Origin of the sequence: Paraburkholderia sp. CI3 (assembly GCF_050436505.1) — a bacterium.
Taxonomy (GTDB): Bacteria; Pseudomonadota; Gammaproteobacteria; order Burkholderiales; family Burkholderiaceae; genus Paraburkholderia; species Paraburkholderia tuberum.
In genome coordinates this window covers 173,015-229,913 of sequence record NZ_JBNDMI010000002.1, presented here as the reverse complement: position 1 = coordinate 229,913, position 56,899 = coordinate 173,015, and the positions used below count along the sequence as shown (strand labels likewise).

The window sequence follows — 56,899 nt, the reverse complement described above, 5'->3', positions numbered from 1 at the left end:
GAAGGCGAGTCATTGCAGATGATTCTTTTGCCGAGCGCAGCATATTCCAGAAGCTTGGTCGGCGTCTGCACGTCGTACGGACGCTTGTACGGGATGGTTGAAATAGCAATCTCGCAGTTGCGAACCACCGCGAGGGCATCGCGTTGCGCAAGACGTCCCGTGAACAGGATGCCGGGCGATCGAAGATATGCGTCGGAGATTTCCTTTTCAACAGGCCCAATCAGAACGAGGGTATCCGAGTCGCGCTTGGCGGCCAGGAAGTCCCTGATGAAGCCGACAAAGCCGCGTTCCCGCGTTATCTCGCCCAGATAACAATACGTTCCCGACGGAAGCGCCTGGTTGCGGTCAGCATCCGTCGTGAAAATCCAATCTGGTACGCCCATCGGCAGGAAAACGGTATCTACGCCGTCGCGGAAGCCCATGACTGCACTCATTGAGTCGTTCTGAAATATTCGAAGATCGGGCCGTGGTTGAAACGTTTTCTTGATGCTGTCCTTTAGCGCACTGTTACGCCCGACAGACAGCGAGCGGTAATCGTGGATAACGTATTTTGCTGCAGGGATCCTGGGGTAAAAGCCCATGATGCACCAGAGAATGTACTCCTCCGGATTCTTGACTTTTTTGTAATCATCCAGTGTCCCTGACGTTACCTTACAGTCGTTTCTCACAAAATACTTCGTGTAGGCGTCTATCTCAGGATAATTCGCCTTGCCGGGGTGAAGAATGAATATCTGCATGTCATTGCCACCGTTCAAATGTCGTCTCTTCGGCTGACTCAGTGCTACCAAGGGCAGTTCGAGTCGCATTCGTTGAAATGTCGCACGTCAATGGATTGGTCAAGCGTTGGTTAGCTTGATATCCGTTGGTAGAAATGTGGCGACGTTGGACTGCTCTATCACCCGGTCCCAAATGAGGTCTGCGAAGTCCGTCCGACGATTTGCTGTCGCACCGCGCGCGGCGTCTTCATCGATTCCGTCAAAGATGTTCGCCGTGGTGATCACACTATGGATGCCCATCTCTTCACAGCATCTGATATTCGACGGCGAGTCGTTGCACACGATTTTCTTGCCGAGCGCAGCATACTCGAGCAGCTTGGTCGGCGTTTGATAGCAGTGCGGCCGGTGATAGGGGAAATAGCACACCGCAACATCGGATTCGACCACGTGCTTCAGCGCCTCACGCTGCGGCAACGGCCCAGTGAAAATGATATTTTTTGCATTCGAAAATCTTTCGTAGATGCGCGGGTCCGGTTTTCCCACCAGGAGGAGGGAGACGTCGCGCTTCTGAAAGTTGTTTATAAATGCTTCCAGCACGCGATCGAAGCCCCGCTCGACGCTCATTTCGCCGATATAACAGAAATCAGCTTTCTTTTCGGTCTGACCGCCATCCTGTACCTCGAAGATCCAGTTCGGCACGCCCATGGGCAGGATCACACTGGGTACGCCGTGACCGAAACCCATGATCTCCTGTTGCCGTTTGTTCTGAAAGATCCGCAGATTCGGCTGGCAATTTAAATACCGCTTCGCGACGTCTTTCATCGCCGGCCAGCCGCCAACGGAGAGAGAACGGTAGTCATGGATGACAAAGTCGGATTCAAACCGGTTCGGATAAAAACCCATGATTTCCCACAACACGAAATCTCGTTTGTTATCGAGGGCGCGGTAATCGCTGATTGTTCCGACCACCACATCCACGCCGCGCGCTTTAAAATAGTTTTGATAGGCAGTAATTTCCGGATAATTGGCGGTACCCGGAGACGTGATGAAGATTTTACGCATGCCGCCTTCCTTTTTAACCGTGGAGATAAGGAACAATAAGGCCGTTAGGAATAATGCACTGGCGGTCCGGTTGCGCCTTTGATTGACAGGTGCTCGAACGTTGACCGCTTGTTCTGCTCGAAGCCGAGATCGCGCGCGATAGTTTTTTTATTAGCGAATACCTTATCGTGACGATTCGCCGCCCTGGGTTGGATGCAGCGCGGTGCACGACGGTGTCGTACGCCGCTGCGCGAGCTGTCACGGCGGCGCTGTGCTTTCTACGCCTGGTTCAATGCACGTGGTCTGCTAAAGATGCGCTGAGCCAGGCGCCTGACGCGTCCCAGTCGCAGATAGCGCGGCACCAACGTCAGGCCCGTGAGCTGCGCGGCGAACCACGACACGGAAGAGTCATCGTCAATGTCGAACGCCTTGAGTCGGAACGGGTCGCTCCCTTCGTCATTCCAGCCCACGTCGGTCGTGCGTGCGGTCTTGTAGCCGGCGGCCTTCAGCAGCTCGACTTCGCGCGGACCATAAATGCCATAGGGATACGCGAAATGCTCGCAAGGCTTACCGATGATCCGTTCTACCTCCGACTTTGATAGCGCAAGCTCTTCAAAGCATTCGTCATCGTCACAGAAGGTTAGTGTCGGGTGATAGCGTGTGTGAGACTGAAAGTCGACATAGGGGCGCATCTCTTCAATATGGGCGGCGCTGAGGCCACTAATCGTCGCCGATGGGTCTGGCAAGTCCTGACGAAAGCCTCGCGCGTCGAGTTCAGCCAGGCGCTCGTGGTTTTTCATGCGAATCAGCCGCTTCACACCTGCATCCCTCGCGACAGGATGCAGGAACCAGTGAGTACGATCGTGCGCCACGACACTGCTGCAGATGTAAATGGTCGGGTACACCCCGTACTTGATGAATACGGGCAGCAGATTTGCATTGCCGATATGGCCGTCGTCAAACGTGACGGCCACGCGCGGGCGACCACTACCTCGCGAATTTGCCTGCGACAACGGCACGAACTCGACCTTGTCTTTCAGGTACTCAAAATGAGCCTCGAGCGTGGCGGGCGACGGATCGTGATAGAGCAGAATCGCGGTGCGATCGCGCCAGAGAAAGGCTCGAATCGCCGCGGGGGTTCCACTGAAAAGCAGCGCGCGTGTGAATATCTCACGCATCAATTGTTTCATATGCATCCCAAGCTAACGGCGTTGAATGGGATTGTGCCGTCACGGTCACAAAAGCGATGTGCGTTAGCGTACGGAGGTGATGACCGTCTTCAGATAGTCTGGGATACTAGTTAGTGTGAAATATACGCTAATTTTCCACCGAAGAATCTACTGCGGGGAAACAGTGGTTCAGTGGAGAATTAGGCAGTCTTATCTTTGTACGGTAAGACGATTATTCTGAAGTTAGTGGCGCGCAAAGCAGAGGAATTGTTGACAGATTGCGTTGCACACCGAACTGACGCGCGCAGCGCCCGCACCCAAAATGATGCCGTCCCGTGACAAAAAGCGAGATCTGGCAACGCCGCATCGCCTGCACATGAAATCGAGCTTCCACCCTTTTCGTACACCCGCCCTGGGGTTTCGATGAATCAGAACTCTCTGCTTACGAATGCAGCCGTGCTCCGGAATAACGATGTAAGTCTTTCGCGTTATTTCGACGTTCTAATGGCCAACCGTTGGCTGGTCGGTGGAATCGCCGGCGGCGTGCTCGCCGTGGGCGTGGCCTACGCGTTTATCGCGCCGTCGGTGTACCAGGCCGATATTCTCGTGCAGGTTGAAGACAGCATTCCGACCAGCAATTCAAAAAGCCCACTGGGCGACGTCTCCAGCATGTTCGACGTCAAAACAGAGGCGACGGCTGAAATGGAAATCCTGCAGTCGAGAATGGTGGTCGGAAAAGCCGTTGACGATCTGCACCTCGACGTCAGCGCAAAGCCCAGGCGCTTTCCATTGATCGGAGACTGGTTGGGCCGGCAAGCCCGGAGTCTTTCCGAGCCAGGTATCTTTGGATTTGGCGGATATGCATGGGGCGATGAAGCGATCAAGGTGTCCAGCTTCGACGTCCCGGAAGCATTCGAAGGCGAGAAGTTCGTTCTGACGGTTCTGGAGGGCGAACGCTACCGGCTGGAGCAGTCGGATCTCAGCGAGCCGATCGAGGGTCGCGTGGGCGAAAAGCTCGACACGAAACTGGCCGATGGCGCGATCACGCTGCAGGTCGATTCGCTGAACGCAAAGCCGGGCACGCAATTCATTCTGGAGAGACAGTCGCGCGACAAGACGGTGGAAAGCCTGCAAAACCGGCTGACGGTCTCGCAGAAGGGTAAAGACAGCGGCATCATCGGCGCGTCGCTGACGGGCTCTGAGCGGCTGCTGACGGCCAGCACGCTCGCCGAAATCGGCAATGCGTATGTTGACCAGAATCTGAAGCGCAAGGCGGCGGAAGCCGAGAAGTCGCTTGCGTTCCTGAGCGAGCAGTTGCCGCAACTCAAGAGCGACCTGGAGCGCGCCGAGGGACGCTATAACGACATGCGCAACCGCATGGGCGTGTTCAATCTGAGTGAGCAGGGCAAGGCCTATCTGGATCAAAGCGTAGCCACGCAGCGCAGCCTGCTCGAACTGAAGCAGAAGCGCGCGGAGATGGGCGCGATCTACGCGCCGGGTCATCCCGCGATCCAGGCGATCGATCAGCAGATCGGCATGCTGAGCAGCAGGATCGGAAGCTTGTCGCAGCAGGAACAGGCGTTGCCGGACCTGGAGCAGAATGCGGTGCGCCTGACCCGTGACATGAACGTGAACAACGAGCTTTACGTCGGCATGCTGAACAACATGCAACAGCTCAGACTGGTTCGCGCCGGCAAGGTTGGAACGGTGCGGTTGATCGATAACCCGGTGGTGCCGAAAGAGCCGATCAAGCCGAACAAGCTTCTGGTGATTATCTATGCTGCGTTGGGCGGCCTGATTCTGGGCGTGGGTGCGGCGTTCGGGCGTACGGCGCTGTATCGGGGCGTGACCGACGCGCAGGAGATCGAGGAGCAAACGGGCCTGAACGTCTATGCGAGCGTGCCGCTGTCGCAGGCGAAAGTCGCGCGAATCGGCAAGACGCCGAAGCTGCCCGCTGGCGAGAAGTTCCTGCTGGCGAGCGAGTTTCCGCGCGACCCGTCGATTGAAAGCCTGCGCCGACTCAGAACCGCGCTTCATTTTGCCATGCTGGAATCGGAATCGGGCGACAATCGCGTGCTGCTGACGGGGCCGACCGAACAGGTGGGCAAGTCGTTCCTTTCGGCGAATCTGGCGGCGGTCGTATCGGCGGCCGGCAAGCGGGTGTTGCTGATCGACGCGGACCTGCGCAAAGGTCATCTCGAGCAATACTTTGGTCTCGACTCGACCCCCGGCCTGGCTGACTATCTGACGTCGGACGTGACGTCCGGCCCGGTGATCATGCGTGACGTGCGTCCGGGCCTCGACTTCGTTGCGCGCGGAGCGATACCGGAGAACCCGGCCGAGCTTCTGGTGAGCGAACGCATGCAGCAATTCCTCGCGAAGACGAGCGAATACGACATCGTGCTGATCGACACGCCGCCGGTGCTCGCCGTATCCGACGCGACCGCGCTTGCGGATAGCTGCGGCACCGTGCTGCTGGTGACCCGCTTCGAGACCACTTCCATTGCGCAGGTGCTGGAGGCCACCAAGCAGCTCAAGCAGGCGAATGCCCGGGTGAAGGGTGTGATCTTCAACGCGATCGATACGGATGTCTATCGCTATAGTCTGGGCGCGCGCGCAGGCCTCTATCGCAGTGCTTCCTATCTCGACGCATTGCCCGCCAGCGGAAAGACGCAGAAAGGCTAGCCTTCAGACGACAACCATCGTCGTGTAGAGCGATGAAAAATTCACCCGGACTTCGACGTAGATAAATTGTGAATATCAAACATTCGATCGTCAGTATCGCTGGAGTCGTACTGAGTCAGGCGCTCAATTTCGTTTCGATTCTATTGATCGGGAAGTTCTGCGGGCCGACGGCTCTCGGGTATTTCAGCCAGCTCATGGCCGGTGGTCTTTTTATCGGGTCGGTGATCGGCTTGCGTCTGGAGGTTGCGTGCATGGCGGCGGACAAGGCCCAGGCCGTGCGCGCAATGACGAGTTCCAGTGCGGTCGCCATAGGGATCGGCGTGGCGCTCGTGGTGGCCACGGCAGCGGCCGGGCATACGGAATACATACCTGTTATCGGTCTGGCACTTGGCGTGTTCCTGCAACAGGCGTTGTGCGGAGCACTCACCACCGAAAGAAAGTACGCGCAAATCGCGACGATCCGGTTCTTCCCTAATGCCGCGTTCGCGGTCTACTTCGTCTGCATGATGAAGTTTTCGAAAGGGGAGTGCACAGGCACCACCGTATTCAATATCTATAGCTGGATTTTTCTGGCCTCGACCGTTGTGCCCGCCGCGATCTGCCTTTACTCGGCGCGCCGGATGATCCCGTTGGCCTTCATCAGGTTCTCCGCACTTCAGATCCAGTATGCAAAATTTGGTGTGCCGACCACTACGCTGAATTCATTCGTGATCTATGCGTCCGCCATTTTGATGCCGATGATCTTCGATCATCGTGAAGCCGGCATCTTTGCGCTGGCGTATCGTGTGGGGTACTTCCCTGCGTCCCTCTTGTCGCAAAGTTTGGGCGCCGTCTTCCGCCGCGATCTGATCGATTATTTCGACGGCCACATAAAAGACAGAGTGAATCCCTCGAAACAGTTTTTTACTATGCTGACGCTTATCAGCATTTCTCTGGTGGCAGCGTGCTATGCAGGCCTTAGCCTCATTATCCACATGAAGATGGGCGACGAATGGGAACCGTCGATGTCTGTGTACCTGATCTTTGTTCCCTATTTCATCACGATGGCGATCTATGGCTCGATGGCTCAGGTATTCATTGTCGCGAACCGGCTGAAGATCGACTTGATGATTCAAGCAGTCAATGCCGTATCGATCTTTCTGATCTTTGCGACGGCTCAATTCCTCGGCGTCGGGTTCATCCACTCGCTTCTTCTGCTCAGCGTCTGCGGAACGATCGTGGCAAGTGCGGGTACTTACCAGGCGCTCAAGATCGGCAAGGAGCCGGACGCTTATTTGAATCGCCAACCTAGTTTTGAAGCGCAGTGATCTCTGCGCTCAAAAATCAGCGACGCTGCAAGGCTAGCTCCTCCACCGCGAGGCGAGTCGCTCACTTGTTCAGGGAAAGAGAATGCGCATTGTAAAACTCCCCGGCATCATCGGCAGGAATGCGAGTCCAGGCGTGTCGGCCGCGGTCTGGTTCATTCTGTTCATCGCGCTTTATGCGATCTCCGCGTTTCACGACAGCACGTTGCCGGCGCGTTTTCTGTTCGATGAACTGGTGATCTTCGACCGGATGAAGACCGTCACCGCTTTCAGGGCGTTTGGCGACTCATTTGACAATCTCGCGTGGCTGTTCAACTTTTTCGGTCTCCAGAGTTTCTCCATTTCTTTGATAGGATTTCTCGCATCGACTATCGGCATGTTTGTCGCCATCTGGCGTTCCGGTGTCACTTCGCTAAAACCGGCCGAGTTCTTTCTGGTTGCCTTCTGGCTCGCCAATCAGACCGTCTATATCGGCGTTCCATCGAAAGAAATCATCATTTCGGTTCTGGTTCTTTTGATGCTGTTTTACAACTCGTCGCGTGCGATATTGGTTTTGTTTGTCGTCCTGGCAGCGCTGGTAGCCGTGTACTTCAGATCGTACTGGGGCCTTACACTGGCCGCAACCGTGTTTCTTTATTTCGCGCCAAACGGCTTCAGAAGGCCGGTTTCATTGATCTTTTTCGCGCTGGCCATGTTTGTGATGGTCGCCTTCGTGTTCCAGAAGGCCTATGGCGAATCACTGGATTTCGCGAGGCAGAACGCCAATGAGTGGCGGGACCCGGAGGAAGTGGGGTCGATGATCGTACAGTTCATTCCAGGCAGTGGTATGTTCATTGGCGTGGCGAACGTCGCCATCACGCTGGCGACCTTCGTTTTGCCGGTGCGGTTGATTACGTCGGGTTCTCCGCTGCAAATGCTGGGCGGCATTGGCGTGTTTTTCACTTTTGTGACTGTGTTTGTGCGTTATCGCTCCGCGGCGGCGCTATTTCCGGTGGGCCGATTCGAGACGCTTTGTTTTTGTTTTCTGGTCAGTTTCCTGTCAACGCAAGCTATTTTCGAACCGGACTACGGGTCATTTCTGCGGCATCTTTCGCCGGTGTCGCCGATGATCATGTTTCTCGTCCTGCGGCTCTCATACGATGAACATATAACGGTATCGGCGCAGAGTGCGTTGCGAGTGAACGACGGCGCCCGTCACCACTCCACATTGTCGAAGCATCGCAGCGCCTCCTGAATCGCAATGACGGTCCGCTGATTCGGTAGGCCGTCGATGAAGCACATGATCGTAAACATCGGGGCGAACCATCTGACACGCATCGGTGGATACGACGTGACGCTGCGCGCGGCGATCGACAACATCACGAATCGCCGCTACTGGATGTTCCAGTACTCGGACTAGATCGCGCCAGGCGATCCGCGCATGGTCAGCGTGAACACGAAGATCGATTTCTGATTTGAGTTGCGCGGTGTCGCGGGCCGTGGCGGGCTCACTGTGCGCCGCCGGCGCGCATGGCCCGGTATTCCCGCTGCACGATGTCCATCAGCTCCGCCACCGAAGTCAGCGCGCTCTGTTGCTCGTAGGTCACGCGCCCTCGCTGCATCAACATGATGCGATCCGCGATATCGAGCGTCTGCGCATAGTTGTGCATGATCATGATGATCGAGAGGCCGCCTTTTTCCTTCAAGCGCATCAGAAGGTCGATGATGAGTCCCGCCTCGCGCGCGCCCATCGCGGCGAGCGGTTCGTCGAGCAACAGGATTTTCGCGTTCGAATGCACGGCGCGCGCCACGGCGATCGCCTGGCGCTGGCCGCCCGAAAGACGCTCCACGGGCAAATCCACCGAAGGCACGTGCACGCCGATATCGTCGAGGCATTGCGCCGCGCGCTCGCGCATCCGTTTGTGGTCGAGCAGCCTGAACGGCCCGCGCCGCACGATTTCGCGGTTCAGGAACATGTTGTGGTAAATACTCAGCGAATTCGCGAGCGCGAGATCCTGATACACGCATTCGATGCCGAGCGAACGCGCATGATCGACCGAGCGCAACAGCGTCTCCTCGCCGTCGATGTGGAGCGTGCCGCTCGTTTGCTGATGAAAGCCCGTGAGGATCTTCACGAGCGTGGACTTGCCCGCGCCGTTGTCGCCGAGTATGCCGAGGATCTCGCCCTTGCCGAGCGTGAGCGAGACGCCGTCGAGCGCCGTCACCGCGCCGAAGCGTTTGACGAGGCTGTCGCCGCGCAGCGCGAGCGGGGCGTTCGGCGCGCTGCGCGCAGCGGCCGTGGCATTGGCGCCCGCGGAGGAGGTTTGCGATTGGTCCATCATCGTCCACCCTTGCGGCGAATGCGCCCGACGTGGATGTTGAAGATCATCGCCGCCAGAATCGCGGCGCCAAGAATGATGTTGAACGTAAACGCGTTGATACCGATCAGTGTAAAGCCGTCGTTCAGAATACCGAGCACCGCTGCGCCGATGAGGCCGCCCACGATGGTGCCCGAGCCGCCCGTGAGCGGCGTGCCGCCGATCACGGCGGCGGCCACGGCAAGGAACATGATCTGGTTGCCGCCGGCCTGCGGGTCGATCGAGGTAATGCGAAAGGCTTCGAGCATGCCGGTGAAGCCCGCCAGCACCGCGGCGAGGACGAAGTTGCCGAGGCGCAGTCGCTTCACATGTATGCCGGCCTCGCTCGCGCCGAGCGGATTCGCACCCGCGGCCTGCGTATGCAGGCCCCAGCGTGTATGTCGCAACAGCACGTGCATCGCGGCCGCGATCACCAGGGTCCAGATGATCTCGCTGTAGCCCCACGCGCCCATGAACCCGGCGAAGGTGGGCGATCCCGGCGTGGCGGCGGGTGTGCCGCGCGAGATCGTGAGCGTGATACCGTTGATCAGAAAGAGCGTGCCGAGCGTCGTAACGAACGAGGGCAGCCGCAGCCAAACCGACACCGCCCCGTTCACGAAGCCGACGATTCCCGCGGCCACGAGCCCCGCGATCACGGCGAGCCACATCGGCGCGCCCGCGTCATTCGCGAACACCATCATGAATGGCGCGAACGCGAACACCATGCCCGCCGACAGATCGATGTCGCCGCCGATCATCAACATGATTTCGCCGAACGCGATGATCGCCACCGGCGCGATGAACTGCGACAGGTTGACGAGGCTCGCGTTGGTGAGCAGGAAATCGTGGTTCGCGAATTCGAAGTAGGCGGCCAGCAGCACGGCCACGAGCAGGATGCGCAGCTCGGCCGCCCATTGAGACGCGAAGGAAACACCCGCGCGCCGGGGCGCGCGGACCGCTTCGGTGTTGCTGGTTTCGTTCACTGTATTCATCAGGACTTGATTGGGCCGGATCTCGGAACGATTTGCTCCTTGTCGGTCTTGCCTTCAAAGCGCGTCGAGGTATTCAGGTACGGCTCGACGTTATCCTTCGTCACGAATTTCAGGCCGGTGTTGATTTCGGCCGGGCCGACGAGGCCGCCGGAGCTGAGGAACACGAACGCCTCCATCACCGTATAGAAACCCTGGACGTAGGGCTGCTGATCGATGGTGAAGTCGAGGAAACCTTCGTGGATCAGCTGGATCGTGGTCGGCAGCAGGTCGAAGCCGCCGCCGTGCACGCCTTTGGACGGCAGGTTCGACTCTTTCATCACCTGCGCGACGCCCTGCGTGCTGCCCGCATCCACCGCGAACATGCCTTTCAGGTCCTGGTGGCCCAGGTAGAACGCCTTGATCTTCGACAGCTCCTCGTTGACGGTCGCGCCCGTGGCCACGGTCTGGATGTCGATCTTCTTGCCGGACTTCTTGATGGCGTCGCTCGCACCGTCCAGACGCGGCTGGATGTTGAGCTGCCCCGGCGTGGCGATGAACAGCCCGACCATGCCGCTGTCGATCAGACTGACGATGCGCTCGCCCATCTGATAGCCCGACAGATACAAGTCCTGGCCGATATACGCGAGGCGCGGATTCTTCTTGCCGCGCGGCGCGTCGGCGTTGTACGCGAACACCGGAATTCCGGCGTCGAGCGCGGCCAGGATGGGCTTGTCGAAAGCGCTCGGATCGACGATCGGCACCGCGATGGCGTCGGCCTTCGCGGCAATCGCCGAGTTCACGGCGCGGACCATTTCGCCGGCATCGGACGTGGCCGAGCCGGTCCACTGATAATCCATGTTGAGCAGTGAGCAGGCATCCTGAATGCCGTACTGCGTGGGCACGAAGAACGGGTTGGTGGTGACGTGATTGACGAACACGATCCTCCACTTCTTGTGCGACGGAAAAGCCGTCTGCGCTGCCTGCGCGGTGCCGATCAGACCGCCCGCGCCGCCTAGCGCGCCCATCAGCGAAAGCGCTGCGCCGAGTCCCGCGCCCTGCATCAGCCCCCGCCGCGCCGTGCTGAAACCGTTGCCGCTGTCTTTCTGATCGTCATCCCGTTGCTGTGCCATCTGATCCTCCGGTTCTTGTCTTCATTGGTCGATGTGGTCGACGTTGCGTCGATTGCGTGCAGATGCTGGACGGCACCGGGAGTTCGCGGGGCAGCGCGAGAGTTTGGCGTGGGACGTGCAACCCCGATTCGGAAGCGCTCGATACGAGCCGTGCGGTACCGCAAAAATGTTAGTGCAGTGCGGTTGCGACTCCTAATCCATGTATACCCGTAACCGTTCCGAAGATTGGGACGCCGGGTCAGGATGCGTGTTTACCACGAGCGGCTGATCGCGCGGATGGGTGCGCGGCGCTCAAAGCTCGCCGCCCGCCAACACCGTCGCCACGTGCTCGCGCAACGTCGGCAGCACCGCGCCCTCGAACCAGGCATTGCGCTTGAACCACGCGATATTGCGCGGCGACGGATGCGGCAGCGGCATCACATGCGGTCCAAACTCGGCCCACCTGACGAGCGTTTCGGTCGAGGTCGGGCCAAACGCGTCGCCGAGGCCAAAGCGCTGCGCGTATTGTCCGATCAGCAGCGTCAATTTCACCGAACGCATTTGCGCGAGCAATTCGCGGTGCCAACGGCCGGCGCACTCGGGCCGAGGCGGCAGGTCGCCGCTCGCGCCGCGGCCCGGAAAACAGAAGCCGATGGGCACGATGGCGAATCTGGAAGCGTCGTAGAAGGTCGTGTCGTCGACGCCGAGCCATGTCCGCAGACGCGCGCCGCTCGTGTCGCTCCACGGCACCCCCGACGCATGCACGCGCGCGCCTGGCGCTTGTCCGATGATCAGAATACGCGCCCGCGTGGACGCCGCGAGCACGGGGCGGGGCGCGTGCGGCAGCATGGGTGCGCACAGCGTGCAGGCGCGGATGTCGCGAAGCAGGGTGTCGAGCGACGTGTCGAGTTTCGACGGACGTTTGGTGGTAACAGCCATAAAGCGGTGCGAGGTGACTGGTGCGCAGTCGTGTCGTGAGTCGGCTCAGTTCTGCGCCTGAGCCGGATAGATCAGCGTGCCGTCGGCCTGGGGCTCGGCGCCCGGCGTCATCGTGGCGGCGTTCGTGTGATGCGCGTCCATGATGTGCAGCACGGTTTCATCGTGCATCAGCAGATAGTCCGTAATGATACGCCGGTGGCAGCGCCACCAGACCGCCTCCGAGCACATGATCGCGCAGCGCTGCCCATGACCGAGCGTCAGAAGTTGCGCCAGTCCCTCGCGGAACGCGTCGCTCATTGCATAGTCGGCATAGTTGCGAAAGGCCGGATGCGTCCAGTACGCATTCGGCGACGGCGCGTCAACCTTGCGCCTGCTGCGGCGTCCGCCGAGCGCGGCGAGATGCATGTAGTCGATATGTTCCGGTGCGAGCGAGGCGGGCAGCGTGTCGCGATTGAACTGCGGGTTGGTCCGCGAGCGCGGGATGCTGCGCACGTCGACGAGCAAGGCGATCTGCTCGCCTTTCAGTAAGTCCACGAATTCCTGCAACGGACGCGTCGAGTGGCCGATCGTGAAAAAAGGGCGTTTCGTTTCCATGCGTGCTTCGCCGGCGCCGATAGCGGCGACGATCCCTACAGACTTACAACGTGTGGCGCAGTAACGTCAACTTTGTCCCGATTCAGGTGTTGCACGTGTCATGCCTGACGAGCGCGCGTATGCACGCGCTCGCGAATCGCAAGACCCCGGGGAGACAAGCCGGGTGGCCATCATTCCGGTATCGAGTGCAACCTTGCTCCCGCGAGTCGGAGTTGCAACAATGCACCCGCGACGGCGCCCGCGCCGCACGCAGTCGCCCGCGCATTTTCTTTCGACCCGCTTGCACCATGACCGACGGCCTGCCCAATCCCCAACGTGCGTTTGCGTACATCGCGATCGCCATCGCGATGACGATGTCGGTGCTCGACACCTCGATCGTCAACGTCGCGCTGCCCACCATCAGCAACGACCTCGCGGTGTCGCCCGCAAACGCGATCTGGGTCGTCAACGCGTATCAGCTGGCGATCACGGTGTCCTTGCTGCCGCTCGCGGTGCTAGGGGACAGCCTCGGCTACAAGCGGGTCTACTGCTACGGACTCGCGCTTTTCACGCTGGCGTCGTTCGCCTGCGCGAATGCGCACACGCTGCTGGTGCTTGCGGTCGCTCGCGTGTTTCAGGGCTTCGGCGCGGCCGGCATCATGAGCGTGAATATCGCGCTGGTGCGCTTCGTTTTCCCGAAGGCACGGCTTGGCGTCGGCGTCGGTTATTCGTCGCTGGTGGTGGCCGTTTCGTCGGCGGCAGGGCCGAGTATCGCGTCGGCGATTCTGTCGGTCGCGCACTGGCAGTGGCTGTTCCTCGTCAACGTGCCGCTCGGCGTGCTGGCGCCGTCGATCGGCGCGCGCACGTTGCCCGCGACGCCGACCTCGGGGGCTCGCCTGAGCGGCCTGAGCGTCCTGCTCAACGCGCTCACATTCGGCCTGCTGATCTCCGGTCTCGCGGCATTCAACCAGGCGGGCGCGACGCAGCGCGGCGCCGTGATGGTCGCGATCGCCTTGGTGGCCGGCGTGCTGTTCGTGCGACGCGAAAGCCGGCTCGCGACACCGATGCTGCCCATCGACCTGCTGCGCATGCCGGTGTTTTCACTGTCGATGGCGACGTCGATCTGCTCGTTCGCGGCGCAGACGATGGCGTACATCGTGCTGCCGTTCTACTTCGAGCAGACGCTGAAGCTGTCGGAAACACAGACCGGCATTCTGATGACGCCGTGGCCGCTCGTGACCGCGTTGATCGCACCGGTCGCGGGCCGGCTGTCCGATCGGTGGGCGCCGGGACGCATCAGCAGCGTCGGGCTCGTCGTGTTCGGGTGCGGACTCGCGATGCTCTGCCAGCTCGGCGAGACGGCGACGCGCTTCGACATCGTGTGGCGGCTCGCGGTCTGCGGCCTCGGCTTCGGTATCTTTCAGTCGCCGAACAACCGCGTGATCATCGGCAGTGCGCCGCGGCATCGCAGCGGCGGCGCGTCCGGTTTGCAATCGATGGGTCGTCTGCTCGGCCAGTCGAGCGGCGCGGTGGCGGTGTCCATCGTGTTCGGACTCGTGCATGGCCAGCACCTCACGTTGATTGCCGGCATTGCCGCGGCGCTCGCGTTGATCGCGGCCAGCGTGAGTTCGGTGCGGCGTATGACGGAGCACAGCGACGCCCCGCAGGGGCAACAGGCTGCGCCAACGCGGCCGCTCTCCGAGCGTTGACGCGGGTGCGGCGTCGTTCCGCCGCCCATACGCCTACGCGAGATTCGAAGGCGCCGCCTTCAGCACGTCGACGTGCTTCGGAATCAGGCTGAGATCGAGGAACGTATCGGCGATCTGTTGCTGCTCGCCGAGAATCGCGCGGGTAATCGGCTGCGTGCCGAACTGCTGACGCTGCACCGCCACGTCCACGACCTGCTTCGGCAGACCCCATAGCTGCGCGAGTTCGCTGGCGAGCTGATCCTTGTTCTGCTTGCCCCACTGATCGACCTTGTCGAGTTCTTCGATCACGATCCGGACCACGTCGGGATTGTTCGCCGCATAACTCTGCGACGAGAAGTAGAACGCCCGATTGCCGACTACGCCGCTTGCATCGGCAATCACGCGAGCGCCGAGCGATTGCTCCGCCGCGGCGAAGTTCAGGTTGCGTGCCGGAACAGATGTGCGGGCTCGCGTGCGTCGTCCGTCATTTGTTCTGGAAAGGCACCCGGTTCTAACCAGGCGGCGGCGGCGGGGAGGGGGCTATGGGAGCCGAAATGGAGGCGCTGTCTGGCAGACCGCGACGGCAGGCGGTCTTCAGGAGCAAGCGCATCAAGCCCGCGGCGGCAACAGTGCCGAAAGCAGCCGGCGCAACTGCGCCAATTCGCTTGCCGTCAGCCTTTCAGTGAGAACGCGCTCGACCTGCTCGACGCGCGGACGCAAGGCCGAGAGCTGCTTCTTACCGGCAGTGGTGAGAAACAGCACATAACTGCGCTTGTCGACAGGATCATCCGCGCGCTCGATCTGGCCATTGCGCACCATGCGTGCAACGAGATCGGCAATCGTCGAACGATCCACGTCGAGTTTGTCTCCGAGTTGTCGCTGACTGACGCCAGGCGTCTCGTGCAAGACCTCGAGCGCCGCGTACTGCACGCTCGTGATCTCCGCGGAAACCTCGCTCAGCCAGACCGCTGCATGGCGCTGTTGGGCACGGCGCACCAGGCTGCCAGTAAATTTGGGGAGCGCGCCGGCGTCTTCGGGTTTGATCGGCAATTTCGGAGGTTTGGGTTTCGTTGTGGTTTAACGCACGCGAAAGATGGGCCGAAAGAAGGCGTTCAACTCCGCATACGCATTCAATGGGAGAACATGGGCCACGTATTGATCGGGACGTACCACGACGAGTGCACCTTGTTCGCGATCGATGCCGCGCTCGTCGAAGATATCAGTCGTCGCGTCGCTCGTAAATGCCTTTTCGTAGTCGATGAGGCCGTGGCGACCCTTGCGCGGCAGCAGGAGGGCGGGGACGTCTTCGAGGCGGACTTCGCGATGCGGCTGTTGCAGCACCGCGCGCAGATCGAGAACGCTGTCCATGTCGGCGTCCTTCGGCGTGAAGAGCCTCAAAACGGAATCGGGCGACTTGTCGAGATGCTCGCACAGCGCATCCAGCGCACGACGCGACGCGTCCGCGAAAGCGTACAGGCGCCAGCGGCCGTCCGCTTGCGCGGCATGCCCTAGATGGACCGGTTTTGCATCAGCGAGGCGAACGACAGGCGACGAGTGAAAGCGCGTACCGATCGCAAAGCCTTTGGCGAGCGCCTGATGCGTCGCTTCACCGGTCAGGGTGGCCGGCCGGTAACGCGTTGCGACGCCAGCCGTGTAGCGGCCAGCGCGAACGAAGTACGCCTGAAGCTCCGCGGGATCGACGCCGCCCGCCTCGGGCCGGTTCGGATCCTTCGGCGGCGCGGCCATCATCGCCGACCATTCCTTGTCGAAATCGATCAGCTCCTGCGCAATAGGTTGGCGCTCGTCCGAATACGTGCGCATCAGAGCGGCGTCGCTGCGGCCCTCCAGCACCGCGCCGAGCTTCCAGCCGAGATTGAAGCCGTCCTGCATCGACACGTTCATGCCCTGACCCGCTTTGGCGCTATGCGTGTGGCAGGCGTCGCCCGCGATGAACACGCGAGGCTCGCGCGAAGTGCCGTCGGCGGCGATGGCATCGTCGAAGCGGTCGGTGAGGCGCTGCCCGACCTCATAGACCGAGAACCACGCCACTTCTTTTACGTCGAGCGTATAGGGATGGAGGATGCGCTGCGCCGTCTCGATGATGCGATCGACCGTGACCTGCTTGATGCTGTCGCGGTTCTCCGGGGTGACATCGCCGAGGTCGACGTAGAAGCGGACCAGATATCCGCCTTCACGCGGAATGATCAGCAGGTTGCCCCTGCTAGCGGACTGAATCGCCGCTTTCAGCCGGATGTCCGGAAAGTCGCTGACCGCCAGCGCATCCATCACGCCCCACGCATGGTTGGCCGCGTCACCGCGCAGCGTTTGTCCGATGGCGGTGCGTACGCGGCTGCGAGCGCCGTCGCAACCGACGACATAGCGCGCACGCACGGACATCGTCTCGTCGAGCCGCGCGGGATCGGTATGGCGCAGCGTGACCAGCACCGGGTATTCGTGCGTATCGTCGCGCTGAACGTCGACCACTTCGAGGCCGTAGTCCGGTTCGATCCGTCGCGCGGAGCGGCGCATCACGTCGAGCAGATATTCCTGGATGCGGGCCTGATTGACGATGACGTGCGGAAATTCCGAAAGGCCTGTTTCGGTATCCTGAACTCGGCCGGTACGACTGATCGCGCCGCGGTCATTTGCATCGGGTCGCCAGAATACTGTTTCATTGACCCAATAGGCTTCTTGCAGCAGGCGGTCACTGAGGCCAAACGCATTGAACATCTCGACGGTACGGCACGCCACGCCATCGGCCTGTCCCATCTGCAACGGTCCGTCGCGACGCTCGACGACGCGCGTGCTGATCGACGGGAATTGCGACAGCTGCGCCGCCAGTACGAGGCCGGCAGGGCCGCTGCCGACGATCAGCACGTCGACCGTCTCGGGCATCTGCGCCGCATGCGCATTGCTGATGACTGGCTCGATCGTCGGATCGCCGACCCGGAAACCGTTGAGATGAAATTGCATGACGTCCTCCTCCGTTCAGTAGATATCTGCTGAACGCGAATATACTCCGTACACCAACCATTTTGAAGTGCTTCGTGGGAGGATGGATGTTTACCCTGGTTCGGTAGAGCGCTCGTGGACTTTCGGGAACGGCTGTTTCAATGACCGTGCCAATGGCCCCCATGGCCACCCCAGTAGCCGCCAATGCCGATGCCGAGGCTCACGGAGGGCGCGACGTAATACCCGGGGGCATAGCCATAGGCGGGCGCTGGCTCATAACCGTAGCCATAGCTGGGCGGCGGCGGGGCGACGACGCAGCCCGCCAGGCCGGCCGATATGATGATTGCAAAGAGTAGTCTGGTCATGATCGTGTTCCTCCAATCATGGAGGACGCGCAAGATTCGGTCCAGCCGTCTTCTGCCACCACGTCGACAGTACCCATTCGTCGGCGGCGAAGTAAAGCGGCAGCTTCGCCGGATAGGCGAGGCTGTTCCGGTACGCGATGCGATGAACCGCGGAATACCAGTGCGGAATCACGCAATAGCCGTTCATCAGTACCCGGTCGAGCGCGTGGGTCGCGTCGACGAGCTGCTCGCGCGTTTGCGCGCCCAGCACCTTGCGCAGGATCGCGTCGACGGCTGGCGATTTCACGCCCGCGAGATTATCGGAGCCCGGCTCGTCCGCGTACTTGCTGCCGAAACGCGACAGCTGTTCGGTGCCCGGCACCTGCACGTCGGGCAGGCGCACGGTCGTCGGCATACCACATTGCCGATCCGCTCAGCACGAGCATGATCAGCAAGCGCCGCCGGTTGGACCAGTGGATCGCCGGGGAAGTCATCACTGGGTCGCGGTGTCCGCAACGGTGCATCCACGCGGCAGGCGATCGCGATGCGCGCATCAGCCGCCCGCGCCCGTCACGCGCCACGCCGTGTTGCCGACGTCATCGGCGATCAGTAGGCCGCCGTCGCGATCCTGGGCGACGCCCACGGGTGCGCCATACAACTCCTTCTGATCCGGCGACATAAAGCCCATGGCGACGTCTTTCGGCGCGCCGGCGGGCTTGCCGTTCTCGAACGTCACGTACGACACCACATAACCGCTCAACGGCGAGCGGTCCCAACTGCCATGCGCACCGATGAACGCGCCGCCGCGATAGTGCGAGGGCGGGCTGTTGCCGGTATAGAAGGTCAGTCCTGGCGGCGCGACATGCGAGCCGATCGAGAAGTCTGGGGCAATCGCCTTCGCGACGAGGTCGGGACGCTGCGGTTGAGCACGCGGATCGACGTGCTGGCCGTAATAGCTGTACGGCCAGCCGTAGAAAGCATTCTCCTTCACCGACGTCAGATAGTCGGGCACGAGATCGGGGCCGATCTCATCGCGCTCGTTCGCGATGGCCCAGAGCCGGCCCGTCGTTGGTTCCCACTGCAGGCCGGTCGGATTGCGAATGCCCGCCGCGTAAATGCGGCTTGCGCCCGTCGCCGTATCGACTTCGAGTACGTCCGCGCGCCGGTACTCGACCTCCAGCCCGTTCTCGCCGACATTGCTGTTGGAGCCGACGCCCACATAGAGCTTCTTGCCATCGCGACTGGCGAGCAGGGCTTTGGTCCAGTGATGGTTGATCGTATCGGGGAGATCGGCGAATTCGACGCCGCGCTCGCTGATACTGGTTTCGCCCGTCTTGTACGGAAACTTCAGGATCGCATCGGTATCGGCGACATAGAGCGTGTCGCCGACGAGCTGCATGCCGGACGGGGAGTGCAGATGATCGATGAACATATACCGCTGCCATTCGCCATTGCCGTTGGCGGGCTTTCTGAGCGGGTGGTGCAAAGATGGATGTTTCGGCATCGGCGCCGGAGGAGGGCGGGGCTGCGACGGCGCGGCAGTAGCGAAGTATTGGGTTTCAGGGGCTGCGGCTGAAAGCGGGATGTCGGCTATTCAGCGGATGCGAGATGCAGCTCGGTGGCGGCCCGTCGCTAGTCAGTTGTCCGTGACGACGAGAGCGAACGACTCGGGCGTCGCAAGTTTGTGTAGTCGGACCGTGCGGTACTTCGAGTAGTCGGACACGAGCAGATTACCCGAAGCCGCAGCCATAGCCGCCCGCTTCACGTCGACTTTCGGCGCCGAAGGCGCAGTGACGCCGCGCCGCAAATACCAGGAACACGGTGAGATCAAGAAAAACATCGAGCGCGACATGCGAAAGCGTCGGAATTGACGCGCCGGGTCAAAGAACAGCGTCAACAACTGTCAATTTAATAACGAGATAGGAATGCCGACTGTTTTATTCGGCCGCGCTACCGGTAGGACACGCCTGGAAATGAAATGCCCGGAATCATTGTAAATATTTGTCAAAAAGTTTAAATCTCAATTTAAAGGTGTTGACCGTGACTGCTTTCGATGGTTAATTCGTCGGGTTTGTTCTGGAGAATCAGAGGAGGCCAGATGGAACAACAGAAACAGAATGAAACCGGGGGCAACGAAGAGTGCCAACTTTGCCGTATCACCTATTCAATCTACTCAAACTTCCCGCCAATGCCGTCCGCAATGGCACTGAACGCCGAAACCGGCGAATGGTTTCCGTTCGACAGGCTGAAGTCGTATTCAAACGGTTACGAAATGGCCGAAGCCCTCGGTTACGCATGGGCGTGCGATTGTCGCGGACGCTCCCGGAATCGTTTCGATCAGCGGTTCACGTTAACAGATGCCGGAGGTCACGCACTCCCTGATACGTATTACACCGCCCGACTTCCATCGGGCGAACTTGTTCACGGCATTACCGATTTGCAGGGACGCACCAAGCGCTATCAGACAGAGGGCGCGCGATCTATTCACCTTTTTATCGGTCACAGGGAGGCGTAATGCCTGATGCACTGGGAGCAGCACTGACAGATACAAACCCGAACTCACTTGTAATTCTCCAGTCGGCCAGGATTGGCAAGCCGTGGCATGTTAGCCCGGATGGGTTGTCTTTTACCGCTGTATGGGAGTCAGGGGTGTTGAATGGCGTGTACAAAGGTCATCAAGTAACAGAGGGGTTCAGGCCATGATGATTATATACTGACGTATCGGGTGGGAACGAATCGTGGCGTCAAGAATCGCCGGATTGCCGAAGCTCGTTTATTTGTCTCAGGAGTTTACGATGCATCTCATTAGGATCATGGTAGTTTTTTTATCTCGGGTGTATTATTTTCTAGTCTTGCGGTCGCTAAGTCGAACTCGGATTGCCTGCAGCATTTGGGGGGCGGTTACGGTGACGCCGAATGCTATTCCGAGTTACAGAAAGACCTGACGGTCCAGAGCAAATTTATCTATAACAAGTTGCGTGCGACCATGCGGAACGGCAACGTCCATGCGAAGTTGCTCGACGAGTACATGGAAACGCAAGATGCATCCGTGAGGTACTGCGAATTACCACGTAATGCCGGGGCAAAGTGGAAAACGGAACACGATGGATCGATGTTTTCAGCTTTGCGAGAGGAGTGCATCTACAATCTTCGCAAAGCGCAAAATCAGTTTTTAAAGGATTTGCTTGATATGGCAAATTGGTAGAGCGTGAAATCGCAGCCCCGCTTCGCCGGGGCCATTTAAAGGCAGATTACGCGGGCAAGCGACACCACCACGACTCGGCATAGGCGACATTACCGTCGCATCACGCCCCCTTAACGCCGACCATCAAAGCGACCCCACTAACCACAAGCAGCCCCGCAAGAAGATAAACGGCAAGATCCATACTCCCCGTCGTCGTGCGAATCTGACCGATCACCCACGGACTGACGATCCCGCTCGTAATCCCAATACTGCTAATAAACGCGATCCCCGACGCAGCCGCTTTCCCGGACAGATAGCTGGTAGGCACCGCCCAAAAGATCGGCAGCGCCGCGAAAATCAACACGGCAGCGAGCGACAGGATAGCCAGCATCGCAGGAAAGCTGCTCAGATGCAGCGTAAGCGCCGCGAGCGCGAGACCCCCGCCTACCGTGCAGAAAGCAAAATGCTTACGCCGTTCCCCAGTTCGATCCGAGCGGCGCGCAATCAGAATCAGACCCACCGCACCGATCGCATTCGGCACCACGGTATAAAGACTCACCGCCACGACATCCTGAACCCCAAAATCGCGGATCATCAACGGCATCCAGAAATTAAGCGTCAGCGACGCACAGGTCAGCGAAAAATAGATGAACGCGAACAGATAGACGCGCGGATTGAGCAACGCGGCGGCGAAGCTGCGACTGTCATGCCGGTGGTCTTTCGACTGGCCTTGCGCGCAAAGCGCGACGAGTCGCTCTTTTTCGTCCTGCGTGAGCCAGCGTGCCTCGTGCGGCTTGTCGACCAGATAGCGCCACGAGAGCAATCCGAGAATCACAGCGGGTGCGCCTTCGATCGCAAACATCCACTGCCATCCGAACAGGTTCAGCACGCCGCTCATGTCGCGCATGATCCAGCCGGAGAAAAGTCCGCCGAGCACGCCCGCGACCGCCACGCCCGCGAAAAATACTGAGATCACGGCGGCGCGCCGGCTGGCGGGAAACCAATACGTCAGATATAGCACGATGCCCGGGAAAAAGCCCGCCTCGAAAACGCCCAGCATAAAGCGCAGAACGTAAAAGTGCGCGGGCTTCGACACGAACATCATGCACATCGACGCGATGCCCCACAGCAGCATGATCCGCATGAAGGTTTTACGCGCGCCGTATTTGGCCAACAGGATGTTGCTCGGCACCTCGCACAGCACGTAGCCGACGTAGAACACGGCTGCGCCGAGTCCGTACATCGCGTCGCTGAAGCCGAGATCATGCTTCATCTGCAATTGCGCGAAGCCGATGTTGATCCGGTCCAGAAACGACACGACATAGCAAAGAAACAGAAACGGCACGATGCGCCATGCGACCTTCCTGAACATCGAATCGTCGCTCGCGACGGGCGCGGCGTGGCCAATGGCGTTGCCATCGAGGGAATGCTGCATGTCTCGCTCCAGGTGCGGAGCGCGCCTGTGCGAAGACGAGCGCGCCCGAGGCGTCTAGCGCGCCTTCATGGTTTGAACGGAAAAGAGGAAAGACCGGACGGCCTTTCCCGAGTGCGTGGTGCGATCAATTCTGCAGCGCGTCCCACATTTCCTTGTCGCGCTGCGCGGTCCAGATGCGCGGATGGCTGATGCCGCTCGCTTCGTCGTAGGCTCGCGACACGTCGAACGGCAGGCAATGCTCGTAGATGAAGACGTTGCCGAACTTCGGGTCCATTGCCTTGCGCGTGAGCGCCATCGCGCCCTTCAGATCGAGCTTGTCCTTGAATGCGTCACGGCCCGCCTGCAGCAGCATGGTGACGAAGTCTTTCGTATAATCGAGGCCCTTGTTCACTTCCGCCGGCGACAGTAGCGCGGGGCCGCGACCCGGCACCAGCTTCTCCGCGTTCAGGGCGCGCAGTGCTTCGAGCGTCGTCGGCCATTGTTCGAGTTGCGCGTCGCCGCAATAGCAGGCCGCTTCATACTCGACCAGGTCGCCGGAGAACAGCACCTTCTGCGACGGCAGCCAGACGACCGTGTCACCCTTCGTGTGGCCCGAGCCGAGATGCGCGATGCGCACTTCGAGCTTGCCGAGAAACAGCGTCATTTCCTTTTCGAACACCAGCGTCGGCCACGTCAGGCCGGGCACCGTTTCGACGCCTGCAAAAAGACGCGGGAAGCGTTCGATCTCCGACTTCATATCGGCTTCGCCGCGCTCGACGATCATTTCGTAGGTGCCGCGGCTGGCGATCACCTGCTGCGCGCCTTCCTTGAAGTACGCCGACGCACCCAGCACACGCACCGCGTGATAGTGCGAGAGCACGACGTATTTGATCGGTTTGTCGGTGACGCTGCGGATCTTCGCGATCAGGTCTTGCGCCATGGCCGGCGTGGCGGTGGTGTCGACGATCAGCACGCCGTCGTCGCCGATGATCACGCCCGAGTTAGGGTCGCCTTCGGCCGTATACGCATACGCGTTTTCCGACAATTGGGTCCACGTGATCTTCTTCTCTTCCAGGTCGGCCTGGGATGCGAAAGCCTTCGCCATGTCTGTCTCCGTCTCACGACTCGTTGGGGGATGACTAATAGTCGTCGTCACGCTGATATTTGTCAATGACAAAATACCTTGTCATTCACTAAGCTAGGGTAAACTCCGTTGGTTGGTCCGCACGGTCCGATCGGATACCATCTAGGCCTTCCACGGGCGACAGCGGACGGGCCGAATCTCCTTCGGGTCAAGGGCGGACAACACGATGGCTGATACGACAAGCGAAAAGAAACAGCGGGGGATTCAGAGCGTCGAGGTCGGCGGACGTCTGCTGCAGGCGCTGGCGCGACAGCGCGAACCGCTCGGGCTGACCGAACTGGCCGGCGAGGCGCAACTGTCGTCGGCGCAGGCGCATACCTATCTCGTGAGCCTGACGCGCCTCGGCCTCGTCAAGCGCGATGCCCTGACCGGCAACTACGAGCCGGGGCCGCTGTCGTTGCGGCTTGGCCTCATGCATATCGAACAGCAACCGGTCTATCGCATCGCGGCTGCCCACGCGGCTTCGCTCGCGGAGCGGATCGGTCTTAGCGTGGCGATCTGCGTGGCGGGCGTGCAGGGGCCGACCATCGTCCGATACGAGCGCAGCGGTGCGCCGCTGCATGTCAATCTGCACATCGGCACGGTGATGTCGCTCGAAGCGACATCGACGGGCCGCGTATTCTGCGCGTTCTGCGCTGCCGAGCAGGTCGCGCAAATGGCGCGAAGCCAGGCGCATTCGGCGGACCCGACGCCGGTGCGCGGCCGCGCCGCCAAAGGGCCGACTAGCACGGAGTGGCGCAAACGCTTCGATGAGATCCGCGCGCGCGGCATCGAGCGAGGAATCGATGCGCCGAGTCCGGGCATCAGCAGTCTGAGCGTGCCGGTGTTCGATGGCGATCAACGGATGCAACTCGCGTTGACGGCGATCGGCTCGTCGGGCTCGATCGAAGTCGGGTGGGATGGTGTGGTCGCGCGTCAGTTGCTCGAAACTTCCCGACGTATCACCGAAGCGCTGGTCACACCCAACTGAGAATCATGCAGATCGAAACCCCGGACGCGTCCGACGCGAACACGCCCCAACTCAACGACACGAAAGCTCAGCGCGGAATCAGCGCGCTCGACAACACAGGCGAACTCCTGCTGGCACTCGTTGCCGCCGGCCGTCCGCTGTCGCTGCGCGATCTGGCCGCGGCCGCCGATATGCCCGCCGCCAAGGCGTTTCCGCATCTGGTGAGTCTGCTCAAGGTCGGCTTGCTGAGCCGCGACGACGCCGGTCTTTTCAGTGCGGGACCGCTCGGCATGGAGCTCGGCCTGATCGCATTGCAGCGCATGTCGCCGATTCGCGATGCCGAACCGGAGATCGTCACGCTTGCGGCGGAGTCCGGCATGAGCGTCGCGGTGGCGATTCTTGGACCTTTGGGTCCTACGGTAATCCGCTTCGAAGAATCGGCGAGACCACAACACGTGAGCCTGCGCGTGGGCACCGTGATGTCGCTCGTCAACACGGCGATAGGGCGCGTGTTCGCCGCGCATCTTGCGGACGACGTACTGGTCGGGCTGTTGTCGCAGGAATCGATCAGACTCGCGGGCGCGCCGGTGGCGGAAGTGCTCGTGGCGCCGAAAAAGGGCCCGCCGTCGTTGGCCCCGGCCTATCTGGCACGTCGTGCGAAGGTTGTGAGCGACGGCATCGATGACGCACTCGATGCGCCGGTGCCGGGCATCGGCGCGTTGGCCGCGCCCGTGTTCGATCATATGGGCAGCGTCAGTCTGGTGGTCGCGCTGATCGGTCCGTCGGGCGGCTTTGATTTCAGCACGCACGGCACGACCGCACAGAGGCTGCTCGCCACGACACGACGGCTGTCGTGGCGGTTCGGCTGGATCGGGCGCTGAGCCTGGGTCGTCAATCCGCGCGCGCCAGCGCCAGCGCTTCGAGCAGCACGTCGGCATCGCCGATGTGGTTCGCGAGCAGCAGCACGAGCTTTGCGTTCATGAAATGGCTTTGCTCGTCGGTCAGTCCATTGTGCGCGTCGATGAGCTTTTCATAGAACGCATCGGGATCGGCCATATTCGTTTCGATGTTCAGCTTGGTCATGATGGTTATCCGTTGCAGGTTGCGCGATCCACGGCCTGGGCGACGGAGGCGGTGTCGAGGGCGCGCCAGCGCGCGCAGACGTGCTGGTCCGGACGCAGCAGATAAAAGGTGCCGGGCCGCGCGTCGAAGCGATGCGTGACGATGCCTTCGACGTCCTCGATCACCGTGACGTGAGGCATCTCCGGCAGCGCGGTCGCGGCCGCGCCACGCGGCACGACGATCAACGGGTGAACCGGCACCGCGAGGCATGCGAGCGCGCGAAGCCGTTCGGCGCATTTCGTCAGGTCGTCTCCCGGGCCGCAGAAGTGCACGCCCGTGAAGCCGCCATGTCCGGTTTGATTCAGGAACCAGGCGTCTTCGCCAGCGAGCCTGACCGGCGCGTCGGTGCTGGCCGCGCCGGGCACCATCGCACCGGAGAACGCGTCGGCGTCGGGCGTGTTCAGCGGCGAGTCGCGCAGAACCGCCGGCACCGACAGACGGCCGCTGTTGACGATGCGCCGCGCGAACGGACACTCTTTCGCGAGCTTAAGCGTGGCATCGCGGAACATCCGCGAAACCGCGCTTTTCGGCGTGATGAAGTCGGTGGCGCGCGATGAGTTCAGGATGTTTTCGTCCGCCGCATACTCGCGCTCGGATGCATAGGTATCGAGCAGCGCCGGCGGCGCGTCGCCGTTGACGACGAGCCGCAGCTTCCAGGCGAGATTGTCGGCATCCTGCACGCCGCTATTCGCGCCGCGCGCGCCGAACGGCGACACGCCATGCGCCGAATCGCCCGCGAACAGCACGCGGCCATGCCGGAAACTGTCCATCCGCAAACACGAAAACGTGTAGACGCTGACCCATTCGAGCTCGAACCCGGCATCGTCGCCGAGCAGCGCTTTCACGCGCGGAATTACTTTTTCAGGCTGTTTTTCGGCGACCGGATCGGCGTCCCAGCCGAGCTGGAAATCGATGCGCCAGACGTTGTCGGGCTGCCTGTGCAGCAGTACGGATTGATTGCGATGGAAGGGCGGATCGAACCAGAACCAGCGTTCGGTCGGAAACGGCGCCTTCATTTTCACATCCGCGATCAGGAAGCGGTCCCTGAAGGTGCGACCATGACTGTCGAGACCGAGCGCCTTGCGCACCGCGCTGCGCGCGCCGTCGGCGGCGACCACGTATTGCGCGCGCATCGGATAAATGCCGTCGGGCGTTTCGACCCGCAACTCGACATGGTCGTCTTGCTGGGTCACACCGATCACATTGCTTTTCCAGCGCATCTGCAGATTCGCGGTTCGCTTCGCCTCGTCTACCAGATAGCCCTCGACGTAGTACTGCTGCAGATTGATGAATGCCGGGCGCGCGTGGCCTGTCTCGGGCAGCAGGTTGAACGTATAGATCAGTTCATCCTGCAGGAACACCTTGCCGACGTTCCAGCTCACGCCTTTGTCGACCATCTGCTTGCCGCAGCCGAGCCGATCGAAAATTTCCAGCGTCCGCTTCGCAAAACAGATTGCGCGCGAACCGCTCGACAGCGTGTCGTCATTGTCGAGCAGCACGGTGCGAACGCCCTGCTGGGCCAGATCGATGGCCGCTGACAACCCGACCGGGCCAGCGCCGATCACCACGACCGGATAGGTGAGCGGTGCACCGGCATCGTGGTCGGCGGCTCGCTCGTAGTCGAACCGCATCGTTTGGTAGTCGATCTGCATGGCGTCTCCGGGTTCTGCGGGATGTCTTTTATTAATCTATAGCAAGCAGTATTGCTCCTTGCTAATATTAGCCATTCTATAAAGCTTTTTGAGCGATCGAATCTGTATTTACCCTGGTGCGGGTTCCATTGCACGCAAACCCGGCAACGAATATCCCGGCGAATCGCACTTTCGACAACGTCGAGGAAGCGCACGCCGCGCTAGAGGAGCGTCGGCAGGCAGGGAAGACGGCGGTCGAGATCGGCTGAAGGCAGACGCGTAGCGCGCCGCCAGGCATTGAAACGTCGGGTTGACCTTGGCAAGTGGCATTCGTGATACGTTAGCTGGCACAAGCAGCGATGGAGACCACCCATGCTGATTCCTCTCCTGTTACTTGTGGGGCTTCTTTGGTGGATGTTCGCGATCCATCCGGGGCATGCGGCGCTCGAGCGACTTCGTGCGATGATGGAATTTGCCCGCTTGGACTTCAAACATTTTCCGAAGCTTGCCCCGCAATCGACTGCCCGGTCTGCGATTGCCCTGGCTCTTTACGCCATCGCTTGCGCGATCAGCACAGACAACCTTGGCCTCGCGCAGGCTCAAGCACAGCCGCCGTCGTTCGAGAGCTTCGCCGTCCCGGCCGGCAGCGCACCGCATGACGTCGCACCGGCGCATGACGGCACCGTGTGGTACACCGCGCAGGCGCGGGGAGCGGTCGGGCGGCTGGACCCGCGCAGCGGCAAAACCGACATGATCGCGCTCGGCGCCGGATCGGCGCCACATGGCGTGATCGTCGGCCCCGATCGTGCGGCGTGGGTCACTGACGGCGGCCAGAACGCCATCGTGCGTATCGATCCGAAGACGCTCGCCGTCACGCGTTTTCCGCTCCCCAAGGACCGGCCAGATGCCAATCTGAATACCGCCGTGTTCGACAAACAGGGGCATCTGTGGTTTACGGGGCAAAGTGGTATCTACGGCGAACTCGATCCGCAGCGATCGCGCATGCGCGTCTTTGATGCCCCACGCGGCGCCGGGCCCTACGGTATCTGCGTGACCCGCTCCGGGGATCTGTATTTCGCTTCGCTGGCGGGAAATTACGTTGGTCGCATCGACCCGACGACGGGCGCGGCACAGGTCATCGAGCCACCAACGTCGAATCAGGGCGCGCGCCGCGTCTGGGCCGATTCCAGGGGGCGCATCTGGGTCAGCGAGTGGAACGCCGGAAAAGTCGGCGTGTACGATCCTGGCACGCATCATTGGCGGGAATGGCGACTGCCCGGCAACGATCCGCACGCGTATGCAATATTCGTCGACGACCAGGACATCGTCTGGCTCAGCGAATGGAGCGCTAATGCGCTAGTGCGCTTCGATCCGCGTGCCGAGCGGTTCGATGTGTTGCGGCTGCCGCGTGACCACGCGAACGTGCGTCAGATGATGGGTCGTCCGGGCGAGGTCTGGCTGTCCGAATCCGGCACGGATCACCTGCTGCTCTTTCGATCCCGTGCAGCCGATGTGAGCGGGCAGTGACCACGCACTGCACCGGGAGCGGAATTGCGCGGTCCGCTGCGCCCCGCGTGCGCGGGACCGCTACCAAAATGGTCTAGAGCAACTGGAGGGTCCGCGGATCGGCTTCTCCGCCGAAATACTTGCGCAAAGCTTCGACGAATACGTCGTTGTCGTTCGTGGCGCGCGCGAACAAGGTGACCGACGAGCGAAACTTCAGGTCATCCGGATACCCGAATATTTCCTCGACGGAGCGGTCGCTAACGAGGTTGACCAGGTGCGTCGTTTCGCGCAGCCGTGGGCCGAGTATCGGGTGGCGCAGATAGGCTTGCGCTTCGTCCAGCGACGAAAGCGCGAATCGCTGAGCCATTGCGCTGGTTCCGAGCCCCTCGATTTGAGGAAACACGAACCACATCCAGTGGCTTCGCTTACGTCCGTGCCTCAGTTCATCGCATACCTGGTCGTAGACCGGCTCTTGCGCATCGAGGAAGCGCTGAAGATCATAGGGGTCGTCCATTTCGTACTCCGCTGCAGGCGTGGAAACCATCTTTAAACCACGATTCTCGCGCGCATGCAGGCACGGGTCTACGATGGATCTTCGCGCCGAACCGACCATGGAAGAGACTTAAGTAGCCTCACGAGCCTTGCTCGCTGCGACGAAGTCAGCCCTCGTGTAGCGCTCAGTTGCTGAACCCGTGCGCGCCAGTAGACACCGCTGAACAAAGATTTTGCGGCACCGCTGACAGGACCCGTTCGAGATGGGAAATCGCAACCTCGGCAGTGTGAGCACCTCCGATGACCTGGCCTATCCAGGGTTTCACTCATGACACGTTCCTCTCGAGGAAGCATAGGGGTGTTGCGTAAGCAGTTCAGGCCGGTTCGTGCGGTGTCCCTGCACGAACCGGCTGGCGCGGGCGTCGCGCTACTGTTACTGCATGTGCTGGCCGCCGTTGATCGCAACATTGGCGCCGGTCAGGAAGCCGGCATCGTCCGAGCAGAGGAAAAGCCACGCGGCGTATCGGACGCAGTAGAGAACCAGCGCGGCCGCCCAGCATAGACCGGATGCGTATATCCAGGCCATCGTGAACTGTGGCGCGAGCCACGGGCCGAGTACCCGGATCAAAGTCGCCAGAATGAAGAGGCCGTAGCAAGCGGTCTCGACCCTACCGGCCACGAGTTCGCGTCCGGTATGTCCGCGCGCGGTGCGCGTGATCATTGCGATGATCGCGCATCCGATGACGCCGACCGTGAACGTATGAATCGCGACCGAATGCGCGACGACGCCTGGCGCGGCGAGTGCCAACATCACGAAGCCCAAGGGAATTCCCGCGTAGGCCATATGGAGGATCAGGAGGATAGGCCGATAGCCGACGCGCCACGAACGCCATCCGCTGAGCCGTAGCCCATGAATGGCCGCCGCCGCGGCAATACTGCCGAACAGAGCACCGGCCAGATAGAAAGGCCTGAATCAGAGCGCCCACAGAGCGATGCGCGGCGATGTGTCGACTTGATCTGATTCGATCCTGATGGTCCGCTTCATGACTGCTCCAAACGGCAACTAGCTGTTGATTTATCTTATACGCAGGCCCTTTTCGCCGCATGCGACGAATGTTCGCGATAGGGGAAACGGCTGGATTCCGATCGCGCGCAGACTATTTCCGATCGAACGTTGATTCGCTCCGTCATTAGCGATACCTTTACGTCTATCCAGGTCGTCGGGTGCTGGTCAACGAAGGGAGAACCGTTTCGTGAAGAGAGCGTGGGCTGTCTCCTGCATCGTCGCATTGAGCGCGATCTTCGGCGGATGCGGCAAGCAGGGACCGCAAAGCGCCACCGAGGCATCGGGCGCATCCGCGAGCTCGGCGCCGGTTCAGCCAGCACAGGGTGCGAGCGATGCAACCGCTGCATCAGGCGCCCAAGGAACGGGCGCGCTGGTCACCGTCACCAAGGCGCAGTTGCCGGCGGAGGCGGCCGAAACTCTGCGACTGATCAAAGCGGGCGGCCCCTTCCCGTTTAGCGATGACGGCGTCTTGTTTCGTAACAGTGCGGCTTTGCTGCCGAAGCATCCGCGCGGTTACTACCACACTTATACGGTTCGCACACCAGGCGCGACGGATCGCGGGCAGCGTCGGATCGTATGTGGTGGGCCGCGCAAGCAAACCGGCGAGTGCTATTACACCGACGATTACTACGCCAGCTTCAAGCGCATTGGAGAATAAAGACGTCGTGCCATTGAGGCCCACAACGATGAGATACCTGCCGACAGCATCAATCCATCGACCAAAAGTGTGAACGTCGATGGCTTCATCCTGATCACCACAGATCTGGCGAAGAACGACCCCCAGCCGTCAGCGCGGCACCTACGATCATCCCTTTGACGACCACACCGAGCGGAAGGGCGCCGAACTGCGTTCAGCAGTACGTTCGAGCGCCTGGCCATCGCGGCGAGCCGACTGCGCCGAAGTGAAGTCGCGCGTCGGGTCTCGGGCATCGTGCGTGTGAACCTGGAGGGGTTTCCAGACAGTGCGAGTACGCCGTTGAGGGCGAGGTCAGTAGGAGATCTCTCAATCAGAAAACCTGAAGGCAACCATCAGAACTATGAGATTTTCCTGCCGTCGGGCTTCTGCAATAGTTGTTCTCAACCGTTGTGTTGGATTTCCGTACCGCGCGTCGTCGTCCAGGGAGAATCTGCATGCATCGTTTTGTGATCGTGGGAGGAGGGGCGGGTGGCATCGAACTCGCAACGAGGCTAGGCGATCGTTATGGTGGTCGGCGAAGCGGGGCGCAACGTGCCTCCATTACGTTGATCGACCGCAACCCGACGCATATCTGGAAGCCCCTGTTGCACGAGGTCGCAGCAGGAAGTCTGGACCCATTCGCACAGGAACTGGCGTACGCCGCGCAAGCCCAGTGGCACGGCTTCCAGTTCATCCAGGGCGAACTTGTCGGACTGGATCGTGGCTCGAGGCAGGTCCTGCTTTCGCCACTGCTCGATGACGACGGAGCCGAACTGGTACCGCCGCGCCGAATCGGGTACGACTCGTTGATTCTTGCCATCGGCAGTACAACGCACTACTTCGGCGTGCCGGGCGCGGCGGAAAATTCTCTCGCGCTTGACAACGTCGCTCAAGCGGAACGCTTCAGAAAGCGCCTGATTGCAGCTTGCATTCGCGCCGAACAACAACGAGACGCCGGTGAGCGGAGTGCATGTGGAGTGCCCGTCGATCACGCGCCTCGTGTCCAGGTCGCGATCGTTGGCGGGGGCGCTACGGGCGTGGAATTGTCCGCCGAATTGCGCAATACGGCGAAGGTACTTTCATCATACGGCTTGCATCGGCTCGACCCCACACACGACGTCGGGATCGTGCTCATTGAAGCTGGGCCGCGGATTCTGCCGGCGTTGAAAGAACGCGTGTCCACCGCAGCTGCCGGACTGCTGGGCAAACTCAATGTCAAGTTGATGGTCGACGAGCGGGTCGCGGAGGTCGCGCCCGGACTCATCCGCACGAAAAACGGCAAGACGATACGTGCGGATCTCACGGTGTGGGCCGCGGGCATCAAGGCACCCGCGGTGCTTTCAACGCTCGATGGGCTGACCGTCAATCATCTGGGGCAACTCAGTGTGCGTCGCACGCTTCAAACGGATCTTGACGACCATATATTCGCATTCGGCGATTGCGCGGCCTGTCCATGGTTGGGTTTCGAGCGCAATGTTCCACCGCGCGCCCAGGCGGCTCATCAGCAGGCATCGTTTTTAGTCAAGGCACTTGGGCGACGCATCGAGGGGCAAAAGCTTCCGGAGTTTGCCTATCGCGATCTCGGCTCGCTAGTGTCGCTCGGACACGCGAATGCGGTAGGGAGTCTGATGGGAGGTCTTATCGGCGGCAGCATGCTCGTGGACGGACTGCTTGCTCGCTTCATGTATTTGTCGCTGTATCGGATGCACGTTGCAGCGCTGCATGGATATGCACGCATGATCGTCAATACCCTCGCGCATCGGCTCCGTCGAAGCACCGCGCCGCACGTCAAACTGCACTGAGCACCATTTCGCTTTGGATGGCGAAAGGGTCTGGCCGCCACAAGTCAATCAACCGGTTCTAAACCCAGGAAGACGGAGGGAACACTATGAACAGCTCCGATCTATCGCCTTTGGATCGTCCTCTTCAACGGTAATTGTACGTTCCCCGTATGCTTTATCTGCACGGGCTCGATCAGCACGATCCAGCATTCCTCGTGCTCGTGGTCGTGCCACACGAGCTGCCCGCGCACTTTCGCGACCTTCACGTACTGATCGTTGACCTGTGCGACAACTTTCGGCGACCAATGATCCGACACATCGGCGAACGCGGCTTCAAGGTCGAACGATTCGGCGAACGGATGGGAAGACATGCTTATCTCCAGGTCGGAATGAGGGATGCGGCGAGCAGCACACCCATCGCGAGATTGAGAATGCGCCAGTGGCGCGGCGTCCGAAACAGCCGCGCGAATAGCACGCCGAGCGCACACCACAGCGCGAGCGACGCGCACGCAGTCACCCCGAACGCTGCACCGAGCAGCATCGCGAGGCGGTTCGGATTGTTTGCGAGCAGCGCGAAAGATGCCGCCGCGCCAACCGTCATCGCCCAGCCTTTCGGGTTGAGCCAGAGCAGCAGGAAACCGTTGACGAGCGAAACCGGGCGCACGGGGCCATTGCTCGCGTTTGGCGGCCCGCTGCGCGCGATGCGCCACGCGAGCCACAGCAGATACGCGGAGCCGAGTGTCCTCACCGCCGTTTGCAGCGACGGCAGCGTGAGAAGCAGACCGCCAAGCCCGAGTGCGGCGAGCGCAGCGAGCAAGGCGAGGCCCATAGCGATGCCGAGCATCAGTGGTATCGAGCGTACGAAGCCGAAGCGTGCGCCTGAGGCGGCGGCGAGCGTGGTCGCGCCGCCGGGCGTCACGGTCGCGACGGCGACGAAGAGCAGGAGCGGCAGAATCGAGGTCATCGGTGCACATTCGGATCAGTGAATTCGCACTGTACGGATCGTCAAAGCAACGTGAAAGCTAATAATATTGATGCGGTACATTACGCCGCATAATGCATAGATGAGCCGAAACCTCGACCTCGATCTGATCCGTACCTTCGTTGCCGTCGCCGATAGCGGCAGCATGACGGTCGCCGCGAATCTGCTGCACATGACGCAAGGCGCCGTGAGCCAGCAGGTGAAGCGTCTCGAAGACGTACTGGATTGCCTTCTGTTCGTGCGCAAGATGCGCAAGCTGGAGCTGTCGCGCCAGGGCGAGCAGTTTCTTGTGAATGCGCGCAAGCTGCTGCGGCTGAACGACGAAATCTGGGCCGACATGACCGGCCAGCCGTTGCGCGGCGCCCTGCGTGTGGGGGTGCCATACGATCTCGTGATGCGGCTCGGGCCGGCGCTGAAGGCATTCGCCGAGGCGCATCCGCACGTCGAAATTTCGTTGGTGTGCGCGGCGTCGCCAGAGCTGAGCGAAGCGGTGAATAGCGGTCGCGTTGACGTGTCGTTGGCCGAATACGTCGCGAGCGAAGCCGAAGGCGAAGTGGTCCGCGTCGAGCCCTTGGTGTGGGTCAATGGGCGCGGCAGCGACGCGTGGCAGAAGCGGCCGTTGCCGCTGTCGATGGTGGACGAGCGTTGTGCGTTCCGACCGGTGGTGCTCGGCGCGCTCGCAGACGAGGGCATTGCGTGGCGCACGGTGTTCGAGAGCGGCAACATCGAGGCGACCGCTGCGACGGTACGCGCGGGCCTCGCGATCGCGACCTGGCTCGTCTCCACGGTGCCGGCCGATCTGGAAACGCTCACGCCTCAAGCAACCGGCTTGCCTGCGCTGCCTCCGTTCGCGATCTGCCTGCGATTGCCTGCAACGGTTCAGCCCGCGGCGCAGGAATTCGCGCGCCGCGTACGCGAATCGATGTCGAACGACGCAGGCACTCGACGCGCGCAGCTTGCGAACATTGCGTGACGGACGGCGTTTGAAGTGCGCGCCGGAATCGGCTGATTCAGACGCACGCAGTGCCGCCAGCCAGCTTTTAGTTCACGGACGTCGCTCCTACAAGCGCTGCGGCAGCGCAGCCGCAAAATAGTCAGTCACCCGGCGCACGCGCGCAGGCACGAAACGACGCCTCGGCCAGACGATACTCACATCGCGTACGTCGCGAATGAAGTCGTCTAGCACGGTCACAATGTCGGGATGCTTGAGTTCGTCGGCGAGCGAGAGCTTCGCGAAGAGGCCGATTCCCACACCCGCGAGCACGGCCGATCGTATTGTCTCGACGCTATTCGACGACAGGTTGCCTCGCACCGGTACGCTGAATCGGCCTCGTGGCCCATGAAACGGCCAGTTTGCCGACTCCATCAGACCGCCGTAGAGCAGGCAATTGTGATTGGCGAGTTCGGTAGGATCCTTCGGTACACCGTATTGCTCGAAATAGCGACGCGATCCGACGCAGACCAGCGGGGTGCTGGCAATCCGCTTCACGACCGAATCCGGATCGTTGACGGCGCCCACTCGAATCGCGAGATCGATTCGATCCTCGACCATATCGCGTACGAAATCCGACAACACGAGATCGACCCGCAGACCAGGATAGCGCGACAGCAGCTCGGGAATGAGCGGAAGAACGTGCAGGCGACCGAACGTAGAGGCAGAGGCGATCCGGACAAGCCCTGAGACATCCAGCGTGCTGCTGGTCAGTTCGCTGTCGGCCACCTCAATCTCGTCCAGCAACGGCTTGGTGCGTTCGTAGTATTTCTGCCCCTGATCCGTCAGGGTTACGCTGCGTGTGCTTCGGTTGAATAGCAGCACGCCCAGGCGCCTTTCCAGCGCGCCGATCGACTTACTGATCGCGGACTGTGACTCGCCGGTTCTGCGCGCCGCGGCGGAAAAGCCACCCGCTTCAACAACGGCGAAGAAGGCGTTCAATTCGTGAAACCGATCCATCGTATTTCTCTCGTGCGATCTATTCTCTCAATGAATGGATCTTATGATAAATCCGCCGATTATCATTCGCAGTGGCCGCAATTACGATGTCACTTCCATTCACCAACAGGCAGAAGCTTCAATGTCTACTCTCATAGGGAAGATCGCGGTTATTAGCGGCGGAACGACGGGTATCGGCCTGGCGATCGCCAGGCGATTCGTCGCCGAAGGTGCTCACGTCTGTATCTTCGGTCGGCGCCAAGGCCAGCTCGACGAGGCCGTCAAACTGCTCGGACGCAACGTTACCGCGCTTCAGGCCGACGCCGCGAATCTCGATGACCTCGACCGTGTCGCTGCGGCAGTCAGGGACGAAAAAGGTGTCGTCGACATCATCGTGTCGAACGCGGGCTTTACCGAGCAGGTTTCGATCGACACCATCACGCCCGAGCATTTCGACAAGGCATTCAACCTCATGGCGCGCGGCCCGGTATTTCTGGTGCAGAAGCTGCTGCCGATGATGACAGGTGGCGGGTCGATCATCCTGGTTTCGTCGGCCATGCACGTCATGGGCATCCCTGGTCATACCGCCTACGCGGCGACCAAGGCCGCGTTGCGTTCCTATGCCCGCACCTGGGCCGCCGAATTCAAGGATCGCGGCATTCGGGTCAACATGCTTAGCCCCGGTGTCACCGACACCCCGATTCTCGACTCCCAGTCGGCGACACGCGAGGATCTGGTGAGCATGTACAAGAGCATGGTCCCGATTGGTCGACTCGCCCGCGCCGAGGAGATGGCCAGCGCGGCGCTCTTTCTCGCCTCCGAACAGAGTTCCTATATGACGGGCGCGGATTTGATGAATGACGGCGGCATCGGCCAGGTCTGAGGCCCGAGGCTCTCACCTCCGCGATTTTTACTCGTGCTATTTAGCGGCCGCGTTGTACCACTCGACAGCGTCCTCGCCGGCGGGGATGTGGAACGGGCTCGATGAATCGGTCGCTGCGAGCCAAACCGCTTCGGCGACATCCGATGCGTGCGTGACGGCCGTTTCTTTCTGCCAGTTTGCGAAAATCTGCTCCACGAGCGCGCCGTACGGCTCGGCGAATCCGTCTTTCATACGTGCCTGCGCGTTCTCGCCGAAGCGGGTGGAAGGCGCGCGTCCCGGCAGCACGACACGCACGCGCACATTGAACTGCTCCAGTTCGAGCGCGAGCGATTCGCTGAATGCGTTGACCGCGGACTTGCTCGCGGTGTAGACCGACAGCAAATGCAGCGGTCTGCAGGTGACGGTCGACGTCACATTGATGATCACACCTTCGCGGCGCTCGCGGAACTGCGGCAACACGGCCTGCGCCATCGCGATGGTACCGAGCGTGTTGGTCTCGAAGATATCGCGCACGGTGTCCATCGGCGTTCCTTCGAGCGCGTTCAGAAAACCGATACCCGCATTGTTGACGAGCACGTCGATCGGACCGGCGGCATCGATGACGGCGCGAATGCTTTGCGGGTCCTTCACGTCGAGGGCGAGAATCGAAAGACGATCGGAGCGCGGCAAGACGTCTTCGCGTGGCGCGCGCATCGTGGCGATAACGCGCCAGTCGCGAGCCAGAAAATAACGCGCGATTTCGAGGCCAAAGCCGGACGAGCAACCGGTAATCAAGACGGTCTTCATGTCGAATCCTGTGGTTGGTGACAGTCCCAACACAATAAGTCCTGACCACCCGGACTCGCTACAATTGAGCGTCCAGGTTTCATTCGAAATCGTCCGATCATGATCGACCCGCTCGCCGAAATCGTCACATTGCTGAAGCCGACGCCCACGTTCTCGAAAGTGCTGAGCGGCGCCGGGCGCTGGCGCGCGAGCCGCACGGAAGTCGGCCAGCCGTTCTATTGCGTGGTGCTCGAAGGTTCCTTCCGTCTATCCGTCAATGGTTGCGAGCCGCTCATTCTTCAGGCCGATGACTTCGTGCTCGTGCCTGAAGTTTTTAGCTTCACGATGACGAGCATCAACCCGCCCGACGATGACGACGTCTCCGATATCGCGCCCGCGGCACTGCCCGACGGCAGCTTTCGTTTCGGCGATGCATCGGTCGCGCCAGATGCCCAATGGCTTGCGGGCCTCTGCGAGTTCGGTTCGCCGGATGCGGCCTTGCTTGTCTCGCTCTTGCCCAAGCTCGCGCACGTGCGCGGTGAACCCAGGCTGGCGACGCTCGTCAAGCTCGTGAGGGAAGAATCGCGCGCGCAGCGGCCCGCGCGCGAGGTCGTGCTGGCGCGACTGCTCGAGGTGCTCTTCATTGAAGCGTTGCGAGCCACGGGGACGGGGGCGTCGCCCGGACTCGTCCGCGGCCTCGCCGACGCCCGTCTCGCGCTCGCCATCCGTCATATGCACGAGAGTCCGCACAAGCCCTGGACGATCGCACAACTCGCAAAAACCGCCGCGCTTTCACGGTCCTCATTCTTCGATCGATTCAGCCGCGCAGTCGGTGTGGCACCGATGGAGTATCTGTTGTCGTGGCGCATGGCCGTCGCCAGGAGCCTGCTGCGCCGGAACGAAGTCAGCATCGCGGTGATCGCGGAGCGTGTCGGTTACGGCTCGGCGAGCGCATTCAGCGTCGCGTTCACGCGTCATGTCGGGCTGCCGCCCACGCAGTATGCTCGAGACGCAGCGAATGTCGTCGCTCGATAGCGTCGTGTTTTGCCTCATGCGACCTGCGCATCGCCATCGATAGCTGCCTCGCGCTCGAGCAGCGGATAAGCGAGGGCACAGATGTGCGACTGGATCCGCACGAGGTCGCGCAGCAGGTCGAGATGCAATGAGCTTGACGCGATGCTGTCGGGCTTGCCCTCGCGCAGGCGGTCGAGATGAGAATCCCGCGCGGCGCGTTCGAGACGCCGCAGCGCCTGTTTGTCCTCCAGCAACTGCGCCGCAGTCTGCATCCTTCCCGACACGAGCAGCGCCTGAGCACGGTGAAAACCGTCGATCACTAACTGGTGCAGCGCGCGCAGATCCTCGGCGCCTTCAGCCGAAAAGCTCACCTGCGCTTTGATCTTTTTCTGCGCCAGCTCCATCAGATTCTTGTCGACGATATCGCCGATATGCTCAAGATTGATCACGGAGGTCATGATCGCCGAGGCCCAGCGCCGGTCTTCGTCGTCAAGTGGCTCGCGCGTCACCTCGGTGACGTAGCTTTTGATCGCATCGTGCAGCATATCCACAGCATCGTCGCGGGCCGCGATCTCGTTCACCGCGCGCCGGTCGTTTGCGATCAGCACCGGCACGCTCGCGCACAGCATCGCTTCGACGATATCGCCCATCCGGATCAATTCGCGGCCGGCCTGTCCCGGCGTCGAGTACTGGATCTTCTGCCTGAACTGCGGCGCGAGCAGGTCTGCGTAGGTTTTGGGCGGGCTCTTCAGCACCGCCGAGTTGTAGATGAAGCTCGGGTAGTTGCCGACCATCGCGTAGTACAGGCCTTTCGGATCCTATCGTCTACGCCGAAGTGATGAGATCAACATCGAGCCTATCCGGCCGATGCCGCGAGACGTTGCTCAATGCTTGCTGCATCGCTCTTTCGCACTGTCAATCTGTTCGTCACCGACTTGACTCCCAGCACTGATCTTGCTGCATTGCCAGCGCGCGAGATCTGCCAGCTTTCCGGCACCGATCCGGTGAGCGTGACGACGCCGTGGCTCGCCCTGATGTGAATCTCTGAATCATCCATATCCGGTACACGCCTGAGGGCGCGGCGAACGTCACGAACTATCGAAGTATCCGGCCTGGGTCGAGGCGGCGAGCTTGAGGCCGCCACCCTTTGTGCGACCGCGCCGGCCGTCGCGCTCATACCTTGTTGCGCGTTCGCATAGGCCGCGCCACTCGCGATGGCCGCAATTAACATTGCGCCGATTATTCTGCTCGCATTGCTTATGTTCATGCCGGCTCCTTTGGGTTCTGCCAACCTTGCAAAATCCGCTGTCCGTGTCGAACGATTTCTTTGACCAGCAGATCCAGGTCGTCCTTGCGGGTTCGGTGGTTGCATATCGCGACCCTGAGGCAATGCACGCCGTGCACCGTTGTGTCGGACAAGGCCGCGATGCCAGCTTCCTGAAGCTGCAACATGATCTCGATGTTGAGAGCCTTCAATGCTGCCTCTTCCATCTCCTCCGGTCGATATCTGAAGCATACGATGTTGATGTTGGTTGGCACGACCAACTCGAGGTGTCGCTCGGAGTCGATGAGGTCACTGAGGTAGCGAGCCTGCGCGATGTTTTGGTCGATCAGACGGCCGAACTTCTCGACTCCATGCTCTTTTAGAGCCATCCAGACTTTCAGCGCACGGAAACCTCTGGACGTCTGCAATCCATACTCGTAGAGCCAGGGGGCCGAAGCAATTCCGCGCGCTGTTGGTTGCAGGTATTCCGGTGTCACCGCGAATGCGCCTCGATGCGCCGCAGCGTCGCGAACGAGGGCGCAGCCGACCTCAAACGGAGCGTGCAGCCACTTGTGAGGATCGAGGGCGATTGAATCAGCGCGTGCAATGCCCGCGACGCGATATGAATTGTCGGGTGCGATCGCAAGCAGCGCGCCGATGCATCCGTCTACGTGTAACCAGACGTTCTCTTCAGCGGCCAGATCCGCCAGCGCCATCAGATCGTCGATCGCACCTGTATTGACTGTCCCCGCCGTTGCGATCACGCAAGCAGGCTGAAATCCCGCTGACCGGTCCTCTGCGATCGCAATCCGCAGAGCGGCGACGTCGATTCTCAGCGCCGCGTCTGTCGGGATCCGCCGCAACGCCGCGTTTCCCAGGCCTAGCGACTCCATCGCCTTACGATGGCAGCTATGCATCTGATCCGAGCCATAAAATCGCAACGGTCGGTCGATGGCGGCTACACCATGCTCGCGCACGTCGATTCCAGCCTTCGCATTGCGTGCCACTGTCAGGGCAATGATATTTGCCATCGAGCCGCCGCTGACCAATGTGCCGCTGGCGGAAACTGGAAAGCCAACCATGTCCTTGCACCAGTTGACGACCTGCTGATCCATCGAAGCCGCCGCATGATTGCCGCCACCCAGGTTGGAACCTTGAATTGCCGCCAGGAAGTCTCCCAGTGCGCCGGTGAAGTTGCTTGCCCCCATATACCAGGACCAGAAGCGAGGATGTACGTTGCCCAGTGGATAGGGCATCAAATTCTCGCCAAGCTCGTGATAAATACTTTCCGCCGATGACGCCGAGCGTGGCAGCGCCTGCTCGAACGAGGCCTTGGCGCTCTCGGGCATGCTTCGCCACACTGGCCGGCTGCGCACGTCGCGCAGGTAGTCGACCGCATCGTCGACGATGCGGTGCGAGAGTGTCCGCAGCGCAGTCCAATCGTCCGGATCGAGCGTTTCCTCGGAACGCGGCTGAACGCCGTGCATAGGGAGCAAACCGGCTGCGTCGTCCTTCTCCATCTCGGCACCTGTCGGGTTCGACGTTGAGCAAACAAGAGTAGCCCCAAGAGGAGGCAAGATCGGCGCCGTAAGCCGTCACCACCCGGACACGATGCGATACACGCTTGCCCTGCCCTGGAGGCCGCGAAGCGGAGCCTCAAATTCGACGACAGTGCGGCCACCAAGGAGGTCGCGGACCCCAGGCGCACTATAGAGCGCTTCCGAAATGCAAATCTCCCCGGCGTCGGCGAGAGACTGCACGCGCGCGGCGACGTTGACGGCCTGGCCGAAATAATCGAGATTGTCGTTCAGTGTCACCGCAATCGACGGCCCGCAATGTGCTCCGATCTTCAGGATGATCGCCGGTTCTCCACGTTCGCGATTGAAGCGCCCGATTTCCTCCACGATACTCAACGACGCGGAGACTGCGTCCGTTGGTCGACAAAAGACGGCCATCACAGCGTCGCCAATCGTCTTTACGATAGCGCCGGAATACCGTTGTGCGATCATCTCAAGCAAGGCGAAATGCTGTCTGACGAGGCCGTACGCATTCAGATCACCGATGCGTTCGTACATGGCCGTCGAACCCTTGAGATCCGTGAAAACGAACGTCACTTGCCGAATCCCAAGGCCTTCCTTCTCGTCAACGTTCTCCGAGCGGAACAGGCGCCGGAAGGTCTGTCGCGCCACCAGCGCCCCTCCGGAGAGATACGGTTCGAATTCGAGCGGCGGCTTGATGGCCTGAGCGACGACCTCTGGAGGCCAATTGATCAAGAGCAGCGACCCGCGCGTGCTCCCGGTATTCCTTACTTGAATGACGACAGGCCCAGGCGGCACAACGGAGAGCGCCGGGGCAAACCGTTGACCGTCATAACCGACCTGCACCAGTGTCGGCGAGGTAGCGGCCTCACCAGCGATCGGAACAATGAGAGCGGCTTGTGTCTCGACATTCACACCCGTCAAGGCACCGGGGCCAAGCACAGCCTGCAGGGTCGTCGTCGAACCTGGCGGCAGGAACGTGAGGCCGCGCACGAGCCCCCGCAAGAAGTCGAGAAACCGGACTCGCTGGCCGGCGAACCGACCGTCACCGTTAAATCGCAATTTCCAGTGGAAATCTTCAACGGAAAGCGATTCGGGATCGTGGAACGTCAACCTCCGAAGTTCGGGCGATATTGAAAACGTGACCTGGATGAAATCGTCGAGGTCGGTTTCGCCCGTAACGTCGCATAGCCCACAGACGTAATGGGTCTTGAGAGTGCGCAATGATCCGAAGCTGTGGAGGACCATTCCCGACTGCGGACAAAGAACGTCCCAGTTCATCTCGAACAATCCGTATCGCGCCGCATGAAGAAAGAGGTCAATGCATTCAGCCTCGCTTATGCCGCGATCTCGCGCAAACGCCAGCGGATTGACCCGGTAGACGGACAGCTCGTCGCCGCTCCTGATCAGAGTCTCGAGCTTGGAAATGACGCGCGGACTCCATGATCTCGCCTGCTCGATCGCGATCATTTTGCTCTCGAGAAGCCGATCGTCAATGTTCATCGTCGTGGCCAGGTCAACGGAAAACAGTCAGACACAACTGCCGTGTCATGTCGCTTTACCTTGGATTGCAAGATACGGTGATGGTTGGACGGCGTCAACAGGAGTGAGCGCGGCGACCCTATCCTCCTCTATCGGCCTCGCCCGAAAGCGCGGCCTCGATCGCCTGGAGCGCATAAAGGAAACCCAGGCCGCTGCCCTCCTGCCGTAGCCGCTGGAGTTCCTTCAGCGATGCCGGATCGCGATTGCCGGTTCCATACGAGACAAGCGCCCGTGCGCGCGCCACGAAAAATCCGGAAAAGGGCGATGGCTCGCGGCGTGCGTAGTCTTCAAGGGCCGCAGCATGGTGCGCGGCCGCATCCCAGCGTTTGCGGTCGATGCATGCATCTATCGCATCACGTCGAAACAGAAAGTGGTTGTGGCTCACCGCTCCGGCCGCGAGCAAAGCTTCGCCTTCCGCGAGCGCCTGTGCGAAGACAACGGGTCGTCCGTCATGCGCGCGAGCACGCCGAGATAAGCGGGGCCCAGGTAGTTCATGCCGGTCTCCCGGCTGATCGACAGCGCCGCTTCGATATCGGCGCGCGCTTCGCGCGGACGGCCGGCGACCCGATGCAATTCCGCGCGAAACGCGAGCGCTTCACCTTCGAAGCGCCTTGATTTCAGCTCGCGCGCGCACTGTAGCGCAGGAGCGACGTGCTCCCACGCACGATCCCACTCCGCGCGATCGTGCAGGCAGTGCCAGGCAGCGTGATGGGCGACGGCGAGCGCGCGGGGATGCCCCACCTTCTGCGCTGCGGCGACGCTGGCAAGCGCGGCGTCGAGCGCGCGCGCGGCTTCGCCGATAAACCACGTCGTGATCGCCCGCATCGGAAGGTTGGCCACCTCGATCCGTCCGAAGCCATGGCATTGGCAGAGTTCGATGCAGCGGCTGAAGGCCGCGTGGGCGCTGATCATCCGGCCGCGCATGTACTCGCCATCGCCAAGGCCGCCGAGTGCGGCCGCCTCCTGTTCGGGATCACACGCGTCGCGCGCGAGGGCAAGGCTGCGCCCGTGCTCACGCACGCAGCCGTCGATATCGCCGCGGGGAAAACACAGATTGCCGCGCAGGAAGTGAATGCGCGCCTCTTCGCGCAACAGGCCTTGGGAGGCTTCAGCGGCGGAGTCGAGGTCGGCCCATGCACCGTCGAGATCGTCGATGATCCGCTTCACAGTGGCCCGCCCGATCCATGCACGGCAACGCTCCGCGTCCGTCGTCGCATATTCGAGGGCGATTTCGAATGCATGAAGTGCCGACTTCATGTCGCCGAGGTCATGCAGGACGTTGCCATGTAGACACTCGAGTGCGGCGCGGTCGCTACGTTGATCCGCGAGATCGAGCCCTCGTCCGACAAGCCGGAGCGCGGCTTCATGGCGGTGCCCCGACGCCTGCGAGCGCGCTGCTTCGCAATAGGCGAGCGCTGCCCCGGGTTCTCCCGCGCGATCGAGATGTTCGGCTCGCAGGACGAGGTCGCGCTCGCCGTACCACTGTGCGGCGCGACGATGCAAATCGCGGCGCCGGCTTTTCAGCAGCCCGTCATAAATGGCGTCGCGAATCAGTGCGTGATGGAAGATGAATCCGCTGCCTTGACGTCGTAACAGCAGACCGATCACAAGCGGTTCCAGCGCAACGCCGGCATCCGCATCGGCGCCAGCGCCATCGACGAGAAAATCGACCGCCTCCTTCTCGAACAACTGGCCGAGCACCGAGGCAGCCTGCAGCACTGTCTTATCGGCGGGATCAAGCCGATCGAGCCGCGCCCGTACGAGGCTTCGCACCGACCCCGGCACGCCGGTCCCTTCGCCGTCCTGCGCATCGTTCAGCAACTGCTCGAGAAACAGCGGATTGCCCGCCGCCCGTTCGATGCAGCGTCCCGCCAGACCTGCCTGCGCCCCGGGAAACGATCTGGCCATCGCATGCGCGTCGCCGGCGCTCAGCGGACCCAGATCGATCAGCGAATACGGTCCGCTGGTCGCCACGCGCCACGGCTCTTCACTCGAATCGCCGTGCGTCCGCACTGTCAGCACGAGTACGGCTGGACATCCCGCCATCGTTTCTGATAGTCCGGCGAGGTCGCGAAGCGTCGTTTCGTCCGACCAGTGAATATCCTCGACGACCAGTACCCGAGGTTGCTGGCGGCTCGCGCGTTGGACAAGCCGGGTCAGGGCGTTGCGTCGGCCGCGAACGCGCATTTCATTGTCCATGGCGTCGTAGACTGCCCGGTCCTCGAACCCCATCGGCAAATCGACCAGATCTTCGAGAAAGAGTGCGTCGCCAGCGTCGATCAAACCGCTGGCGTGCGCGTGCTCGACGCCAGTGGCGCTCGCAGCTCCGTGAGTTGAGCCGTCGGCTGCCAACAGGCCGCGCACGAGAGACTGGATTGCGCCACGTCCGGTTGACGCACCGAAGTCGAGCACGAGGCCAGTATGAGAAAGGAATCCTGCGTCCCGTGCCTCGCGTTCGAATTCCTCGACCAGGCGTGTTTTGCCGATCCCGGCCTCACCGCGCAGCAGAACGGTGCGTCCGCCTCCGGTGTCGCGGCACGAATGGAGCACGGATCGAAACTGGCGCATCTCGTGATGCCGGCCGACGAACGGCCGGCTCGAGCGTGAGCGCCGAAAGCCGGCGATACACCACGCCGTGACCGCTTGCGCGAAGCCTTTGACCGACAGCGCGCCGCGTTCGACACAGTCCAGCCGGTCAGCCAGCGGGCGTCGCACGCTTTCCGAGATCAGGATCTTCCCCGGCTCAGCCGCATCGGTGAGACGCGAGGCGAGGTTGACCGTGTCGCCGGTGACGGTGTATTCCCTGTGAGTCGCGCTACCGGTGCCGCTTGCGACGACTTCGCCGCCGGCTATGCCGATATGCACGCAGACCGGGCGGCCGAGCGCACGCGACAGGTCGGGCATCCCATCCCTGATCGCGAGTGCCGCCCGCACGGCGCGTTCGACATCATTGCCATGCGAGACCGGCGCGCCGAATACTGCCATGACGCAGTCGCCGACGTGCTTGTCGACGTGCCCGCCATGCTGCTCGATGGTGCGGTCAACCTGCTCGAAGTAGCGATCGAGAACGGCGAGTACTTCCTCCGCGTCGACTTCACGGCTCATCCGCGTGAAGCCACACAGATCGGCGAACAGGACGGCGACCTGCCGTCGTTCGCCTTTCGCCTCGCCTGGGCTCGCGGCGCTACGCCGGGGCCCGGTTCGCGCCCGCAATTCAGTCAAGGCATCGAGCAGTTTGCGGCGATGACCAACCGACGCAATACCCAGTTCTTTCAGATCGTCCGCGGTGAGATCGCGAAGCACGTCGGCGTCGATGGCGTTCTCGCGAAACACCGGTTCATACCGCTCCATTCCGAGGCTGTGCAGCCACGCGGCGACGTCCACGAGCCCTCCTGAGAGGAAGGTGTCGAATCCGTCAAAGATAGCACGGGGCTGGCTTCGTGGAGCCCTGCGCCCCGGGCGGCGGCAGCTTCGGCACTGGCTCGAAATGAGCGCGGTGGCCGTCAAGGAAATCACCAGCCGCGCGAAACGGCAGTGAGGCTACACCGCGCCTGTCCTGGGCTGTGAGCGTGCCAACGCTAGCGCCAGCCTTGCGCCGACCTCGGCGTTGTGTTTCACGAGCGCGATGTTTGTCGCCAGGCTGCGCCCGCCTGTCAACGCCTTGATGCGCGCCAGCAGGAAGGGGGTGACGGCCTTGCCAGTGATTCCTTGTGCAGCGGCCTCGTCGAGCGCCTGCTGGGTCAGCGCGTCGATCTCTTCGAACGACATCGCTGCGGCTTCCGGCACCGGAGTGCTCAGCACCACACCGCCGTCGAGGCCCAGGTCCCACTTGGTGCGAATGAACCGTGCCTGTTCCTCCGCGTCGTCCAGCCTGAAGCCCGCGCGAAAGCCGCTGTCACGCGTGTAGAACGCCGCAAAATTGTCCTGTTCGCAACTGAGCACCGGCACGCCGTGGGTTTCCAGGTATTCCAATGTGAGCCCGATGTCCAGGATGGACTTCGCACCGGCACAGATCACCGCCACCGAGGTCTTCGCCAGTTCCTGCAGATCGGCCGAGATGTCAAAGGTTTCATGCGCGCCTCGGTGTACGCCGCCAATGCCTCCGGTGACGAAGACCTCGATGCCGGCCAACGCCGCACATATCATCGCGCCAGCCACGGTCGTGGCGCCCAGCCCGCCGTCGGCCAGCACGGCCGGCAGGTCGCGGCGGCTGACCTTATGTACGTGGTCCGATCGGCCGATCGTTTCCAACTCGTCATCCGAAAGGCCGATGTGGATTCGCCCATCGATCAGCGCAATAGTCGCCGGCTCGGCACCCGCGTCACGGATCAAGGCTTCCACTTCGCGCGCAGTGCGAACGTTCTCCGGGTAGGGCATGCCGTGGGCGATGATGGTCGATTCCAGCGCCACGAGCGGGCGACCGGAGGCCTGCGCAGCGGCTGCAGGCGCGCTCCAGGTCAACCAGGAGCGTGCAAGGTCAGCAACCATGTCGATCCTTTCGGTGGTGTGATTCACTGAAGTATGCGGTACAAGACCGGTCCACTCAACGCGCGAGCCAAGGCCGCGGCCCGTCAGGGGCGTCGGCCTTCAGCGAGTGGTTAGGCGTCCGTGTGCCCTTGGCGCCTTAGGACGACATGCGTGGCCTTCTCCGACGCTACGAATTCAACGCATTCGTATCCCAGAGCCCGCAAGTCGACCCCTTCGAACAGCGATTCTCCCCGGCCGAGCAGGACCGGCGCGACGGCAATGTGCAGATCATCGATGAGGCCCTCGCGAAGATACTGCTGAATTGTGTCCGGCCCACCGCCAATGCGCACGTCCATTCCGGCAGCGGCCTCGCGTGCACGGTCGAGCGCCTCGCGAATGCCTCCTGTTATGAAGTGGAACGTCGTGCCGCCTGCCATCTCGATGGGGGGACGAGCGTGATGGGTCAAGATGAAGACTGGAACGTGATACGGTGGATTGTCTCCCCACCAGCCTTTCCAGTTTGTGTCCGGCCAGTCCCCACGAATGGGTCCGAACATGTTCCGCCCAAGAATCCAGGCCCCGACATTCTGAAAGCCGCGGGCGGCGAAATCATCGTCAACCCCGGTCGTACCGCCGTCCTTGCCGAACAAGGCTTGCTGGAACGTGTGTGTTGGGACTAGCCACTGATGCAGTTCCGTCCCGCCAACGCCGAGCGGATTGTTGATGTCTTGATTCGGGCCTGCACCGTATCCGTCGAGCGAAATGGTGAAGCCCGCAACGCGAACGCGTGTCATCGTTTGCCTCCGTTTAGAACCTAACGTAATGTGGACCGCAAACCTGCATGGTTGCCGGAACTACGCGAAATAGTCTGGCAGCAGGTTTTTGCTCAACCCTATGTCTCCACGAGAAGTTTTCCGAATTTGTAAGCTGGCATACAGCAGCGACCAGCCATCCAAACACGGCACGCGCCTGCCCGGAGCCAACTTTTGCCTGCCGCAGGCGTACGATGAACGGCATCGTCCCGTTTGAGGACGGCTTGATTGATGGAGGGTCGAGATGAGACGTCTTTATTTCCTCACATCTGACACGACGACGGCGAAGGCGATCGTAGACGACTTGCTGCGGACGCGGATCACATGGCGACATATCCATGTTCTCGCGAATCACAGCGTCGCACTCGAACAGTTACCCGAGGCAACTTTGCTGCAGAGCAGCGACGTCGTGCACTCGCTCGAACGAGGCGTGGCGCTCGGCGGTGCGACCGGAGCGCTCGTCGGCCTCGTGGCGCTGGCGTATCCTCCCGCGGAGCTCGTTATTGCGGGCGGAGCCGTCATCGCATTGACGTTGGCGGGTGCCGGCTTCGGGGCCTGGACGGCCGCGATGATCGGCGTCGCCGAACCGAATGCACGACTCGAGCGCTTTCGGGACGCCATCCGTGACGGCCAGCTCCTGATCATGGCCGACGTGCCTGGATCGCGCGAACAGGAGATCGAGCAGATGGTCGCGCAGCATTTTCCGAAGGCCGATATCGAGGGCGCGGAGCCCACGACACCGATCTTCCCCTGAGAAGCAGTCGGAAGGAGGCGAGCGGCGCCACCTTTGGGGGCGACTGCGATCGAATAAGGGCGGGGGCGTCTCGGCCGATGCCGTTGCAGGCAGCTTTCGTTAGAATCTGTTTTCGATTCTTTTACTCGTCAATTACCGGAGGCGAACGTGCCAGGTTTACTTCCCGATGTCGACCGCGATGGACTCCTCGAATATTCGGTCGTCTACACCGACCGATCAATCAATCACATGTCGCAGCTCTTTCAAGGAGTCGTACGCGATATTTCCGGCGCCCTGAAAAAAATCTACAACGCGAAGTCGGCCGTTATTGTCCCGGGCAGCGGGACTTTCGGCATGGAAGCCGTCGCCCGGCAGTTCGCGACGAACAGGAAGTGTCTGGTCATCCGCAATGGCTGGTTCAGTTTCCGCTGGTCGCAGATTTTCGACATGGGCGACATTCCGTCTGAATCGGTGGTGTTGAAGGCGCGTCCGGTCGAACGAGGTAGGCAGGCCGCATATGCACCGGCTCCGATCGAAGAGGTCGTCGCTGCGATCAAGGAAAACAAGCCGGATCTGGTCTTTGCGCCGCATGTCGAAACCGCATCCGGGATGATGCTGCCTGATGCCTACTTGCGCGCGGTGTCCGACGCGGTGCATGCCGTCGGCGGCATGTTTGTACTGGATTGCATCGCCTCCGGTACGATCTGGGTGGACATGCAGGCCAGCGGCATCGATGTCCTGATCAGCGCACCGCAAAAAGGATGGAGCGCTTCACCCTGCTGCGCAATGGTCATGCTCAGCCCTCTCGCCCGCGAAAGAATCGACGCAACGACCAGCACCAGTTTCGCTTGTGATCTTGGGAAATGGCTGCAGATCATGGAAGCCTACGAGAACGGCGGGTTCGCGTATCACGCCACGATGCCCACGGACAGTCTCGCGACGCTGCGCGACGTCATGAAGGAAACCGAGGCATATGGCTTCGAGAAAGTCAGAGCCGAGCAGCTTGAACTCGGCAAGCGCATTCGCTCGCTCATGAGTGACAAAGGTTTCAAAAGCGTGGCGGCTGAAGGTTTTCAGGCTCCTGGCGTCGTGGTCTGCTATACGGACGATGACGGCATACGATCCGGCAAGAAATTCGCCGATGCCGGCTTGCAGATCGCGGCCGGTGTTCCCCTTCAATGCGACGAGCCAGAAGACTTCAAAACCTTCCGCGTCGGATTATTTGGCCTGGACAAACTGCATGACGTCGAAGGTGTGGTCGCCAGGCTCGCCAAGGCGTTGGACAGTATTCTTTAGAGCGTTTTTCCAAAGCACGTGCGCGTGGCTCGCTCTCGCGACCGGCCGCCGCACGGCGCCGCGAAACTTCATTTCTCATCCGACGCATCAGTCGGATAACCTTTTCAGTCTGCTCTTTTCATCCCGCCAGGACACCAGCTCTCAATCGGAGTTCCTAACACGCTTTAATTCGGGGTTTTTTGAGATGGTGCCTTGTTGCACAATCGGGCCTCCTTGACTGACTGTGAGGCACTATGCATTCACTCTCCCTGGGCTCTTATCGCGGCGCCCATGATAGGCGACACGGACGTTTCTTCTCGATCAGCCTTTGCAGATCGTTCTACCTTCACATCGAGTCTCCCTGGCTGTTTGACGTGGACCGGTGGTTCCACTTTGCATTGCCGGCGAGCGTACCTCGCGAAGCACACGACGACACTGTGCAGGCCATGGAAGAAGCGCGCGCAGCGTGGCTACAACATAGCCCATCCGTGCTGGTGTCGCATCAGTCATACGAGTTACGCGATATGCTCGGCCGGAGTGAAAACCGCTTTTCATATGCACAGGATGGACGACCATGAGATCGCCAAGGCTCTATACAACGGAGTGAAGAACTGCCTATCGGATGGCAATGGGTGGGCAGAGATTCATGGATGTGTGCTCGCAGAGAGCATTTCAGAACTATCAACGATGCAGAGGATATTGAATGGCAACTCACCCCCAAAAGCGATGTGTCGTGGTCATGTGGTCCGAGGAAAAGCAGGCACTGGTCTCCTATACGCTTGACGTTGAAAAGGTGCTGGCGGTTACCACGCGACAGTTTCCTTTAGAACTGCCGGTGGCCGACTACAACAATACGCTGGACGATGAGTTCGCGCGTCGGTTCGGCGGGGCGACGCTCAATCTTCTCGCTCTCTCAAATCCTGAACTCAGGCCGTTCCTCAAGATTACCTCGGCTAACGACTGACTTGCTGAATGGAAGCCCTCGACGGGATCATCGGGGGTAACGAATGCCTCAGGAAGTCAACCGAATGTTAGGTTCACTGAACAGTAACCGACCCGATCCCCTCGACCGCTCGCGCCACCTCGACGGCAATTTTCAAGTCGAAGCGGGTACCGCTTCGAAAATAGGCCGGTGTATAGCGTGTTCGGGGCTTTGCGAATGCTACGGAGTCACGGGATCGTGACAACAAACGCAAATCCTGTTTCCCTCCGGGTCGCGGAAGTACGCCCCGTAATAGTCCGGGTGATAGTGTGCTCGCAAGCCGGGAGGACCTTCGCAAGAACCTGAGTTTGCCAGCGCGCTAGCGTATGCGTTGTCGACTGAACGACGATCAGGCGCAAGCAATGCCACCATTTGACCGTTTCCGTGTTCTGCTGCGTTGCCATCATATGGCCTGCCGATAACGAAGAGCGGGCGCGGCATACCCTCAGCCATCCAACCAGCCCACGGTTTATCTGGCTCGCAAAACTTCAGTCGATGTCCCAACTCGCTCATGACGGCCGAATAGAATTTCAACGCACGGTCAAAGTCATTAACCCCAACGAAAACATGCGAAATTATCCTGGTCTGTTCCTGTTCGAGTTGCGATGTCTTTGCACGTTATCACGGCGGAGTTGCGCTCGACCTCTTGAACGCTCGCGAGCGTCGGGCGTGCGAGTGGAAACCTGGAAGCTTCGATTAATGAATATGTAATGACAAGCGGCAGAACCGTGCACGCATGCCCGCGATTGGACGGACGACAGGGGAACGCGCTCGCACATGGTGCCTGGGTACATTCAGTCCGTCCGCCGCATTCCGCTAAGAAGCCTTCTGACAGGTCAGCTGCCCAATCCCGCTCCGTTCCTCACAATATCCATCTGAGCGCCATAGGACCCGAAGCGCGGCTCCTTCGATAACTCCCCGCTCCAGTACCTGCCGTGCGAATGGCATGACAGTTGCTTTGAACGTCTCCGCGCTGAGCCACGGTCATTCGCGGCCAACATCGGGATCGACGGTCAACGGAGAGGCAAATTGAAACTAATCAGTGCGGTCATCAAGCCATTCAAGCTTGATGAGGCTCGAGAAGCCTTGTCATCGCTTGGCGTCTCTGGAATCACGGTTACGGAGGTCAAGGGTTTTGGGCGTCAGAAAGGGCACACCGAACTGTATCGGGGCGCGGAATACGTCGTCGATTTCCTGCCGAAAGTGAAGATCGAGGTCGCCGTCCCGGACGACATCGTCGATCAGGCTATCGAGGCGATCGAGCGTGCGGCGCGTACCGGAAAGATTGGTGACGGGAAGATCTTCGTGACGTCGATCGAACAGGTGATCCGGATCCGCACCGGCGAGACCGGCGCCGACGCCCTATAAAAAAACACTGGGATAAGAGGAAAGAGAGATGCGCAAACTGTTGATGACGTTGTTGATGGCCGGCTCATTGCTCGCCGGCGGGCTGGGCTCCGCATTCGCGCAAGACGCCTCGGCGCCCGCGGCCGCCTCCGTACCGGTCGCGCAAGCGTCCGCGGCTCCAGCGGCACCCGCCGCGGCGGATGCCGCTGCATCGGCACCGGCCGCCCCAACCGCACCGTTCTCGGTCGATTCATCGAAGATCAACTCCGGCGACACCGCGTGGATGCTGACCTCCACCGCGCTGGTGCTGTTCATGACGATCCCGGGTCTCGCGCTGTTCTACGGCGGCATGGTCCGCAAGAAGAACGTGCTCGCGACGCTGATGCAAAGCTTCGCGATCACCTGTGTCGTGACGATCGTCTGGACCGTGGTCGGCTACAGCCTCGCGTTCACGCCGGGCAGCTCGTTCATCGGCGGCTTCTCGCGCGTGTTCATGACGGGCATGAACTACATCAAGGGCGACAAGGCCACGACGCTGACCGTCAGCCACCTCGCGCCGACGATCCCCGAGACGGTCTACTTCGTCTATCAGATGACCTTCGCGATCATCACGCCGGCGCTGATCACCGGTGCGTTCGCGGACCGCATGAAGTTCTCGGCGATGCTGGTGTTCATGACGCTGTGGTCGATCATCGTCTACTCGCCGATCGCACACATGGTATGGGAGCCGAGCGGCTGGCTGGCTAGCGCGGGCATCCTCGACTTCGCGGGCGGCACGGTGGTGCACATCAACGCCGGTATCGCGGGTCTGGTCTGCTGTCTGGTGCTCGGCAAGCGCGTCGGCTATGGCAAGGAAGCGATGGCGCCGCACAACCTGACGCTCACGCTGATCGGTGGCGCGATGCTGTGGGTCGGCTGGTTCGGCTTCAACGCGGGTTCGGCCGTGGCAGCGGATGGCCGCGCCGGCTTCGCGATGTTCGCGACGCAGGTGGCGACCGCCGCGGCGGCGCTCGCGTGGATGTTCGCCGAATGGGCAGCCAAGGGCAAGCCGTCGGTGCTCGGTATCGTGTCGGGCGCGGTCGCGGGTCTGGTGGCGATTACGCCGGCGTCGGGCTTCGTCGGCACGCTCGGGGCGCTCGTGATCGGTATCGTCGCGGGTGTGGTCTGCTTCTGGGCGGCCACGTGGCTCAAGCACAAGCTCGGTTACGACGATTCGCTCGACGCGTTCGGCGTGCACTGCGTGGGCGGGATCGTCGGTGCGCTGCTGACCGGCGTGTTCGCGGTCAAGGACATCGGCGGCGCGGACGGTGACGTGATGCTGCAACTCAAGGGTGTCGCGACGACGCTGATCTACAGCGGGGTGGTCTCGTTTGTTCTGCTCAAGGCAATCGACGCAGTGATGGGGTTGCGTGTCGCCGAGGAAGAAGAGCGCGAAGGACTGGACCTGGTGCTGCATGGCGAGGCGGTCGAATAACGGTTGCGCCGCGGATGGAGCGGGTACGACGGTCACCGCCCCTCCTTTGGGGTGCCGCGTACCTGCCGGCATCGCTGCCATGCGGGGCAGGGCGCCTGCGTGCCTTGGGTTGGGGCCTGGCGCTTACAGCGGCCAGGCCGCGACAGAAGTCGGAGCACCCTTCGTACTTGAGAGCATACGGGTGTCTGCCAGGTACGCGCCCGTACTGCCGAAGTTCGGCCAGACGAGCGAGGAGGTCGTGCCGGGTTCGAGCAACCGGATTTCCGCCAGCCGATGAAAAAGAATAATCAGCAGCGTGTTGTCGTACTGGTTGTTCTCATATCGCAAATCGCCTTTTTGGCAATGTTCGCATTCGCCGAACATGTCGTCAGGCATAACAGATGGCTCGCCGCAGGATTCGGATTCGACTTTTTATTCGGACTGATTCTGTCGGTCGGCTTTGTCGGGATGTGGCGCACGCGCGCCGTCGATTCAGATTTTCTCGGATTTCTTCTGGCCAATCCGGTTGATCTGGCGATCGTGATTGCGACCGCCGGTCAGCTAGTGGCCATTCTGCTTGTTTGATGCGATTGGAAAGCACATTTCGATTTAGAAGCAGATCGGCGCGAGCTGACCATCCCAGGTGGAATGTCCCGGGATGGAACTCCAATTAAGAAAAAGCTGTTCTATTTTTCTGTAATCGCAAATGGGGCATAAAGAAATGAAAAAAACCTTGCTGGCAATCGGGGTCCTCGGCGTATTTTCGGTTTCCGCGTATGCGCAAAACAGCGTGACCCTGTACGGTCTTATCGACACGGGACTCATCTATACCAACAATCAGGCCGGTCATAGCAATTGGCAAATGGCGACCAGCTCCACGCAGAATACGGTGTTTGGCCTCAAGGGTACTGAAGATCTGGGAGGTGGTGTTCGTACGATCTTCAAACTCGAGCAGGGCTTCAATCTAAACAACGGTAGCCAGGCCTTTCCGGGTGACGCCTTCGGTTCTCAGGCCTGGGTCGGGTTGCAAAGCGACAATCTCGGCACCGTGACGTTGGGCCGCCAGTTCGATGTACTGAACGACCAGCTCGGACCGATCACCGCGGGGAGCAACACGTGGGGTGGCAACCTCGCCGCACACCCGTTCGAGAACGACAACCTGGCGGCTGATTCCGTGGTCGTCAACAACTCGGTCAAGTATGTGAGCCCGAGCTATGCCGGCGTGACGTTCGAAGGCATGTATTCGTTCAGCAACAAGGCGGGAGGATTCGCTGACAATCGCGCGTACGGCTTTAGCGTAGGTTATGCGCAGGGCCCAGTGAATCTTGCTGGCGGGTACCTGCAGTTCAATAACGCAGGCGGCGGCGTATCGGGCACGAATCCGAATGGGGCAATCGCGCAGGGCGACGGCAGCGCGAACTTCATCGCGGAGCGCCAGCGTATCTGGGGCGCCGGCGGCAATTACACGTTCGGCCCCGCAACTGTCGGATTCGTGTGGAGCCATACTCAGATCGACAACATGGCGGGCGTCATCTCGCTGGGCCTCGGCAGCTATCTGCCGCTTGGCGGCAATCTGCGATTGGACAATTACGAGGTGAACGCACACTACTCGGTGACGTCTGCGTGGAGCGTATCCGGTGCCTATACGTTCACTGACGGTGCTTACAACCAGGGGGCCACGAAAGCCTCTCCAAAATGGAATTCGGTCATGCTGCAGACCGACTATTCGTTGAGCAAGCGTACCGACGTGTACCTGGAAGGCGTCTATCAGCATGTTCATGGCGCGCCGGCGGATTCCGTGCTCGCAGATGCGATGATCAATACCCTCTCGCCATCGTCGACGGGCACGCAGGTCGCGGTCACCGTGGGACTGCGACACCAGTTCTGATCTTCTGATTGCACGAATCGTGCGCTGTAGCGATGCGGCTGTGGGCGTAACGTGATGCACGGACACAGCCGCGTTGCAACAGAGGTCGCCTGACTCGCAACTCGTCGCCCCGGGCTACAAGACCTATCGCGGTCTCGGCCGGGACGGGTTATCCGTCAACGTCTCACGCAGGTCGGATCGACCGTAGGCAGCGCGCGGACTCAGCGAGTGCGGACGCTCAGCTATCGGGATGGCTCGCGACAAAACTCGCGAACGCATTGTACGGAAGCCCAAGCGCCGTGCCGTTGATCACCAGACCGTAAGTTGCGTCCCCGCTATCGAGCTCGTAGTACATCGCCGATTGAATGTTCTTCGTCTTTCTCGCCTGATAGTAAGTGAGCAGGCGCGACGTGATGTAGTTGGCCCGGTACTCCTCGGTCTTCTCCGGTCCTGTGTTCCATTCCGAGATCACGAAGGGGACGCCATATCGGGCCTTGCAATAGGTGGGCAAATCGAAGCCCGGGCCGGACCCGTCGGAGCCGATATCGAAGATGTCGCCGTACACCTCGTAGTTGTGCCACGTAGTCAAGTCCCACCTGACGGTCGGATGGTCGCTCGTGCCATCGGGCTGCTTGCCATCCCACAGAGCGTCGGATGCGCCGGTGTCCGCGACGCAAAAGTTGACGCCGCATTTAGCATCCGCCTGCACCGACTTGACCCCGTCGATCATGCCGCGCATCACGCCGCGCATCAGCGGGCAGTTCGTATTGTTGAAGTCGACGACGCTCGTTCCTGCGTTGGTGGGGTCGAGAATGATCCCGTCCGCGCGCGTCAGTTCGTTGCCGCATTCGTACAGGGTCACGCCGTGGGGTTGCAACGCCGTCGCGACAGTTACCGCGCAATTGAAGCCGCGTGTGTAGGCCGCCGATTCGCTCGTGAACAGGTTGCCGTTACCGTCGTAGATGCCGGCATCGATCAGCACGAAAAGGGTCAAGCCTGCTGGCTGGAATGCTTGTGCCAACGCCACGACCGCGGCGAGTTGCGGTGCGTAGTCGGTACAGCTGAGCCGGTACGTCGAGCAGCCCAGGGCTTGCATGATCGACACGAGCTGCGACGTCGAATACAAATAATCGTAATGCCCGTTGATACCGTGAAACGAGCCGGCCGGCGCCGCGGTCGCGATGCGCGGATCGTTGCACGGCAACCATTCATCCGCATCGGCGCACACGTAGAACTGACCGCCGGTCGATTGT

51 protein-coding genes and 4 pseudogenes (2 of these 55 cut by a window edge) are annotated in these 56,899 nt (G+C 61.0%); 20 read left to right on the top strand and 35 right to left on the bottom strand.

The window, feature by feature from the left end; genetic code table 11:
• The 3 genes from OKW29_RS03915 to OKW29_RS03905 form a co-directional block, all read right to left on the bottom strand.
• Positions 1–737, bottom strand: partial view of a glycosyltransferase gene (locus tag OKW29_RS03915; protein WP_429290053.1) — the 5' portion only. Its footprint begins 184 nt before the window's first position; 737 of the gene's 921 nt are visible here — the first part of the coding sequence; it begins with the start codon at positions 735–737; the stop codon falls past the left edge of the window.
• Between the two features lie 99 nt (positions 738–836).
• On the bottom strand, positions 837–1,778 hold the full coding sequence (locus OKW29_RS03910; protein WP_429290052.1) for a glycosyltransferase: 942 nt from the start codon (positions 1,776–1,778) through the stop codon (positions 837–839).
• 257 nt (positions 1,779–2,035) lie between these two features.
• Positions 2,036–2,947, bottom strand: coding sequence for a polysaccharide deacetylase family protein (locus OKW29_RS03905; RefSeq protein ID WP_429290051.1), 912 nt, complete (start codon positions 2,945–2,947; stop codon positions 2,036–2,038).
• A 402-nt stretch (positions 2,948–3,349) separates the two neighbouring features.
• Here OKW29_RS03905 and OKW29_RS03900 point away from each other — a divergent pair, with 402 nt between their 5' ends.
• The 3 genes from OKW29_RS03900 to OKW29_RS03890 all read left to right on the top strand — a co-directional run bounded on the left by OKW29_RS03900 (position 3,350) and on the right by OKW29_RS03890 (position 8,149).
• A complete protein-coding gene (locus tag OKW29_RS03900) occupies positions 3,350–5,611 on the top strand; it encodes a polysaccharide biosynthesis tyrosine autokinase (protein ID WP_429290050.1) in 2,262 nt (753 codons plus the stop codon).
• Between the two features lie 68 nt (positions 5,612–5,679).
• Positions 5,680–6,918 carry a lipopolysaccharide biosynthesis protein gene (locus OKW29_RS03895; protein ID WP_429290049.1) on the top strand — a complete coding sequence of 413 codons (1,239 nt, stop codon included), beginning with the start codon at positions 5,680–5,682 and terminating at the stop codon, positions 6,916–6,918.
• Positions 6,919–7,000: 82 nt separating this feature from the next.
• A complete protein-coding gene (locus OKW29_RS03890; RefSeq protein WP_429290048.1) occupies positions 7,001–8,149 on the top strand; it encodes a hypothetical protein in 1,149 nt (382 codons plus the stop codon).
• A gap of 253 nt (positions 8,150–8,402) precedes the next feature.
• On the opposite strand, the gene OKW29_RS03885 is transcribed toward OKW29_RS03890, so the two are convergent.
• From OKW29_RS03885 to OKW29_RS03865, 5 genes are all read right to left on the bottom strand, one after another.
• Positions 8,403–9,233, bottom strand: a complete 831-nt coding sequence (locus OKW29_RS03885) for an ATP-binding cassette domain-containing protein (protein WP_018422193.1) — start codon at positions 9,231–9,233, stop codon at positions 8,403–8,405.
• The gene (locus OKW29_RS03880; protein WP_429290047.1) at positions 9,233–10,243 is read right to left on the bottom strand and encodes an ABC transporter permease; all 1,011 of its coding nucleotides are present in this window, start codon (positions 10,241–10,243) and stop codon (positions 9,233–9,235) included. Before OKW29_RS03880 ends, OKW29_RS03885 begins: the two co-directional genes overlap by 1 nt.
• A complete protein-coding gene (locus OKW29_RS03875) occupies positions 10,243–11,352 on the bottom strand; it encodes a sugar ABC transporter substrate-binding protein (protein ID WP_429290046.1) in 1,110 nt (369 codons plus the stop codon). The genes OKW29_RS03880 and OKW29_RS03875 overlap by 1 nt, the downstream gene beginning before the upstream one ends.
• 291 nt (positions 11,353–11,643) lie before the next feature.
• Positions 11,644–12,270 (bottom strand): uracil-DNA glycosylase family protein, encoded by a 627-nt coding sequence (locus OKW29_RS03870; protein ID WP_429290045.1) that lies wholly within the window; start codon positions 12,268–12,270, stop codon positions 11,644–11,646.
• A 45-nt stretch (positions 12,271–12,315) separates the two neighbouring features.
• Entirely contained in the window at positions 12,316–12,864 is a 549-nt protein-coding gene (locus OKW29_RS03865) for a DUF488 family protein (RefSeq protein ID WP_429290044.1), read from the bottom strand.
• A 287-nt stretch (positions 12,865–13,151) separates the two neighbouring features.
• Between OKW29_RS03865 and OKW29_RS03860 the strand changes: the two genes are divergently transcribed.
• Entirely contained in the window at positions 13,152–14,552 is a 1,401-nt protein-coding gene (locus OKW29_RS03860; RefSeq protein ID WP_429290043.1) for an MFS transporter, read from the top strand.
• A gap of 33 nt (positions 14,553–14,585) precedes the next feature.
• Here OKW29_RS03860 and OKW29_RS03855 read toward each other — a convergent pair.
• From OKW29_RS03855 to OKW29_RS03825, 7 genes and pseudogenes are all read right to left on the bottom strand, one after another.
• Positions 14,586–14,966: pseudogene (locus OKW29_RS03855) on the bottom strand (sulfonate ABC transporter substrate-binding protein); the annotation flags it as partial.
• A 174-nt stretch (positions 14,967–15,140) separates the two neighbouring features.
• On the bottom strand, positions 15,141–15,581 hold the full coding sequence (locus OKW29_RS03850; RefSeq protein WP_184040718.1) for a MarR family winged helix-turn-helix transcriptional regulator: 441 nt from the start codon (positions 15,579–15,581) through the stop codon (positions 15,141–15,143).
• Positions 15,582–15,608: 27 nt separating this feature from the next.
• Positions 15,609–17,504 (bottom strand): FAD-binding monooxygenase, encoded by a 1,896-nt coding sequence (locus tag OKW29_RS03845; protein ID WP_429290042.1) that lies wholly within the window; start codon positions 17,502–17,504, stop codon positions 15,609–15,611.
• Between the two features lie 137 nt (positions 17,505–17,641).
• Positions 17,642–17,848 carry a hypothetical protein gene (locus tag OKW29_RS03840; protein ID WP_429290041.1) on the bottom strand — a complete coding sequence of 69 codons (207 nt, stop codon included), beginning with the start codon at positions 17,846–17,848 and terminating at the stop codon, positions 17,642–17,644.
• A 16-nt stretch (positions 17,849–17,864) separates the two neighbouring features.
• A pseudogene (locus tag OKW29_RS03835) lies at positions 17,865–18,236 on the bottom strand (ABC transporter substrate-binding protein); the annotation flags it as partial.
• Positions 18,237–18,380: 144 nt separating this feature from the next.
• Positions 18,381–19,301: pseudogene (locus tag OKW29_RS03830) on the bottom strand (PQQ-dependent sugar dehydrogenase); the annotation flags it as partial.
• Between the two features lie 162 nt (positions 19,302–19,463).
• On the bottom strand, positions 19,464–19,667 hold the full coding sequence (locus OKW29_RS03825) for a hypothetical protein (protein WP_429290040.1): 204 nt from the start codon (positions 19,665–19,667) through the stop codon (positions 19,464–19,466).
• A 258-nt stretch (positions 19,668–19,925) separates the two neighbouring features.
• On the opposite strand from OKW29_RS03825, the gene OKW29_RS03820 reads away from it, so the two are divergent.
• Positions 19,926–20,342, top strand: coding sequence for a hypothetical protein (locus OKW29_RS03820; RefSeq protein WP_429290039.1), 417 nt, complete (start codon positions 19,926–19,928; stop codon positions 20,340–20,342).
• A gap of 790 nt (positions 20,343–21,132) precedes the next feature.
• Here the strand turns inward: OKW29_RS03820 and OKW29_RS03815 are convergent.
• Both OKW29_RS03815 and OKW29_RS03810 read right to left on the bottom strand, forming a co-directional pair.
• Positions 21,133–22,446 carry an MFS transporter gene (locus OKW29_RS03815; RefSeq protein ID WP_429290038.1) on the bottom strand — a complete coding sequence of 438 codons (1,314 nt, stop codon included), beginning with the start codon at positions 22,444–22,446 and terminating at the stop codon, positions 21,133–21,135.
• A gap of 124 nt (positions 22,447–22,570) precedes the next feature.
• Positions 22,571–23,530: an MBL fold metallo-hydrolase gene (locus OKW29_RS03810; RefSeq protein ID WP_429290037.1), complete on the bottom strand. Its 960-nt coding sequence runs from the start codon at positions 23,528–23,530 to the stop codon at positions 22,571–22,573.
• 205 nt (positions 23,531–23,735) lie between these two features.
• Between OKW29_RS03810 and OKW29_RS03805 the strand changes: the two genes are divergently transcribed.
• Both OKW29_RS03805 and OKW29_RS03800 read left to right on the top strand, forming a co-directional pair.
• Positions 23,736–24,539: an IclR family transcriptional regulator gene (locus tag OKW29_RS03805; protein ID WP_429290036.1), complete on the top strand. Its 804-nt coding sequence runs from the start codon at positions 23,736–23,738 to the stop codon at positions 24,537–24,539.
• A 5-nt stretch (positions 24,540–24,544) separates the two neighbouring features.
• Positions 24,545–25,399 carry an IclR family transcriptional regulator gene (locus OKW29_RS03800; protein ID WP_429290035.1) on the top strand — a complete coding sequence of 285 codons (855 nt, stop codon included), beginning with the start codon at positions 24,545–24,547 and terminating at the stop codon, positions 25,397–25,399.
• 10 nt (positions 25,400–25,409) lie between these two features.
• Here the strand turns inward: OKW29_RS03800 and OKW29_RS03795 are convergent, their stop codons facing one another.
• Complete coding sequence (locus OKW29_RS03795) at positions 25,410–25,601, bottom strand: DUF2783 domain-containing protein (protein ID WP_013094246.1); 192 nt, start codon at positions 25,599–25,601, stop codon at positions 25,410–25,412.
• Between the two features lie 5 nt (positions 25,602–25,606).
• Positions 25,607–27,292: an FAD-dependent oxidoreductase gene (locus OKW29_RS03790; protein ID WP_429290034.1), complete on the bottom strand. Its 1,686-nt coding sequence runs from the start codon at positions 27,290–27,292 to the stop codon at positions 25,607–25,609.
• Positions 27,293–27,643: 351 nt separating this feature from the next.
• Here OKW29_RS03790 and OKW29_RS03785 point away from each other — a divergent pair, with 351 nt between their 5' ends.
• Positions 27,644–28,798, top strand: a complete 1,155-nt coding sequence (locus OKW29_RS03785; protein WP_429290033.1) for a virginiamycin B lyase family protein — start codon at positions 27,644–27,646, stop codon at positions 28,796–28,798.
• A 73-nt stretch (positions 28,799–28,871) separates the two neighbouring features.
• Here OKW29_RS03785 and OKW29_RS03780 read toward each other — a convergent pair whose 3' ends face one another.
• On the bottom strand, positions 28,872–29,291 hold the full coding sequence (locus OKW29_RS03780) for a DUF1810 domain-containing protein (RefSeq protein ID WP_184073894.1): 420 nt from the start codon (positions 29,289–29,291) through the stop codon (positions 28,872–28,874).
• A gap of 411 nt (positions 29,292–29,702) precedes the next feature.
• Positions 29,703–30,227, bottom strand: a pseudogene (locus tag OKW29_RS03775) (NnrS family protein); the annotation flags it as partial.
• A 295-nt stretch (positions 30,228–30,522) separates the two neighbouring features.
• On the opposite strand from OKW29_RS03775, the gene OKW29_RS03770 reads away from it, so the two are divergent.
• Positions 30,523–30,993: a ribonuclease gene (locus tag OKW29_RS03770; RefSeq protein ID WP_184039907.1), complete on the top strand. Its 471-nt coding sequence runs from the start codon at positions 30,523–30,525 to the stop codon at positions 30,991–30,993.
• Between the two features lie 473 nt (positions 30,994–31,466).
• Positions 31,467–32,813: an NAD(P)/FAD-dependent oxidoreductase gene (locus OKW29_RS03765; protein ID WP_429290032.1), complete on the top strand. Its 1,347-nt coding sequence runs from the start codon at positions 31,467–31,469 to the stop codon at positions 32,811–32,813.
• Between the two features lie 101 nt (positions 32,814–32,914).
• On the opposite strand, the gene OKW29_RS03760 is transcribed toward OKW29_RS03765, so the two are convergent.
• Together OKW29_RS03760 and OKW29_RS03755 are read right to left on the bottom strand one after the other, a co-directional pair.
• A complete protein-coding gene (locus tag OKW29_RS03760) occupies positions 32,915–33,163 on the bottom strand; it encodes a hypothetical protein (RefSeq protein WP_429290031.1) in 249 nt (82 codons plus the stop codon).
• A 2-nt stretch (positions 33,164–33,165) separates the two neighbouring features.
• On the bottom strand, positions 33,166–33,756 hold the full coding sequence (locus OKW29_RS03755; RefSeq protein ID WP_090811625.1) for a LysE family translocator: 591 nt from the start codon (positions 33,754–33,756) through the stop codon (positions 33,166–33,168).
• Positions 33,757–33,856: 100 nt separating this feature from the next.
• Here OKW29_RS03755 and OKW29_RS03750 point away from each other — a divergent pair, with 100 nt between their 5' ends.
• The gene (locus tag OKW29_RS03750) at positions 33,857–34,747 is read left to right on the top strand and encodes a LysR substrate-binding domain-containing protein (protein ID WP_429290030.1); all 891 of its coding nucleotides are present in this window, start codon (positions 33,857–33,859) and stop codon (positions 34,745–34,747) included.
• A gap of 87 nt (positions 34,748–34,834) precedes the next feature.
• Here the strand turns inward: OKW29_RS03750 and OKW29_RS03745 are convergent, their stop codons facing one another.
• A complete protein-coding gene (locus OKW29_RS03745) occupies positions 34,835–35,725 on the bottom strand; it encodes a LysR family transcriptional regulator (RefSeq protein WP_429290029.1) in 891 nt (296 codons plus the stop codon).
• A gap of 121 nt (positions 35,726–35,846) precedes the next feature.
• On the opposite strand from OKW29_RS03745, the gene OKW29_RS03740 reads away from it, so the two are divergent.
• Positions 35,847–36,587, top strand: a complete 741-nt coding sequence (locus tag OKW29_RS03740; protein ID WP_429290028.1) for an SDR family NAD(P)-dependent oxidoreductase — start codon at positions 35,847–35,849, stop codon at positions 36,585–36,587.
• 36 nt (positions 36,588–36,623) lie between these two features.
• Here the strand turns inward: OKW29_RS03740 and OKW29_RS03735 are convergent, their stop codons facing one another.
• Positions 36,624–37,373 carry an SDR family oxidoreductase gene (locus OKW29_RS03735; protein ID WP_429290027.1) on the bottom strand — a complete coding sequence of 250 codons (750 nt, stop codon included), beginning with the start codon at positions 37,371–37,373 and terminating at the stop codon, positions 36,624–36,626.
• A 99-nt stretch (positions 37,374–37,472) separates the two neighbouring features.
• Between OKW29_RS03735 and OKW29_RS03730 the strand changes: the two genes are divergently transcribed.
• Positions 37,473–38,387 carry an AraC family transcriptional regulator gene (locus OKW29_RS03730; protein ID WP_429290026.1) on the top strand — a complete coding sequence of 305 codons (915 nt, stop codon included), beginning with the start codon at positions 37,473–37,475 and terminating at the stop codon, positions 38,385–38,387.
• A gap of 14 nt (positions 38,388–38,401) precedes the next feature.
• Here the strand turns inward: OKW29_RS03730 and OKW29_RS03725 are convergent, their stop codons facing one another.
• The 8 genes from OKW29_RS03725 to OKW29_RS03690 all read right to left on the bottom strand — a co-directional run bounded on the left by OKW29_RS03725 (position 38,402) and on the right by OKW29_RS03690 (position 47,971).
• The gene (locus OKW29_RS03725) at positions 38,402–39,016 is read right to left on the bottom strand and encodes a Na/Pi cotransporter family protein (RefSeq protein ID WP_429290025.1); all 615 of its coding nucleotides are present in this window, start codon (positions 39,014–39,016) and stop codon (positions 38,402–38,404) included.
• 206 nt (positions 39,017–39,222) lie between these two features.
• A complete protein-coding gene (locus OKW29_RS03720; protein ID WP_429290731.1) occupies positions 39,223–39,423 on the bottom strand; it encodes a BON domain-containing protein in 201 nt (66 codons plus the stop codon).
• 206 nt (positions 39,424–39,629) lie between these two features.
• Entirely contained in the window at positions 39,630–41,150 is a 1,521-nt protein-coding gene (locus OKW29_RS03715; protein ID WP_429290024.1) for a pyridoxal phosphate-dependent decarboxylase family protein, read from the bottom strand.
• 75 nt (positions 41,151–41,225) lie between these two features.
• Complete coding sequence (locus OKW29_RS03710; RefSeq protein WP_429290023.1) at positions 41,226–42,671, bottom strand: DUF5939 domain-containing protein; 1,446 nt, start codon at positions 42,669–42,671, stop codon at positions 41,226–41,228.
• A 118-nt stretch (positions 42,672–42,789) separates the two neighbouring features.
• Entirely contained in the window at positions 42,790–43,095 is a 306-nt protein-coding gene (locus OKW29_RS03705; RefSeq protein WP_429290022.1) for a hypothetical protein, read from the bottom strand.
• On the bottom strand, positions 43,092–46,061 hold the full coding sequence (locus tag OKW29_RS03700; protein ID WP_429290730.1) for an adenylate/guanylate cyclase domain-containing protein: 2,970 nt from the start codon (positions 46,059–46,061) through the stop codon (positions 43,092–43,094). Before OKW29_RS03700 ends, OKW29_RS03705 begins: the two co-directional genes overlap by 4 nt.
• Positions 46,062–46,250: 189 nt before the next feature.
• Positions 46,251–47,198 (bottom strand): pseudouridine-5'-phosphate glycosidase, encoded by a 948-nt coding sequence (locus OKW29_RS03695; RefSeq protein WP_429290729.1) that lies wholly within the window; start codon positions 47,196–47,198, stop codon positions 46,251–46,253.
• A 110-nt stretch (positions 47,199–47,308) separates the two neighbouring features.
• Positions 47,309–47,971, bottom strand: a complete 663-nt coding sequence (locus OKW29_RS03690) for a dihydrofolate reductase family protein (protein ID WP_184055663.1) — start codon at positions 47,969–47,971, stop codon at positions 47,309–47,311.
• Positions 47,972–48,233: 262 nt separating this feature from the next.
• On the opposite strand from OKW29_RS03690, the gene OKW29_RS03685 reads away from it, so the two are divergent.
• The 3 genes from OKW29_RS03685 to OKW29_RS03675 all read left to right on the top strand — a co-directional run bounded on the left by OKW29_RS03685 (position 48,234) and on the right by OKW29_RS03675 (position 50,961).
• Entirely contained in the window at positions 48,234–48,743 is a 510-nt protein-coding gene (locus tag OKW29_RS03685; protein ID WP_429290021.1) for a DUF1269 domain-containing protein, read from the top strand.
• A 147-nt stretch (positions 48,744–48,890) separates the two neighbouring features.
• On the top strand, positions 48,891–50,018 hold the full coding sequence (locus OKW29_RS03680) for an aminotransferase class V-fold PLP-dependent enzyme (protein WP_429290020.1): 1,128 nt from the start codon (positions 48,891–48,893) through the stop codon (positions 50,016–50,018).
• A 682-nt stretch (positions 50,019–50,700) separates the two neighbouring features.
• Positions 50,701–50,961 (top strand): hypothetical protein, encoded by a 261-nt coding sequence (locus OKW29_RS03675; RefSeq protein WP_429290019.1) that lies wholly within the window; start codon positions 50,701–50,703, stop codon positions 50,959–50,961.
• A 198-nt stretch (positions 50,962–51,159) separates the two neighbouring features.
• Here OKW29_RS03675 and OKW29_RS03670 read toward each other — a convergent pair whose 3' ends face one another.
• Positions 51,160–51,558, bottom strand: a complete 399-nt coding sequence (locus tag OKW29_RS03670) for a VOC family protein (protein ID WP_429290728.1) — start codon at positions 51,556–51,558, stop codon at positions 51,160–51,162.
• Positions 51,559–52,008: 450 nt separating this feature from the next.
• Between OKW29_RS03670 and OKW29_RS03665 the strand changes: the two genes are divergently transcribed.
• The 4 genes from OKW29_RS03665 to OKW29_RS03650 all read left to right on the top strand — a co-directional run bounded on the left by OKW29_RS03665 (position 52,009) and on the right by OKW29_RS03650 (position 55,667).
• Positions 52,009–52,347: a P-II family nitrogen regulator gene (locus tag OKW29_RS03665; RefSeq protein ID WP_187618616.1), complete on the top strand. Its 339-nt coding sequence runs from the start codon at positions 52,009–52,011 to the stop codon at positions 52,345–52,347.
• Between the two features lie 28 nt (positions 52,348–52,375).
• Positions 52,376–53,800: an ammonium transporter gene (locus tag OKW29_RS03660; RefSeq protein ID WP_184058860.1), complete on the top strand. Its 1,425-nt coding sequence runs from the start codon at positions 52,376–52,378 to the stop codon at positions 53,798–53,800.
• 273 nt (positions 53,801–54,073) lie between these two features.
• The gene (locus OKW29_RS03655) at positions 54,074–54,364 is read left to right on the top strand and encodes a hypothetical protein (protein WP_184073140.1); all 291 of its coding nucleotides are present in this window, start codon (positions 54,074–54,076) and stop codon (positions 54,362–54,364) included.
• Positions 54,365–54,500: 136 nt separating this feature from the next.
• Complete coding sequence (locus OKW29_RS03650; protein WP_429290727.1) at positions 54,501–55,667, top strand: porin; 1,167 nt, start codon at positions 54,501–54,503, stop codon at positions 55,665–55,667.
• Positions 55,668–55,884: 217 nt separating this feature from the next.
• Here OKW29_RS03650 and OKW29_RS03645 read toward each other — a convergent pair whose 3' ends face one another.
• Positions 55,885–56,899, bottom strand: the 3' portion of a protein-coding gene (locus OKW29_RS03645) for a hypothetical protein (RefSeq protein ID WP_429290018.1). The gene runs 782 nt beyond the window's last position; the window shows 1,015 of its 1,797 coding nt (coding positions 783–1,797); its start codon lies off the right edge, out of view; it ends in the stop codon at positions 55,885–55,887.

Excerpts from the sequence above, each read along its gene's own strand:
- OKW29_RS03910 (WP_429290052.1), bottom strand. The coding sequence starts at position 1,778 with ATGCGTAAAATCTTCATCACGTCTCCGGGTACCGCCAATTATCCGGAA.
- OKW29_RS03905 (WP_429290051.1), bottom strand. The coding sequence starts at position 2,947 with ATGAAACAATTGATGCGTGAGATATTCACACGCGCGCTGCTTTTCAGT.
- OKW29_RS03900 (WP_429290050.1), top strand. The coding sequence starts at position 3,350 with ATGAATCAGAACTCTCTGCTTACGAATGCAGCCGTGCTCCGGAATAAC.
- OKW29_RS03890 (WP_429290048.1), top strand. The coding sequence starts at position 7,001 with ATGCGCATTGTAAAACTCCCCGGCATCATCGGCAGGAATGCGAGTCCA.
- OKW29_RS03885 (WP_018422193.1), bottom strand. The coding sequence starts at position 9,233 with ATGGACCAATCGCAAACCTCCTCCGCGGGCGCCAATGCCACGGCCGCT.
- OKW29_RS03880 (WP_429290047.1), bottom strand. The coding sequence starts at position 10,243 with ATGAATACAGTGAACGAAACCAGCAACACCGAAGCGGTCCGCGCGCCC.
- OKW29_RS03875 (WP_429290046.1), bottom strand. The coding sequence starts at position 11,352 with ATGGCACAGCAACGGGATGACGATCAGAAAGACAGCGGCAACGGTTTC.
- OKW29_RS03870 (WP_429290045.1), bottom strand. The coding sequence starts at position 12,270 with ATGGCTGTTACCACCAAACGTCCGTCGAAACTCGACACGTCGCTCGAC.
- OKW29_RS03865 (WP_429290044.1), bottom strand. The coding sequence starts at position 12,864 with ATGGAAACGAAACGCCCTTTTTTCACGATCGGCCACTCGACGCGTCCG.
- OKW29_RS03860 (WP_429290043.1), top strand. The coding sequence starts at position 13,152 with ATGACCGACGGCCTGCCCAATCCCCAACGTGCGTTTGCGTACATCGCG.
- OKW29_RS03845 (WP_429290042.1), bottom strand. The coding sequence starts at position 17,504 with ATGCAATTTCATCTCAACGGTTTCCGGGTCGGCGATCCGACGATCGAG.
- OKW29_RS03840 (WP_429290041.1), bottom strand. The coding sequence starts at position 17,848 with ATGACCAGACTACTCTTTGCAATCATCATATCGGCCGGCCTGGCGGGC.
- OKW29_RS03825 (WP_429290040.1), bottom strand. The coding sequence starts at position 19,667 with ATGTTTTTCTTGATCTCACCGTGTTCCTGGTATTTGCGGCGCGGCGTC.
- OKW29_RS03820 (WP_429290039.1), top strand. The coding sequence starts at position 19,926 with ATGGAACAACAGAAACAGAATGAAACCGGGGGCAACGAAGAGTGCCAA.
- OKW29_RS03815 (WP_429290038.1), bottom strand. The coding sequence starts at position 22,446 with ATGCAGCATTCCCTCGATGGCAACGCCATTGGCCACGCCGCGCCCGTC.
- OKW29_RS03810 (WP_429290037.1), bottom strand. The coding sequence starts at position 23,530 with ATGGCGAAGGCTTTCGCATCCCAGGCCGACCTGGAAGAGAAGAAGATC.
- OKW29_RS03805 (WP_429290036.1), top strand. The coding sequence starts at position 23,736 with ATGGCTGATACGACAAGCGAAAAGAAACAGCGGGGGATTCAGAGCGTC.
- OKW29_RS03800 (WP_429290035.1), top strand. The coding sequence starts at position 24,545 with ATGCAGATCGAAACCCCGGACGCGTCCGACGCGAACACGCCCCAACTC.
- OKW29_RS03795 (WP_013094246.1), bottom strand. The coding sequence starts at position 25,601 with ATGACCAAGCTGAACATCGAAACGAATATGGCCGATCCCGATGCGTTC.
- OKW29_RS03790 (WP_429290034.1), bottom strand. The coding sequence starts at position 27,292 with ATGCAGATCGACTACCAAACGATGCGGTTCGACTACGAGCGAGCCGCC.
- OKW29_RS03785 (WP_429290033.1), top strand. The coding sequence starts at position 27,644 with ATGCTGATTCCTCTCCTGTTACTTGTGGGGCTTCTTTGGTGGATGTTC.
- OKW29_RS03780 (WP_184073894.1), bottom strand. The coding sequence starts at position 29,291 with ATGGACGACCCCTATGATCTTCAGCGCTTCCTCGATGCGCAAGAGCCG.
- OKW29_RS03765 (WP_429290032.1), top strand. The coding sequence starts at position 31,467 with ATGCATCGTTTTGTGATCGTGGGAGGAGGGGCGGGTGGCATCGAACTC.
- OKW29_RS03760 (WP_429290031.1), bottom strand. The coding sequence starts at position 33,163 with ATGTCTTCCCATCCGTTCGCCGAATCGTTCGACCTTGAAGCCGCGTTC.
- OKW29_RS03755 (WP_090811625.1), bottom strand. The coding sequence starts at position 33,756 with ATGACCTCGATTCTGCCGCTCCTGCTCTTCGTCGCCGTCGCGACCGTG.
- OKW29_RS03750 (WP_429290030.1), top strand. The coding sequence starts at position 33,857 with ATGAGCCGAAACCTCGACCTCGATCTGATCCGTACCTTCGTTGCCGTC.
- OKW29_RS03745 (WP_429290029.1), bottom strand. The coding sequence starts at position 35,725 with ATGGATCGGTTTCACGAATTGAACGCCTTCTTCGCCGTTGTTGAAGCG.
- OKW29_RS03740 (WP_429290028.1), top strand. The coding sequence starts at position 35,847 with ATGTCTACTCTCATAGGGAAGATCGCGGTTATTAGCGGCGGAACGACG.
- OKW29_RS03735 (WP_429290027.1), bottom strand. The coding sequence starts at position 37,373 with ATGAAGACCGTCTTGATTACCGGTTGCTCGTCCGGCTTTGGCCTCGAA.
- OKW29_RS03730 (WP_429290026.1), top strand. The coding sequence starts at position 37,473 with ATGATCGACCCGCTCGCCGAAATCGTCACATTGCTGAAGCCGACGCCC.
- OKW29_RS03725 (WP_429290025.1), bottom strand. The coding sequence starts at position 39,016 with ATGGGCGATATCGTCGAAGCGATGCTGTGCGCGAGCGTGCCGGTGCTG.
- OKW29_RS03720 (WP_429290731.1), bottom strand. The coding sequence starts at position 39,423 with ATGGATGATTCAGAGATTCACATCAGGGCGAGCCACGGCGTCGTCACG.
- OKW29_RS03715 (WP_429290024.1), bottom strand. The coding sequence starts at position 41,150 with ATGGAGAAGGACGACGCAGCCGGTTTGCTCCCTATGCACGGCGTTCAG.
- OKW29_RS03710 (WP_429290023.1), bottom strand. The coding sequence starts at position 42,671 with ATGAACATTGACGATCGGCTTCTCGAGAGCAAAATGATCGCGATCGAG.
- OKW29_RS03700 (WP_429290730.1), bottom strand. The coding sequence starts at position 46,061 with ATGGAGCGGTATGAACCGGTGTTTCGCGAGAACGCCATCGACGCCGAC.
- OKW29_RS03695 (WP_429290729.1), bottom strand. The coding sequence starts at position 47,198 with ATGGTTGCTGACCTTGCACGCTCCTGGTTGACCTGGAGCGCGCCTGCA.
- OKW29_RS03690 (WP_184055663.1), bottom strand. The coding sequence starts at position 47,971 with ATGACACGCGTTCGCGTTGCGGGCTTCACCATTTCGCTCGACGGATAC.
- OKW29_RS03685 (WP_429290021.1), top strand. The coding sequence starts at position 48,234 with ATGAGACGTCTTTATTTCCTCACATCTGACACGACGACGGCGAAGGCG.
- OKW29_RS03675 (WP_429290019.1), top strand. The coding sequence starts at position 50,701 with ATGGCAACTCACCCCCAAAAGCGATGTGTCGTGGTCATGTGGTCCGAG.
- OKW29_RS03660 (WP_184058860.1), top strand. The coding sequence starts at position 52,376 with ATGCGCAAACTGTTGATGACGTTGTTGATGGCCGGCTCATTGCTCGCC.
- OKW29_RS03655 (WP_184073140.1), top strand. The coding sequence starts at position 54,074 with ATGAAAAAGAATAATCAGCAGCGTGTTGTCGTACTGGTTGTTCTCATA.
- OKW29_RS03650 (WP_429290727.1), top strand. The coding sequence starts at position 54,501 with ATGAAAAAAACCTTGCTGGCAATCGGGGTCCTCGGCGTATTTTCGGTT.